At 59.5% G+C, this 57671-nt stretch carries 46 protein-coding genes, 1 tRNA gene and 1 riboswitch (1 of these 48 running past the window's edge); of the genes, 17 read left to right on the top strand and 30 right to left on the bottom strand.

The features are described from left to right. From J4E00_RS14310 to J4E00_RS14295, 4 genes are all read right to left on the bottom strand, one after another. On the bottom strand, positions 1 to 273 hold the 5' portion of the coding sequence (locus tag J4E00_RS14310) for a hypothetical protein (protein WP_208175862.1). The gene continues 201 nt to the left of window position 1, outside the view; the window shows 273 of its 474 coding nt (coding positions 1-273); its start codon is at positions 271 to 273; the stop codon falls past the left edge of the window. Between the two features lie 460 nt (positions 274 to 733). Next, positions 734 to 1264, bottom strand: coding sequence for an REP-associated tyrosine transposase (locus J4E00_RS14305; RefSeq protein WP_208175861.1), 531 nt, complete (start codon positions 1262 to 1264; stop codon positions 734 to 736). Positions 1265 to 1457: 193 nt separating this feature from the next. Next, the gene (locus tag J4E00_RS14300; protein WP_208175860.1) at positions 1458 to 2165 is read right to left on the bottom strand and encodes a hypothetical protein; all 708 of its coding nucleotides are present in this window, start codon (positions 2163 to 2165) and stop codon (positions 1458 to 1460) included. Between the two features lie 470 nt (positions 2166 to 2635). Continuing rightward, positions 2636 to 3004 carry a winged helix-turn-helix transcriptional regulator gene (locus J4E00_RS14295; RefSeq protein ID WP_208175859.1) on the bottom strand — a complete coding sequence of 123 codons (369 nt, stop codon included), beginning with the start codon at positions 3002 to 3004 and terminating at the stop codon, positions 2636 to 2638. 211 nt (positions 3005 to 3215) lie between these two features. On the opposite strand from J4E00_RS14295, the gene J4E00_RS14290 reads away from it, so the two are divergent. Continuing rightward, positions 3216 to 3812 (top strand): FMN-dependent NADH-azoreductase, encoded by a 597-nt coding sequence (locus J4E00_RS14290; RefSeq protein ID WP_208175858.1) that lies wholly within the window; start codon positions 3216 to 3218, stop codon positions 3810 to 3812. Between the two features lie 169 nt (positions 3813 to 3981). Beyond that, a complete protein-coding gene (gene ygiD, locus J4E00_RS14285; protein WP_208175857.1) occupies positions 3982 to 4803 on the top strand; it encodes a 4,5-DOPA dioxygenase extradiol in 822 nt (273 codons plus the stop codon). 43 nt (positions 4804 to 4846) lie between these two features. Here the strand turns inward: ygiD and J4E00_RS14280 are convergent, their stop codons facing one another. The 3 genes from J4E00_RS14280 to J4E00_RS14270 form a co-directional block, all read right to left on the bottom strand. Then, positions 4847 to 5287: an SUKH-3 domain-containing protein gene (locus J4E00_RS14280; RefSeq protein WP_208175856.1), complete on the bottom strand. Its 441-nt coding sequence runs from the start codon at positions 5285 to 5287 to the stop codon at positions 4847 to 4849. A 329-nt stretch (positions 5288 to 5616) separates the two neighbouring features. Next, the gene (locus J4E00_RS14275) at positions 5617 to 6330 is read right to left on the bottom strand and encodes a DUF3800 domain-containing protein (RefSeq protein WP_208175855.1); all 714 of its coding nucleotides are present in this window, start codon (positions 6328 to 6330) and stop codon (positions 5617 to 5619) included. Positions 6331 to 6421: 91 nt separating this feature from the next. Further along, a complete protein-coding gene (locus tag J4E00_RS14270; protein ID WP_208175854.1) occupies positions 6422 to 6628 on the bottom strand; it encodes a DUF433 domain-containing protein in 207 nt (68 codons plus the stop codon). A 161-nt stretch (positions 6629 to 6789) separates the two neighbouring features. Here J4E00_RS14270 and J4E00_RS14265 point away from each other — a divergent pair, with 161 nt between their 5' ends. The 4 genes from J4E00_RS14265 (at position 6790) to J4E00_RS14250 (ending at position 9379) form a co-directional block, all read left to right on the top strand. Then, a complete protein-coding gene (locus J4E00_RS14265; RefSeq protein ID WP_208175853.1) occupies positions 6790 to 7014 on the top strand; it encodes a DUF433 domain-containing protein in 225 nt (74 codons plus the stop codon). Then, entirely contained in the window at positions 7011 to 7355 is a 345-nt protein-coding gene (locus tag J4E00_RS14260; protein ID WP_208175852.1) for a DUF5615 family PIN-like protein, read from the top strand. The genes J4E00_RS14265 and J4E00_RS14260 overlap by 4 nt, the downstream gene beginning before the upstream one ends. A 298-nt stretch (positions 7356 to 7653) precedes the next feature. Further along, positions 7654 to 8112, top strand: coding sequence for a hypothetical protein (locus J4E00_RS14255; protein WP_208175851.1), 459 nt, complete (start codon positions 7654 to 7656; stop codon positions 8110 to 8112). Continuing rightward, the gene (locus tag J4E00_RS14250) at positions 8102 to 9379 is read left to right on the top strand and encodes a hypothetical protein (RefSeq protein WP_208175850.1); all 1278 of its coding nucleotides are present in this window, start codon (positions 8102 to 8104) and stop codon (positions 9377 to 9379) included. The genes J4E00_RS14255 and J4E00_RS14250 overlap by 11 nt, the downstream gene beginning before the upstream one ends. A gap of 67 nt (positions 9380 to 9446) precedes the next feature. On the opposite strand, the gene J4E00_RS14245 is transcribed toward J4E00_RS14250, so the two are convergent. Next, positions 9447 to 9605, bottom strand: coding sequence for a hypothetical protein (locus J4E00_RS14245; protein WP_208175849.1), 159 nt, complete (start codon positions 9603 to 9605; stop codon positions 9447 to 9449). Positions 9606 to 9717: 112 nt separating this feature from the next. Here J4E00_RS14245 and J4E00_RS14240 point away from each other — a divergent pair, with 112 nt between their 5' ends. Then, positions 9718 to 10071, top strand: a complete 354-nt coding sequence (locus J4E00_RS14240; RefSeq protein ID WP_208175848.1) for a type II toxin-antitoxin system HicB family antitoxin — start codon at positions 9718 to 9720, stop codon at positions 10069 to 10071. A gap of 62 nt (positions 10072 to 10133) precedes the next feature. Here J4E00_RS14240 and J4E00_RS14235 read toward each other — a convergent pair whose 3' ends face one another. The 11 genes from J4E00_RS14235 to J4E00_RS14185 all read right to left on the bottom strand — a co-directional run bounded on the left by J4E00_RS14235 (position 10134) and on the right by J4E00_RS14185 (position 29416). Further along, positions 10134 to 10436 (bottom strand): hypothetical protein, encoded by a 303-nt coding sequence (locus J4E00_RS14235; protein ID WP_208175847.1) that lies wholly within the window; start codon positions 10434 to 10436, stop codon positions 10134 to 10136. A 104-nt stretch (positions 10437 to 10540) separates the two neighbouring features. Continuing rightward, on the bottom strand, positions 10541 to 12922 hold the full coding sequence (locus J4E00_RS14230; RefSeq protein WP_208175846.1) for a ribonucleoside-diphosphate reductase subunit alpha: 2382 nt from the start codon (positions 12920 to 12922) through the stop codon (positions 10541 to 10543). Positions 12923 to 13385: 463 nt separating this feature from the next. Beyond that, positions 13386 to 14219, bottom strand: coding sequence for a hypothetical protein (locus J4E00_RS14225; protein WP_208175845.1), 834 nt, complete (start codon positions 14217 to 14219; stop codon positions 13386 to 13388). 101 nt (positions 14220 to 14320) lie between these two features. Next, on the bottom strand, positions 14321 to 14947 hold the full coding sequence (locus J4E00_RS14220; protein WP_208175844.1) for a YceI family protein: 627 nt from the start codon (positions 14945 to 14947) through the stop codon (positions 14321 to 14323). Positions 14948 to 15249: 302 nt separating this feature from the next. Further along, entirely contained in the window at positions 15250 to 16662 is a 1413-nt protein-coding gene (locus J4E00_RS14215; RefSeq protein WP_208175843.1) for an alpha-amylase family glycosyl hydrolase, read from the bottom strand. Positions 16663 to 16820: 158 nt separating this feature from the next. Beyond that, positions 16821 to 18932 carry a glycoside hydrolase family 97 protein gene (locus tag J4E00_RS14210; protein WP_208175842.1) on the bottom strand — a complete coding sequence of 704 codons (2112 nt, stop codon included), beginning with the start codon at positions 18930 to 18932 and terminating at the stop codon, positions 16821 to 16823. Positions 18933 to 19118: 186 nt separating this feature from the next. After that, on the bottom strand, positions 19119 to 20492 hold the full coding sequence (locus tag J4E00_RS14205) for an alpha-amylase family glycosyl hydrolase (RefSeq protein WP_208175841.1): 1374 nt from the start codon (positions 20490 to 20492) through the stop codon (positions 19119 to 19121). Positions 20493 to 20552: 60 nt separating this feature from the next. Continuing rightward, the gene (locus J4E00_RS14200) at positions 20553 to 21722 is read right to left on the bottom strand and encodes a T9SS type A sorting domain-containing protein (protein WP_208175840.1); all 1170 of its coding nucleotides are present in this window, start codon (positions 21720 to 21722) and stop codon (positions 20553 to 20555) included. A 303-nt stretch (positions 21723 to 22025) separates the two neighbouring features. Next, entirely contained in the window at positions 22026 to 23669 is a 1644-nt protein-coding gene (locus J4E00_RS14195; RefSeq protein ID WP_208175839.1) for a RagB/SusD family nutrient uptake outer membrane protein, read from the bottom strand. 143 nt (positions 23670 to 23812) lie between these two features. Further along, the gene (locus J4E00_RS14190; RefSeq protein ID WP_208175838.1) at positions 23813 to 26893 is read right to left on the bottom strand and encodes a SusC/RagA family TonB-linked outer membrane protein; all 3081 of its coding nucleotides are present in this window, start codon (positions 26891 to 26893) and stop codon (positions 23813 to 23815) included. A 702-nt stretch (positions 26894 to 27595) separates the two neighbouring features. Next, complete coding sequence (locus tag J4E00_RS14185; protein WP_208175837.1) at positions 27596 to 29416, bottom strand: DUF6377 domain-containing protein; 1821 nt, start codon at positions 29414 to 29416, stop codon at positions 27596 to 27598. A 210-nt stretch (positions 29417 to 29626) separates the two neighbouring features. Here J4E00_RS14185 and J4E00_RS14180 point away from each other — a divergent pair, with 210 nt between their 5' ends. The 3 genes from J4E00_RS14180 to J4E00_RS14170 all read left to right on the top strand — a co-directional run bounded on the left by J4E00_RS14180 (position 29627) and on the right by J4E00_RS14170 (position 33552). Further along, a complete protein-coding gene (locus J4E00_RS14180) occupies positions 29627 to 30253 on the top strand; it encodes a (2Fe-2S)-binding protein (protein ID WP_208175836.1) in 627 nt (208 codons plus the stop codon). Beyond that, positions 30250 to 31230: an FAD binding domain-containing protein gene (locus J4E00_RS14175; protein WP_208175835.1), complete on the top strand. Its 981-nt coding sequence runs from the start codon at positions 30250 to 30252 to the stop codon at positions 31228 to 31230. The genes J4E00_RS14180 and J4E00_RS14175 overlap by 4 nt, the downstream gene beginning before the upstream one ends. Positions 31231 to 31317: 87 nt before the next feature. After that, entirely contained in the window at positions 31318 to 33552 is a 2235-nt protein-coding gene (locus J4E00_RS14170) for a xanthine dehydrogenase family protein molybdopterin-binding subunit (protein ID WP_208175834.1), read from the top strand. 236 nt (positions 33553 to 33788) lie between these two features. On the opposite strand, the gene J4E00_RS14165 is transcribed toward J4E00_RS14170, so the two are convergent. After that, positions 33789 to 33861: transfer RNA gene (locus tag J4E00_RS14165), tRNA-Gly, on the bottom strand. A 99-nt stretch (positions 33862 to 33960) separates the two neighbouring features. On the opposite strand from J4E00_RS14165, the gene J4E00_RS14160 reads away from it, so the two are divergent. Genes J4E00_RS14160 through J4E00_RS14150 form a run of 3 tightly spaced genes read left to right on the top strand, consistent with a single transcriptional unit; the run spans position 33961 to position 35881 of the window. Beyond that, entirely contained in the window at positions 33961 to 34230 is a 270-nt protein-coding gene (locus J4E00_RS14160) for a hypothetical protein (RefSeq protein ID WP_208175833.1), read from the top strand. 25 nt (positions 34231 to 34255) lie between these two features. Next, positions 34256 to 34801, top strand: a complete 546-nt coding sequence (locus J4E00_RS14155) for a GNAT family N-acetyltransferase (RefSeq protein ID WP_208175832.1) — start codon at positions 34256 to 34258, stop codon at positions 34799 to 34801. A 15-nt stretch (positions 34802 to 34816) separates the two neighbouring features. Next, a complete protein-coding gene (locus J4E00_RS14150) occupies positions 34817 to 35881 on the top strand; it encodes a hypothetical protein (protein WP_208175831.1) in 1065 nt (354 codons plus the stop codon). 69 nt (positions 35882 to 35950) lie between these two features. Here the strand turns inward: J4E00_RS14150 and J4E00_RS29520 are convergent, their stop codons facing one another. Then, entirely contained in the window at positions 35951 to 38359 is a 2409-nt protein-coding gene (locus tag J4E00_RS29520; protein ID WP_317196629.1) for a B12-binding domain-containing radical SAM protein, read from the bottom strand. 190 nt (positions 38360 to 38549) lie between these two features. On the opposite strand from J4E00_RS29520, the gene J4E00_RS14135 reads away from it, so the two are divergent. Further along, complete coding sequence (locus J4E00_RS14135; protein ID WP_208175830.1) at positions 38550 to 38900, top strand: four-helix bundle copper-binding protein; 351 nt, start codon at positions 38550 to 38552, stop codon at positions 38898 to 38900. Positions 38901 to 39134: 234 nt separating this feature from the next. Here J4E00_RS14135 and J4E00_RS14130 read toward each other — a convergent pair whose 3' ends face one another. From J4E00_RS14130 to J4E00_RS14120, 3 genes are read right to left on the bottom strand one after another with little or no spacing between them, the layout of a single operon-like run. Next, positions 39135 to 39707 (bottom strand): helix-turn-helix domain-containing protein, encoded by a 573-nt coding sequence (locus J4E00_RS14130; protein ID WP_208175829.1) that lies wholly within the window; start codon positions 39705 to 39707, stop codon positions 39135 to 39137. Between the two features lie 5 nt (positions 39708 to 39712). Beyond that, a complete protein-coding gene (locus tag J4E00_RS14125) occupies positions 39713 to 40072 on the bottom strand; it encodes a hypothetical protein (RefSeq protein ID WP_208175828.1) in 360 nt (119 codons plus the stop codon). A 55-nt stretch (positions 40073 to 40127) separates the two neighbouring features. Continuing rightward, a complete protein-coding gene (locus tag J4E00_RS14120) occupies positions 40128 to 40724 on the bottom strand; it encodes a thioredoxin family protein (protein WP_208175827.1) in 597 nt (198 codons plus the stop codon). 158 nt (positions 40725 to 40882) lie between these two features. Between J4E00_RS14120 and J4E00_RS14115 the strand changes: the two genes are divergently transcribed. Further along, positions 40883 to 41155: a hypothetical protein gene (locus J4E00_RS14115; RefSeq protein ID WP_208175826.1), complete on the top strand. Its 273-nt coding sequence runs from the start codon at positions 40883 to 40885 to the stop codon at positions 41153 to 41155. Between the two features lie 98 nt (positions 41156 to 41253). On the opposite strand, the gene J4E00_RS14110 is transcribed toward J4E00_RS14115, so the two are convergent. From J4E00_RS14110 to J4E00_RS14090, 5 genes are all read right to left on the bottom strand, one after another. Next, complete coding sequence (locus J4E00_RS14110) at positions 41254 to 42291, bottom strand: DUF5074 domain-containing protein (protein WP_208175825.1); 1038 nt, start codon at positions 42289 to 42291, stop codon at positions 41254 to 41256. 62 nt (positions 42292 to 42353) lie between these two features. Beyond that, positions 42354 to 44300: a TonB-dependent receptor plug domain-containing protein gene (locus tag J4E00_RS14105; RefSeq protein WP_208175824.1), complete on the bottom strand. Its 1947-nt coding sequence runs from the start codon at positions 44298 to 44300 to the stop codon at positions 42354 to 42356. Positions 44301 to 44480: 180 nt separating this feature from the next. Next, a riboswitch (cobalamin riboswitch) is annotated at positions 44481 to 44695 on the bottom strand. Between the two features lie 99 nt (positions 44696 to 44794). After that, positions 44795 to 45649 carry a transporter gene (locus J4E00_RS14100; RefSeq protein ID WP_208175823.1) on the bottom strand — a complete coding sequence of 285 codons (855 nt, stop codon included), beginning with the start codon at positions 45647 to 45649 and terminating at the stop codon, positions 44795 to 44797. Positions 45650 to 45734: 85 nt separating this feature from the next. After that, positions 45735 to 48191: a TonB-dependent receptor gene (locus J4E00_RS14095; protein ID WP_208175822.1), complete on the bottom strand. Its 2457-nt coding sequence runs from the start codon at positions 48189 to 48191 to the stop codon at positions 45735 to 45737. Between the two features lie 85 nt (positions 48192 to 48276). Continuing rightward, positions 48277 to 49608, bottom strand: a complete 1332-nt coding sequence (locus J4E00_RS14090; RefSeq protein ID WP_208176046.1) for an Nramp family divalent metal transporter — start codon at positions 49606 to 49608, stop codon at positions 48277 to 48279. A 218-nt stretch (positions 49609 to 49826) separates the two neighbouring features. On the opposite strand from J4E00_RS14090, the gene J4E00_RS14085 reads away from it, so the two are divergent. Continuing rightward, positions 49827 to 50813, top strand: a complete 987-nt coding sequence (locus J4E00_RS14085; RefSeq protein WP_208175821.1) for a cation diffusion facilitator family transporter — start codon at positions 49827 to 49829, stop codon at positions 50811 to 50813. Positions 50814 to 51050: 237 nt separating this feature from the next. Here J4E00_RS14085 and J4E00_RS14080 read toward each other — a convergent pair whose 3' ends face one another. After that, complete coding sequence (locus J4E00_RS14080; RefSeq protein WP_208175820.1) at positions 51051 to 53768, bottom strand: gliding motility-associated C-terminal domain-containing protein; 2718 nt, start codon at positions 53766 to 53768, stop codon at positions 51051 to 51053. 349 nt (positions 53769 to 54117) lie between these two features. Between J4E00_RS14080 and J4E00_RS14075 the strand changes: the two genes are divergently transcribed. Next, the coding region (locus J4E00_RS14075) for a GEVED domain-containing protein (protein WP_208175819.1) at positions 54118 to 57671 on the top strand (3554 nt) is incomplete at its 3' end.

Here is a 57671-nt window from a genome sequence, read left to right as displayed (position 1 = left end):
TGCCACGAATACGGCAGCAGTGTCCTTGCCTTTTTTCAAATCGTGCTGCAGAAAGGCGAAGTGGCTGTCATTGATGATTTTGATAAAGGATTCGTCTTTGCTGCTAGCGGTTGTCACGGTGTCGCCTTTCTCAATAACGGTTCTGCTGACAAGCTGCCAGGTGCCGGTTATCGGCACTTTACCGGCTTTCAGTGGTTGCTCCGTTTTTGATGCACACGATAGGAAGCTGCCCAGAACAGCGGTGAGGGCGGCGACGGTTACTATTCTTCTCATTTTTTCTTTTTTACAGCCCCGGAGGTACCGCTGTTGAATCAGAGATGGACAACGGGCTTTTGTATGACCAGCGCAATTAGCAGCAGCTAAGGTAGCAGTGGCTGATATATAGCACTGCTATGAGCGCCTACTGCCCGCTAAACACGGCCTCGTTTCCCGGCATTATTGGCCGTACGTGTGGCGGCCGGGTGATAATGCTTGCATAAAGGACTTTCCAAGTCGTTGTAATTGTCGGCGCTTCCAGCCGCTCCAATACCGGGAGCAGCTGACAACGGGTGCTAGTCCATCTCCTGAAGCAGTCCTAAAGATGGCGCGGGCCTGCGGCCCGTGCCGACTATTGGCATGCTTCAGGCCTGCAATCGTTGAACGATGGAGCATAGATTGTGCACGGCGCGGACGTCTGCGGGCCTGGAGGCCCGCGCATAGTTGGCACGGGCCACAGGCCCGCGCCATCAGTGGGCTAGAGGAATTCGCTTAAGGGCACGCCGCAGCCGGGGAAGGCGCTGCTGAATGGGTAGTGCTGGGCCTCATCTACTAGCCGGCTTTGCACCGGGTTCTGGTGGATGTAGTCCTGTTTCTCCCGCATCCAAGCTGTTGATTTTAAATCAATCGGGTGGTTGCCTTCCTGCCAGAGTTTGAACACCTGGCCGTGGGGCCGGCCGTAGAATTGCAACAGGCGCAACAGCCAGTCGCGGCGGCTTTCCTGCGGGTGGGTTTCGATGAGCTCGTAAATCCGCTTGGCGGTGAAGCTTTTTAAGTCGCGCAGCACGTGGGCCAGCAGCAGGCCGTCGTCCACATCGGCAATGAGGTGGATGTGGCTGGGCATGATGCAGAAGGCATACACCCGCAGCCCCTTGCGCCGGATGCAGTACCGCAGGTTTTCCAGAAATACCTCCGCATAATCGGGCCGGGTAAACACGTCAATCCAGCCCACCACGGTCAGCGTCACAAAAAATAGCCCGCCCTCATACGTCTTATACTTCTCTGACATGGCAGCCTGTGTAATGTGTAAGGTGCTAGAAAGCCGATGGCGCGGGCCTACGGCCCGTGCCCACTACACGCAGGCCTCCAGGCCTGCAATAGTTGAACGATACCCGAACAGCGCGCCCCCTGCGGGCCCGGAGCCCCGCGAATAGACGGCACGGGCCCGCAGGCCCGCGCCATCGTTCGCTTACGCTTAGCTCCTAGTATACCTCCTTCTGGAAACCGAAGGCCCGCAGCACGCCGCGCTGAGCATCCTCATCGGGGTAGTTGGCCTTGATGCTGAGCACCAACGAGCTCAGCCCCTCGCGTAGGGGCGCTTCGAGGGCATTCTTCTGGCCCACGGCGTCGGAGGCGGCGCCGCGCAGTTCTCCGCTGTCCTTGGCTAGCTGCGCGTACTCGGTGGCGATGGGCTGCCAGAAGGCGGTGCCGAATTTCTTCTTGTCGTACTTGTGGGCCGTGAGGGCGGCCACCAGCTTGCCCAGGGCCAGGGCGCGGGCCGTGCGGGCGGTGGGCAGACGGAAGTTCTTGCCCTCGCGCACAATGCCGAACTCGGCGTAGTAGGCTTCGCCACCGTCCTCGTCGTGGTCTTCGGCCAGGTAGCCTTTCACGAAGTTCAGGTTTTTGGCGATGAGCTTGTCGAGCGCTTTCAGACGGCTGGACTTGGGGCTGGCGCCGTCGCCCACGGCATCGGCCGTGCCCAGGCTGGCGGCGTAGGCAGTCGCCTGGTCGCTGAACGCGGCTTTGCTCACGAAGAGCAGCGCGGGCAGCTCCGACGCCTGCCAGGCTTTGGCAGCGGCCACGCCCAGGGTGGCGAGGGCGAGCTGAGACTTGGGCAATCCGTCTTTTTTGCGGGGCTTGGTAGCGGAGGCGGCGGTAGCAGCCGAAGCACCGGGAATGGTAGGCGACATGGAAATGAAGTAAAAAGGTTGAGAATGAAACGGATTCAACCGTTAATGTATTGCTATTCTCACGTTTTTCCTATTTCAGCTCGCCCCGTAGCCCAGCGCAGCGCGGCCGGGCGCCTGGGGGCCGCCCCGTAAGGCGCCGCAGCGCTACGCGGGGTTACGGGGCCGCCCCACAAGACCGCGCAGCCCCTCCCCGGCCTGCGGGGCCGCCCCCATGCCTCCGGCCGCGCCGCCGCGCCCGTTGGGGCGCCCCCGCCCCGGGCCGCTGCGGCTCAAGAAGCTCAGGTGCCAAAACCAACCCAGCCGCTCCCGGCGCGAAGCGGCTTCGTGACAGGGAGCCGCACCAGCGCGGAACAGCCCCACCCTGCCGGGGAATTTTGGCTGGCTCTACTCCCAAAAATGGCTGGGCTACCTAGCAGGCCCTCTGTGCTGATAGGCGGTTGAGGACAGCAAGCTTACTCGTTTTTGCGGCTTTACTGCTTCTCTACCAGAGAGGCGGAGAGGGCATCTAAACGCTGCTGATGCTGGATGCCCCACGCCTTCAACACCTCAATTACGGGGTCGAGCGATTGCGCATACGGCAGGACGTGGTAGTCCACCACCACGGGCGGGCCGGGATGCACGGTGCGGGCAATGAACTGATGGGCTTCCAGCTCCTTGAGCTCTTTGGCCAGCACTTTGGTCGAGATGCCGGGCACGCTCCGCTCCAGGCCGCGAAAATGCCGGGTGCCCTTGTTCATGGCCACAATGATGGGCAGCTTCCACTTGCTGTTGACGACCAGAAAAGAATTGCGCAAGGCCTGCATCGTCACGGCGCAGGCAGGAGTATCGGGGTTAATCATAGGAGAAGAAAGGGCTGGGTGAAATGGTGCAACCACGTGATTACCGGGAGGTAACCAGGCTACCAATCAGTAATCTGCAAGTGGTAAAACGGGCGAACAACTCGCCAGCTGATTGCTTGGAGTAATCAGAATACCTAACCGCCTACCCCGCCGCTTAGTTGGCGGGCCGGCGCCGGGCGTTCGCCTTTTATCATCCCATTTCCCTTTAATCATGCAGATTCTGCAAATCATTTCCAGCGCCCGGGGTGCTGAGTCGTTCAGCACCCAGCTTAGCCAGGGCATCATCGACAAGCTGTTGGCCGCGCATCCGGGCAGCACCGTGGTCGTGCGCGACCTGGCGAAACATCCGTTTCCCCACCTGGAGGAAGCGCACCTACAAGCCTACTTCACGCCGGCCGAAGGCCGCTCGCCGGAGCAGCAAGCCGCCGTGCGCCACTCCGATGAGGCCATTGCCGAAGTCATGGCTTCGGACGTGCTCGTGATTGGGTCGCCGTTCTACAACTTCACCATTCCGTCCTCGCTCAAGGCCTGGCTCGACCACCTCACGCGGGCCAACATCACGTTTCGCTACACCCCGACCGGTCCCGAAGGGCTCATCACCGGCAAAAAGGTGTACGTTGCCCTAGCGAGTGGGGGCATCTACTCCGAGGGCCCGATGCAGCCCTATGACTTCGCGGCGCCCTACCTGCGCTGGATGCTCGGCTTTCTGGGCATGCGCGATGTTACGGTGGCGCGGGCCGAGGGCGTGAAGCTGCCGGAGTTTCAGGCCACCGCGGTGCAGAAGGGCCTCGCGGGCATCACCGCGTAGGGGCGGCGAGCCGCGCCCGCACCCATGCCCGGCGGGCGGTTCCCAGCAGGTGCTCCTTTTCGCGGGGGCACCTGCCAGGCGGCTCTTCTCCCCTCCGCTATTCCCTGTCCTGATGCAACGCCGCGTGTTTTTGCAAGCGTGCGCACGCACGCCTTTTTTTCCTTTGGTTATGAATCTGAAATCCTTGGTGGCCGCTGCGGCCAGCTACCCGGCCACCCCGGCCATGCCCGTGCTGTTCGTGGGCCACGGCTCGCCCATGAACGCGCTCTACGATAACGCCTTCACGCGCAGCCTGCGCCAGCTGGGGGAGCGCCTCACACCGCCCAAAGCCATCGTGGTCATTTCGGCGCACTGGCTCACCCCGGGCACTTACGTCACCACCAATCAGCGCCCCACCACTGTCCACGACTTCGGGGGCTTCCCGCCCGCGCTGCACGCCATGGAGTACCCCGCGCCTGGGGCGCCCGAGCTGGCCCAAGCCATTATTGACCACGTGCACGAGGTGCACGGCGCCGCCAATTGGGGCCTGGACCACGGCACTTGGACCGTGCTGCATCACCTCTACCCCAAAGCGGATATCCCGGTGTTGCAACTCAGCCTCGACTACACCAAGCCCTTGGCCTGGCACTTTGCTTTTGCCCGCCAGCTGCGCTTTCTGCGCGAGCGGGGTGTGCTGCTCATCGGCAGCGGCAACATCGTGCACAACACGCGCCTGAGCGTACCCAAGCTGCGGGCCGGCGACACCAGCCCCTTCGCGTGGGCCACCGAATTTGACGAGTGGGTGAAGCAGCAGCTCGACCAGCGCGACTTCCAGCGCCTGGTGGCGTATCAGCAGGCAGGCCCCAGCGGGGCGCTGGCCGTGCCCACACCCGACCACTACCTGCCGCTGCTCTACAGCGCCGGCCTGGCCCAGCCTGACGAGGCGGTGAGCTACGCCCATGAGGAAGTGTCCTTTGGCGGGCTCAGCATGCGGACGTTCCAGCTAGGATAGTCCAACCGCCCGCCGCCCCCGGCGCGAAGGCGGCTGAGAGAAGCTAAGGAATCTCTCTTACAGGGAGGTTGGAGCACAAAGCTTCAAAGGCCTCGGCTCCGCTTCCAAAAGAAACCAAGATGTCGTCGTATCCTCCATACACTTGTCCAGTGTCATCCATGAACAATAGCATGTGGCCGGAAAGCTCGCCAATAGCGCATAGCTGAGAGCGGCCTATACGCGACGCATATTCTCCCGTCACCCACCGAGTATCATACCTTCCCGTGGCGTAGCAGGCATCAAATGTCAGCTTGCTCGCTCCTCCCCTCCCTTCGTAGGTTATCCATAAGTCGCCGAACTCCTCTAGGAACTCGGCTACGGCAGGAAACCACGGGTAGCCCTCAACTCTGAGACACACCCGATACTTTGCCAGCCACACCTTGCGCCCAGGCTGCCAACCGGCTTTCGTCAGGTATTCGAGTATGGCGGGGGCAAATCTGTCCATGAGCCCAAAGCTACTGCCCCCCCCCGAGGCCGCCGCGCCTCAAGAAACCCAGGTTGCAGGACCCCACCCGCCGCCCCCGGCACCGCCGCGGCTGCACGATGCTTCGTGTTTCTACCTAACGGCGCGAGCGACCCCAACACCATCCCAGCCGCTCCCAGGGCGGCAGCAGCTGAAGAAGCTTGGGTGTGCCAGTTCGACTCCGGCTAGGGGCCGAACCTAATGAGGGGAGTATTCGTTATATTTGCACTGTGACTCGCCTAAGCCCTGTAGCTTAGAACGGGCCACGACAAAGTCCTCGGTTGTTTTAACCGGGGCATTTTTTTACCCCATTAGGCTCGGATGATGCCTTGTGGGTCAGCCGGCGCGGCGGTTTTGAGTAACATCGTATCGAGGGTTTTGAATAGCTGATGCAAGTTGAACTTGCGGGTGCTGCCTTTGGGGTACTCCTGCTGGTAGAGGCAGAAGGCAATTGCATCGACGGCTTGGACGTAGTAAGAGTGGATGGATTGTCGGCATACCACGTCTTCCAGAATGGCGATGATGGGCCGGGACTCCTTGCGCATCGAGCGGAACAGCAGCCGAAGCGCCGTTTCATTCGTGTCGTCAGACACCACAAGTCCCAGTTGATTTTGCGACTTCAAAAACGCATCAAACCCGCGTAGCAGTAGCCGCCAAGCTATTTCCTGATAATTGGTTTCGGCAGTCAACTGCTGTTTGTCGAGGCATACGCTTAGAATGCGTGCCTTAGGGAAAAAGGTGGGCATCAGCCCCACGAAGTCCCTCAGCAACCGCACGCGCACCGACTTATGAATTTGCTTGTACGCATCCAGCTTGTGGGGACGAATTAGCTCGCTGCTGTGAAACTCCACCTTTTTGGGTAAGCCGGTTGCCTGCTTCACGCCTTCACGGAACGCCAGCATCCGTGCCAACCCTGCCGCCCACTCCTCTTCGGGGATGACCAAGCCGTTCAGAATAAAGTGCGGCGTGTTGCTGCCATTGTAACGGCCGGGGTCGCCGCTTTCGTCCACGTACAAGAAATGCATTTAGTTTACCGGTTAGCAAAAAGCCACCCCATGTTGGGGTGGCTTCTCAGTGATGCTAAGGTAAGGTTTGAGGGCTCTATTTGTTACACGACTATGCTGCGTAGGCCTGACAGGCGCGCAGGTCCTCGGCCTCCAAATCAGGATAATCGGCCAGGATTTCGGCTTCCGTCATGCCGGAGGCGAGGTATTCGAGCACGTTTTGCACCGGGTAGCGCAGGCCGCGCACGGTAGGTTGCCCGTGGCAGATGTTCGGGTCGAGGGTGATGCGCGGGTGCGCCGCTGAAGCTGCCGTTTCCATGTGGCTAAGATACGAAGGTGCAAACCCGCTCCCCCACCGCCCCTGGCACCGCCGCGGCTGCACGATGCTTCGTGTTTCTACCTAACGGCGCGAGCTCCCCCAAACCCACCCCATCCGCCCCCGGGGCGAAGCGGCAACAGAAACGCTAGTATCTTCACCACATGGAATCCTTGCAGCATCGCATTACTACCAACCCGCGCCAGTGCGGCGGCCGGCCCTGCATTCGCGGCATGCGCATCCGCGTGGCCGACGTGCTCCAGCTCTTCGCCGCCGGCCTCAGCGCCGAGCAGATTTTGGCTGAGATGCCCGACCTCGAAGCCGCCGACCTGCAAGCGGCCTTACAATACGCCGCCCGTCAGATTGACTACCCGCGCCTGGCCGCATGACCATCTGGATTGACGCGCACCTCTCGCCCCTCATCGCGGCTTGGATAAAATGGAAATTCCCCGTTGACGCCGTGCCCCTGCGCACGCTGGGCCTGCGCGACGCGGAAGACGAAGAAATATTCCGGGCCGCCAAAGCTGCCGGAGCCGTGGTGCTCACCAAAGACGCCGACTTCCGCCACCTGCTCGACCGCTTCGGCCCGCCGCCCCGGGTTATCTGGCTCACCTGCGGCAACACCTCCAACGAGCGGCTGCAAGAAGTGCTGCTCACCACCCTGCCCGCCGCGATAGAACTACTGGAAGCCGGGGAGCCGTTCGTGGAGATTGGCAACGCTCTGCCTTAACGCCCCCCCGCCGCCCCAGGCACCGCCGCAGCTGAACGATGCTTCGTGTTCCTACCTAACGGCGCGCGCTACCCCAACACCACCCCAGCCGCCCCCGGCGCGCAGCGGCTGAGAGAAGCTAAGGTTACAAAAAAATGTCGCCGTGTAAAAGTGCGTTTTCGGCATATCCAACCGCATTTATTATCCAGATTTGGTGTGCATTATCAGCATTGGGGCAAGTCCAATGGCTCTAAACAGAACTCCTAACACCTAGGCATATACATTTGCCACCCCTTCAAACTCTACCCCTGCCAGTTTTATGACCTTCGAATTACTCAAAGAGGATGGCATTGAATGCGAGTGCATTTCTAATGCTGGTCTAGATGAAACATCTACATTCATCTGCTCAGTCGGAAGCAATAATCCGAAGGGTCGCGACTTCCTATCTAAATGGGAGCGTTATAAAAATGCTGGAAAAGAATTGCCCTTCGATGGATGCGGCGACCTTTGCGCATTGAAAGGCTTTTCGATGAATAAGCTCGATGGCTACGATGAAAATGAGATAATAGAAGTCTATAAGCAAAGGCTTGTTTTCAGTGCTAAAAGCAAAACGTTTCTTTTCAAGTTTAATATCAGTGAAGAAGTTGGAGTTGTCGAGCACACTCCAAACGATGACCATCATAGTCATCACGACTTGTTCAAATGTGATGGGTTCGATGTCAGTGGCTTCAAAAATCCATCTGTAACCAAACTAGAAGTGGAAGACGATGCTGATTAACGAAATCAAACACGACCCTCTAGATTCTGGCCTTGAGTTCGCTGAAATCGTTTCTGATTTCGATATGCTTTTGCACGTCGAATATCCAGTGCTTTATGTAGGAAAGAATATCTATGGTTCCCGCATCATCGGCTCATTTATTGAGGAAGATGAGGACGACCTGACTGTTCTACATTATGTGCATTTCATAATAAAGAACATAGACTATTTGGACTTTGTGGCAGGAAGGATTAGCTATCGAGACATTTTCGAAGTAGCTAAAACCGCCTTTCTTATCAAGAAGGATTTAGCTAGCGCTGCAACGCAAAGCGTTTCCTTGATTAATGCAGACAACATTCCAAAGGACTATTTCCCCCATAGGAAGAGTTTTTATCCTAAAAAGAAAAAGACGTCTTCTTTATCATACAAAATCAGCTTAGAGGGAGGAATAGCAGATTCATACCATGCATTATCAAAAGACCTTCTAGAGATTCAAGCAGCATGTTCTGATATGCTATTTGAAACGATAAATAAGCTGCCTGAATTAGACTTAGAAGTCAGCATTTTCCAATCTGCTCTTACAGAAGGAAGTGTCCAAATGAATTTTGAAGTCAGTATTGTGCCGAATAAGTCCGATTTATTTTTTCATGAATCGCCTTTCGCCGCATATCAGAACTACATCATAGAATACATTATCAAGACTCTCCATATTGAAGCAGTTGAGCTGTATTCTGCTGAAACAATCCCTCCTCTTTTCCAAAGCCTTGTTGACAAGGCCAAGCAAGTGTATACAGATTTAGGAATTGCTGTAGACAATGAAAACCTACAACAAACTATCAAAGACTGTGTACATAACACCGCTTCTAATATTGTCAGAGCATCTAGCTCGATAGGCATAAGCTATGATTCTCTAAGCTTCACTAGCATCACGAGCCAGAACAGCACAGAACTCATTGCGGAGGTAACGGACTCGTCTAAGGCTGAGTTAGCACAAACGGTTAGCATCATTGATGACATGCTTACTGAGGATGATGACAGCATTACTGATGATGAGCCGAAAGACTACAAAGTATATATCTATAACCTAAATACCAAGACTAGGAATGGCACTGGAATAATTGTAGCAGAGAACGGAGACGTTTCTGAACCAAGAATTTCAATTACTGGCTCCGAAGCTTTAGAAGAAACAAAATTCACTGAAAGTCTTTATACGCATCGAATCATTGATGTAAAAGCTATTGGCACGACGAAGAATGGACGCATCAAACGTTTAGTCATAGAATTTTAAAATTAAAAAGAAAGGGCTGGCTATAAATAGCCAGCCCTTTCTTTTGGGAACATATCTTAAATATTCCTTACGACCCGCAGGCCTCGCAGGCGTCCGGGTTATCCAGGGAGCAGGCCATGTCGGACTGGTTTTGCTCCACCAGGGCCAGGGGCTCCAGGGTTTCGGCGGCTTGCTTTTCCACCGTGAACTTGATAGCGGAGGCTGAGCAAATATACATGGCTTTCATGCCCTTGCAAGTTGTCGCGAACAGAACCGCCCCCCTTCGTTGTTCACGGTAGCGTACTTTGCACTAGCTTTACTTAAACCGGCCCCGGCCCGGTTCCTATTCCTATTTCTCTATGGCTACTCTCACCACCGACCCGCACGGCCGCCTCGCCAAAGCCCAGATTGAGGTCCTACTCGTCCTCGACGACGACAGCGGCCAGTACGTGGCCTATTGCCCCGCGCTGGAAGTCTCGTCCTATGGCGACACCGAAGAGGAAGCCCGCGCTGCTTTCGAAGATGCCCTGGCCATTTTCATCAAAGACACTGCTGAGCGCGGCACCCTCGACCAATTCCTGCTGGCGCTGGGGTGGCGCTTACTCAAGCAGCCCGAGCCCGTGTATGAGCCCCCGCGCTTGCCCATTGAGCTGCTCAACCGCACCTCCCGTAGCCGTCGCATCCTCACCGAAGAAGTATTGCTGCCTGTTTAATAGGGGACCAGCATCCCAATAAAAAAGCCCTGACCAGTACGGTCAGGGCTTTTTTATTGGTGTTACTCCTTGTCTTTGCGTTTGCGGGCCGCCGCTTTGGCCGCTTTCGGATTCGCTTGTTCCGCCAGCATCCGGTTGAATTCCTCCCGCGTCACCACGCCTGAGAGTTCGAGCGTCATCAGGTTGGTGTGCATGTGCAAAACCGGAATATCCTTGTCCTTATCGCGGATAATCAGGTGCCGAAGCAGCTTCTTGCCTGCGTCAGGCGGAAAGTCCCAATGCTGGTGGCTGGCCTCGGTGCGCACATGCACCAAGCCAAGCAACTTCAGCAAAGCGACGAATTGTTGATAGGGAATACTTTTCATTTATAGGCCGGTTAGCAAAAAGCCGCCTCACTAGGAGGCGGCTTTTTGAGGTGATGAGTAGATTAGGAATGCTAACCTGATTTGTTACTCAACAACCCTAAACTCTACGACCCGCAGGCCTCGCAGGCGTCCGGGTTATCCAGGGAGCAGGCCATGTCGGACTGGTTTTGCTCCACCAGGGCCAGGGGCTCCAGGGTTTCGGCGGCTTGCTTTTCCACCGTGAACTTGATGGCGTCGGCGGCGGCTTTGGTGCGCAGGTAGTACATGCCGGTTTTCAGGCCGCGCTTCCAGGCGTGGAAGTGCATGCTGGTGAGCTTGCCGAAGTTCACGTTTTGCACGTGCAGGTTCAGGCTCTGGCTCTGGCAGATGTAGGCCCCGCGGTCGGCGGCCTGGTCGATGATGCGGCGCTGCGAAATCTCCCACACCGTCTTGTACAGGTCCTTGATGTGCTGCGGAATGCGCTGGATGTTCTGCACCGAGCCGTTGGCCGCGATGATTTCCTGCTTCATCGCGTCGTTCCACAGGCCCAGGGCCACCAGGTCCTTCAGCAGGTGCTTGTTCACCACCATGAACTCGCCGCTGAGCACGCGCCGCACGTAAATGTTGCTCGTGTAGGGCTCAAACGACTCGTTGTTGCCCAGAATCTGGGCGGTGCTGGCCGTGGGCATGGGTGCCACCAGCAGCGAGTTGCGGGCGCCGTGCTTCACCACCTCGGCGCGCAGGCTTTCCCAGTCCCAGCGGCCCGAGTCGGGCGTCACGCCCCACAGGTCGAACTGGAACTTGCCCTGGCTCAGGGGCGAGCCGGGGAAGGTCTCGTAGTGCCCGTCCTTGATGGCGAGGTCCTTCGAGGCCGTCATGGCCGCGAAGTAGATGGTTTCGAAGATGTCCTTGTTCAGGCCCGAGGCTTCGTCACTCTCGAAGGGCATGCGCAGGGCAATGAACGTGTCGGCCAGGCCCTGCACGCCCAGCCCGATGGGGCGGTGGCGGAAGTTCGACTTCTGCGTTTCGGGCACCGGGTAGTAGTTCACGTCAATCACCTTGTTCAGGTTCACCGTGGCCTGGTAGGTCACCTCGTACAGCTTCTGGTGGTCGAAGGTGGTGTTGCCCTGGGCGTCGGTCACCAGGTAGCGGGGCAGCGCCAGCGAAGCCAGGTTGCACACCGCAATTTCGTCGGCGTCGGTGTACTCAATAATCTCGGTGCACAGGTTCGAGCTCTTAATCGTGCCCAGGTTTTGCTGGTTGCTCTTGCCGTTGGCCGCGTCCTTGAACAGCATGTAGGGCGTGCCCGTCTCCGTCTGGCTTTCCAGGATGGCAAACCACAGCTCCTGCGCCTTGATGGTGCGGCGGCCGCGGCCCTCCTTCTCGTACTTCATGTAGAGCTTCTCGAACTCCGGGCCCCAGGAGTTTTCCAGACCGGGGCACTCGTGGGGGCACATCAGCGTCCAGTCGCCGTTTTCCTCCACGCGCTTCATGAACAAGTCGGGCGTCCACAGCGCATAAAACAAGTCGCGGGCGCGCATTTCCTCCTTGCCGTGGTTCTTCTTCAGGTCGAGGAACTCGAACACGTCGGCGTGCCAGGGCTCCAGGTAAATGGCGAACGCGCCCTTGCGCTTGCCACCGCCCTGGTCCACGTAGCGGGCCGTGTCGTTGAACACCTTCAGCATGGGCACCAGCCCGTTCGAGTTGCCATTCGTGCCCTTGATGTAGGAGCCCGTGGCCCGCACGTTGCTCACCGACAGCCCGATGCCGCCGGCAGATTGCGAAATCAACGCGCAGTTCTTCAGCGTGTCATAAATGCCGTCGATGGAGTCGTCCTTCATCGTGAGCAGGAAGCAGCTCGACATCTGCGGCTTCGGCGTGCCCGCGTTGAACAGCGTGGGCGTGGCGTGCGTAAACCACCGCTCGCTCAGCAAGTTGTAGGTCTTAATAACCGACTCAATGTCATCCTTGTGGATGCCCACCGACACGCGCATCAGCATGTGCTGGGGCCGCTCCACCACCTTGCCCTCCAGGCGCAGCAGGTACGAGCGTTCCAGCGTCTTGAAGCCGAAGAAGTCGTAGTTGTAGTCCCGGTCATAAATAATGGCCGAGTCCAGCGTAGCGGCATTCTTATGAATCACCTCCCACACGTCGGTGGCCAGCAGCGAAGCGTTGTCGCCGTTCTTGGGGTCCTCGTAAGTATACAGCCGCTTCATCGTGCTCGAGAAGGACTTAGAAGTCACCTTGTGCAGGTTGCTCACCGCAATGCGGGCCGCCAGAATGGCGTAGTCCGGGTGCTTGGTGGTGAGCGAAGCGGCGGTTTCGGCGGCGAGGTTGTCAAGCTCCACGGTGGTCACGCCGTCGTAGATGCCGTCAATCACCTTCTTGGCCACCTCAATCGGCGACACGTAGTCCATGTGCAAGCCATAGCACAGCTTCTCAATGCGGGCAGTTACCTTGTCGAACTTGACGGATTCGCGGCGTCCGTCGCGTTTAATTACGAGCATACCAGTAGTGTTTTGGTGTGGATTTTTTTGTATACAAAAACCCGCGGCAGGGGCAGCCCCCGCCGCAAGTCGTTCAGTCAGTTGTGAAAGGGTAGATTGGAGGGTGGCGGAGTGTGGACCTCCGGGGTTATTCAATCCTTGAAATTACCCGTTGTGTTTGGGGAGGACAAGGAAAAACCTCAGAAGTTTTCCACAACGCCCCAGGTTGGGTCCTACAGCCGTTTTTTATTGTGCCGCTATTTATCCCGACCAAACTCACGATGCTGCCGTTCGGGTTACACATTTCCGCAGCTGGCTTTGCCTTGAATGAATGGCCACTCTTCTCTAGCCGGGCAGTGCTGTCTACCTCAGGAAAGTGCGTTCTAAATGCTCCCTTCGACTTTCTCATTATCTCCTGTTTTGCCAGTTCCTCCTGTACGCGGCGGCTTGCTACTGGACTGTTCCACTGCGGCTCCCAGAAGAATTACCCCTCTCCGTCATAGGTCTGGTTGCAGATACAGTCGGCCTTGACAGGGCGGTTTGGGAACAGCAGGTGGTAGAACAGGGCCTGCGTTTTCAGGGAGCCGTGCGGAGCGTCAGTAGCAGCATCCCAGTAAATCACTTTCAGCGGGTTTGGGCCATATGCTGATGCCTCACGCGCCCAAAGGCTTACGTTTATCAGCGGGTCGTGTAGAGGCGGGCGCCAGCCATCGAGAATGAATTCGGGGTAGTTGTGATACTTAAAGTAAGCGCCGGCTAATCGTTCCGCCGCGTAGCTGCGCGGCACCACTCGGGCCAGGGCCGAAGGTTTGTGCCGTTCAGCAGCGGGTAGGCTGGCCACCGCCGCTTCTACCTCCCGGAACTGTTTCTCCACCCACAGTTGGGGCAATATCAACAGCATCGCCCCGGCGCCAAAAATCCAGCGCGCTCCAGGAAGCGCACTGACCATTGTCCGGTTCAGCGCCTGCACTGCAAACACCACCGGCACCCAAAGCAGCAATGGAAACACCAGAAAGAAGAACAGCAGCATGCTTAACAGCTGCATGGGATTAATGAACAGCGCGCAATACACGCACACCGTAAAATGCATACCCATTAGAAAGAGCATCAGGTAATTCAGCACCGGAATGCGCTTCGCAAATGGCCACAGCAGAAAAGCCGCCGTACTCACGGCCAGCACCCATGCCGCCCATTCCACCGGCTGGCAGAATCCCTGAAACCAATACTCATTGGCCCAATAGGCCGTGCCGGCTAAGGCAATGTTGATATAAGGCATGTGCGGCCGCAGCCACTGCAAGAAGCATCGAAGTTTGGTCATAGCTTCTGCAACGGCGGGCGGCGCTGGTTTCGTGTTTGGCGCACAAGAAAGCCCGCCGCTGCAAGCGCAGGGCGGGCCTTCATTTTTGGAATAACGCTGCGTTACTTAGCGATGCTTGCCGTGCCGGCGGGGCCAGGCTGGCAGCTTAGAATCACGCTCACATCGATGCTTTTGGCGATGTTGTTGCGCACCAGGGCGGGGATTTTGATTTTGTAGTCGGCCGGCGCTACAGCGAACTTGGAGGTTACCACCAGGTCATTGCCGCGTAGCTGCAGGGTGCCGGGCACGCGCACTTTGCGCTTCACATTGTGGATGGTGAGCAAACCCTGCACATACACCGGCTGGGGGCCGCTGCGCAGCTGTGCCTCGGTGGGCATGGTCACGAGCGTGCCGGTAAAGCGGGCGCGGGGGTACTTGTCGCTCTCGGCGTAGTTCTCGTTGAAATGCTCCTGCATCAGCGAGTTTTTGAACTGGAAGTCCTTCATCAGCATGGAAAACGCCAGCTGGCCGTTGCTCAAATCGAAAATGGCGGCCACGCGGGAGTTCAGGGCCTCAATGTCTTCGAGCGGCGCGGTGGAGAAGAAGGTGGTTTGCCCGCCGGCGGTAGTGTAGCGCTGGAGCATGGCCGCTGTCGGCTCGGAAGCGGCGGTGGCAGCAGGCGCGGGCGCTTGCGCATGGGCGGCCCCGGCAGCACCCAGGCCCAGAAGGAACAGTAACGCGTATTTCATGCGAACGAGGTATAGAAGAAGTGGGTGGGAATGCCGCAGCCGCTGCAAAGCGCTTGCTTTGCTCAACTCGGTGATAGTGGAGAAAAAGTTGCCTGAAAAGCGCCTTTCCTGCGGCCGCACCTCACGAAGCGCTATAGCCGCGGCAATGCGGATAAGCAGGCATAATTTGAGGCGTAATGATTAAGCATTGACGACAAGAGGCCAGCTGCCTAAAAGCCGGACACAAAAAAGCTGGCCTTATCCCGCCTTAGCAAAATGCTTCGGGGGATAAGGCCAGCTAGGGCGTGTGCACCGGCGCCGGGCTATTTTTTTAGCACCAGGTAGCCGTAGGCGGGCAGCGCAACCGAAGCGCCAACGGTGACTGAACTGCCGGTCAGGGCATTGGTCCAGGCACCCTGCAGGGCGGCGGGCACGGCGAAGGGTTGGACCGAGTTGCGCACGTTCGCCAGCACGAAGGCCCGGTCGGAGCCGGCCGCCTTGGTGAAGGCGCACACGTTGGCGGTGCTGTAGGCAGTGGGCGTGCCGTGCTGTAGGGCTGGGCTGGCGGCGCGGGCGGCCATCAGCTGCTTGTAGGCACGGGTCACGGCAGGTTTCGTGCCCCACTGCACCTTTACGGTGGTGAAGGGGAAGGTAATAGCCGTGCTCATGCCAGCCTCCTGCCCGTTGTAAATGAAGGGAATGCCCTTGTAGAGGGCGGCAACCACAAACGCTGACATGGCCCCGGCATCGCCGCCAAACAGTGCGACAGGGGTGCCGTCGGAACCGTTCACGTCGTGGTTGGTGATGTAGCGCACGACGCTTTGCGTGCCGGTAGCGCTGGCGAACTCACTGGTATTGAGGGCGTCGAAAGTGGTCGCCGACTGGCCGTTCTTATACACCTGGTAGATGCTGCCGTAGAAGTTGAAGCCGAAGTTGTAGTCGAAGCCCGAGGCGAAATTGCTGGCGCGGGTGCCTTCTGCCAGCAGCAGCAGCTTGTGGGTGCGCACGCTGCGCAGGGTGTCCACGGCTTGCTTCCAGAAATCGGTAGCGGCGATATCAGGGGCATCGGCGTAGTCACAGCGAAACCCGTCGACGTTGGCGGTAAACACCCACGACTTCATGGCCGAAATCATTTCCAGGCGCATGGCCGCGTTAGTGAAATTGAGCTGCGCCACATCGGTAAACGTAGTGTTGGGCGGGCTCTGGATGCCCCCGGCCCCGTCTTTCTGGTACCAGTCGGGGTGGGCCGTTATCCAGGCGTTGTCCCAGCTGGTATGGTTGGCCACCCAGTCCAACATCACGGCCATATTTCGGGCGTGGGCGGCGTCTACCAGCGTGCGCAGGTCGGCGAGGCTGCCAAACTCGGGGTTTACGGCGCGGTAGTCCTTCACTGCGTAGGGCGAGTTCGACGACCGACTATTGGTCCCAATCGGGTAAATCGGCATCAGGTACAGCACGTTCGCGCCAACGGCCTTGATGGAATCGAGCCGGGCCGTGACGCCCGCCAGGTTGCCCGCCTGGCTAAAGGCCCGGATGTTCACTTGATACACCACGGCATCCTCCCGGTTGGGCACCCCGGCGAAGGGCGTGCCGTACTGCGGCGGCGTGGTTGTGGTGACCACCGGCGGGATGATAGGGTCGGGCGCGGCTGGCGAGTCTTTCTTGCAAGCAGCCAGCAGGCTTAGGGACACTGCCAAAGCCAAGCCTTTTTTGAAGGCGTTATTGTAAAAGAGCATGTTTTTAGTGGTTAATGTTTTTAAATTCAGACTGTTACATCCTTGCTTTGCATTACACTTTACCACGCAGCAATCCCTCCCCGCAGCGGGGGCATCAAGCAATTTCCCATCTTGTCACAGCTGCCCCTCTCCCAGAAAGGCGGGAGTGAATGTCCTTCCTACTTCACGGGCTTGAAGCTGACCGCCGCGCCACCCCCGGCTGCCAGCTGCAGCGTGAGCGCCGACTTGCTGGTCACCACTTGCCTGGTGATGCGGTAAGCGGTGGGGTTTTTATCCCAGCTGGCCCCTTTGCCGTCGGCGTAGATGGTGGCCTCGTAGCGCTGGCCGGGCGTCAGAAAGTCCAGCTTGAGGGGCTGCTGCCGGGCGTTTTCGTCAGTAATGCTGCCGAGGTACCACTCGTCGCGGCCCTTGGCTTTGCGCACGGTGGTGAGGTAGTCGCCGGGCTCGGCGGCCAGGATGCGGGTGTCGTCCCAGTCCACGGGCACGTCTTCGATGAATTTGAAGGCATCGAGGTGCGGCTGGTAGTTTTCGGGCAGGTCGGCGGCCATTTGCAGGGGCGAGTACATCGTCACGTAAAGGGCCAGCTGCTTGGCCAGGGTGGTGTGCACCTGACGCTTGAGCTTGGCATCGGCGAAGCCCTGGATTTTGAAGATGCCCGGCGTGTAATCCATCGGGCCGCCCATCATGCGGGTGAAGGGCAGAATGGTTTCGTGCTCGGGCATATTGCCCTCACTGAAGGCGTTAAACTCGTTGCCGCGGGCCGACTCGCAGGCTAGCCAGTTGGGGTAGGTGCGGTGCAGGCCGGTGGGACGCACGGCCTCGTGCATGTCCACCATTATCTGGTTGTCGGCCGTTTTTTGAGCGGTGCGCACGTAGTGGTTGGCCATCCACTGGCCGTCGTGGTGCTCGCCGCGCGGGATAATGCGGCCCACGTAGCCGGTCTTGACGGAGGTATAGCCGTGCTGTTTCATGAAGCGGTAGGCAGCATCCTGGCGGCGCTCGTAGTTGGTGACGGAGCTGCTGGTTTCGTGGTGCATGATGATGTTGACGCCCTTGCTGGCGGCGTAGCGCTGCAGCTCGTCCACGTCAAAATCGGGATAGGGCGTCACGAAGTCGAACACTTCTTCCTTCCAGTTATTGGCCCAGTCTTCCCAGCCCACGTTCCAGCCCTCCACCAGTACGCCGGTGATGTGGTGCGCAGCCGCAAAGTCGATGTATTCCTTCACGTGGGCGGTGTTGGCCATGTGGCGGCCGTTGGGCTTGAGCTTGCTCCAGTCGGTGCCGGCCAGCTTGATGTTGAAGGTATCGGCGTAGTTCCAGGAGCCGCGGCTCACCTGCATTTCCCACCACACGCCCACAAATTTCTGGGGCTTAATCCAGCTCGGGTCAGCAATTTTGCTGGGTTCGTTCAGGTTTAGAATGAGCTTGCTGGCCAGCACCTCGGGCGCCTTGTCGCTCACCACGATGGTGCGCCAGGGCGTGTGCTCAGGGGCCTGCAAGTAGGCTTTGGCGCCGGTGCCGGTGGCATCGGGCACCAGCTGGCTGCTCAGGCCGAAGGTTTTGGTGTCCACGTTCAGGAACATGGCCGGGTAGTTCACCAGCGCCGCCTCGTGGATGTTGACGTACAGGCCGTCGTCCGATTTCAGCATCAGCGGCGTCTGGATGCGGTTGGCCGGTGCCTTCAGCTGAATAGCCTTGATGGGTGTGGTGTTTACCTCGCTCACGCGGCTGGTGGTGTAGGCGTACTCGTTCGAGTCGTAGTCGCCCGGAATCCAGAAGGCCTTGTGGTTGGCCGGCAGGTTGAACTCCGTGAACTCGTCCTGCACCGTGAAATACTGCAGCCCGGACTGGCGCGGAAACTCGTAACGAAAGCCCACTCCATCGGCAAATACCCGGAACACCACGTCCAGCTTGCGGCCGTCGGCGGCGGGTTGGCGCAGGTGCACCGTGAGCTGCTGGTAATGGTTGCGAATGTCCTTTACTTCGCCCCACACTGGCTGCCAGGTTTCGTCCACGTCCTTGGTTTCGCTGCCGGCGAGTACCAGCGGACCATCGAAGCCCTTGCCATCGGCAAAAGACATACCCAGGCGAGAGGGCTTGAGGACGGTTTTCGGACCATAAGAAACGGCGTAGGCGGGGCGGCCATCCGGCCCCAGCGTCACCGTCAGGCTGACTTTGTCGAGATGAGCGGTCAGGGGTGCGGCGGCTTGCGCCTGGGCACGGTAGGTGGCCGGGAGCACCAGCAAGGCTAATAATATGTTTCGCTTCATTCGTAGGTATCGGCCCTGTTCTTATAGTTGTTTAGGAATTCGCATTGCTCATTCCGCCCTCACCCCCGGTCCATCTCCCGCGGAGAGGGAAGCCTAACGATTTTCGACAGGTGCATTTCCATTGCCCTCTCTCCGAGGGAGAGGGGGTCAGGGGGTGAGGCGACCCGCGTCAGGCAAAACAGGCGGCTATTTCTTCAAAATTAGATACTGATAGGGCTGTAGCGTCAGGTTGGTCAGCGCGGCGGGTTTGCCGTCGTAGGCATTGCGCCAGCCCGCACTGCCTACGCTGGCAGGCACGGGGTAGTTCACGGCGGCGTTGCGCAGGTTGGCCAGCACCAGCACTTGCTCTTTGCCATCGGTTTTGGTGAAGGCGCACACGTCGTCGGTGCTGTAGGAAGCCAGCGTGCCGTTGCGCACGGCGTTGCTGCCGTTGCGGAAGCGGATAAGCTGCTTGTATTCGCGGGTCAGGGCTGGGTTGGGCGTCCAGGCGATGGGCTTGCGGGCGCCCATGAAGGGTACCCGCTCGGCATACCCTACCTCCTGTCCGTTGTAAATCATGGGCACGGCCTTCATGTAGGCCGCCACCACGAAGGCCGCCATCATGCCCCGCTCGCCGCCGAACAGCTGCTGCGGCGTGCCGTCCCAAGCGTTGATGTCGTGGTTGGAGGTGTAGCGCACCATGCTGGCGTTGGCCGGGGCGTTGCGGTAGTTGGCGGTGTTCACCGAGTCGATGAGCTTGACGCTTTTGCCTTTGGCGAAAATGTCGCCCTTCATGGTGTTCATGAAACCGAAGTCGTAGCACAAGTCGAAGCCGGCCTGCAGGTAGTATTTCTTTTTGTCGCCCTCGGCCAGCATCAGCAGCTTGTGGCCGGGAATGGCGCGCAGGTTGGCCAGGGCTTCGGTAAAGAACTCCTGGCTTGGGCCGTCGGCGTAGTCGAAGCGGTAGCCGTCGATGTTGGCCGCGAACACCCAGTAGCGCAGGGCCTGAATCATAGCCGTGTGTACCTCGGGCTTGGCCCAATTGAGCTGGGCAATATCTTTCCAATCGGGGATGGGGTTCACGATATTGCCGGCTGCGTCGTGCACATACCAGTCAGGATGCTGCGTTACCCAGGCGTGGTCGAAGCTGGTGTGGTTGCCCACCCAGTCGAGTATTACGGCCAAGCCACGGGCGTGGGCGGCGTCAATTAGCGTGCGCAGGTCGCTGAGGCTACCAAATTCCGGATTGACAGCCGTGTAATTCTGCACGGCAAAGGGCGAATCGACGGCCCGCAGCTTGCCGATGGGGAAGATGGGCATCAGATACACCACATTCGCCCCCAGGGCCTTAACCGAATCGAGCCGGGCCGTGACGGCCTTGAAAGTGCCTTCCTTGCTAAAGCCCCGCATGTTGACCTGGTAGATGGTTGCGTTCCGGCCATCGGGCACGCCGGCAAAGGGCTTACCATACGGCGCGGGGTCTTTGTAGGCAGCCTTCGGGGCGGTTTGGGCCAGGGCAGAGCCCGTACAAGCCAACCCGGCCAGCAGCGTTAGGAAGGAAGATAAAGCGTTTTTTTTCATAGAGAAATGACCAGCGGGCCGGGCCTCGTTGGCCCAACCCGATAATCAGAAAGTGAAGAACTAGCGAGTTACTTCCAGGCGGCGGGTCGCAACTTTGTCGCCTACCTGCACCTTCGCCAGGTACAGGCCGGGCGTCAGAGCGTCGCCGGAAACCCGCAGTTCGTGAAAGCCGGCGCTCTGCTTGGCGTTCAGCAAGGTGCTTACCTCACGGCCCAGCAAATCGGTGATGCGCACGGCCACGTTCTGGCTGCCCAGCACTTGGTAGGAAATCGTCGATTCGCCCTGCACGGGGTTCGGAAACACGCTCATGGCCACCACGGCGGCGTCGGCTTGGCGGGCGCTGGTCACTACCACGTTTAAGGGAGCGGCCTGGTTGCCGGCGAGGGTTGTGAAATCAGGGTTGAACCCCAGGTTGTTGTTGCCGTTGCCGGGAATTTCGGGAATCACGTCCGACGACCAAAATCCGTCGCCGCTCACGTAGGCGGCCATCACCCGCACGATGGACGCGCCCGAGGGCAGGCCCAGCGAAGTGCGATTGAACTCGTATTCGAGGGCGTAGGAGCCGGCCCCGCCGCCGTTGGCATTGCCCGGGTTGCCGGTGATGTCGGTGGGCGACGCCAGGTAGGCCACGCGAGTGCCCGCAAACAGGCTATACACGCCGGTGGTGGATGCCGGCGGGATGGTGCTGGGCTGGCCGTTGTTGGTGGCCGTGGCGCTCAGGCCGTCGCCCAGCGACTTGGCCACGCCCGCGGTCGAGGTATAAATGGCTGCCTGCACGTCCAGATTGCCGGTGGTGGCAATGGCCGCGTCGGCTTCCAGTTCCAGCTTGGTGCCACCAATGCTGTGGGGGTTGCCGTTATTATCGACAAAAGAGCCGAACACCGTCGCATTGGTCGCAATGCTGGGCAAAGCAGTACCCACAGGCACCCCAGTACGGTTCGGCAAGTCCATATACAGCTGGAAGTTGTTGCCACTGGCTTCGATGGTGCCCGCCAATGCGATGTAGAGTTTGGTGGGGCTGTTGGCCCCGTACATGCGCAGCAGACCGGCATTGCCAAAGCCCGCCGAACCAACATGCGCCGTGGTGAAAGCCCCCAGCGAGGCATACTGCCCGCTCGTCGTACCGATTTCATTGGCATTGACAACGCCATCGAGCGTAATCTGCGCCTGGGCGTTGAGCGCGCCGCCGGTTAGAGCGGTTACCAGAGCCAGAGTAAACGTTTTGTTCATGAGTGAAAGGATGAAGGAGTGAGTGGGAATTGAAACTCTTATGAGAAGCGAATGGCCGCATAGAGGCAGGGCTTGCCCCTGTCCACACGTTTGGACCATCTCACTAACTGTTTGGCAACGACGGGCGAGCACAAGCCCCGCCTCTGCCACCGTTTGGTGCGTTGCCGAATGGGTAGTTTCGGACTTAGTACCTGGCCCACTCAAAACCCGGCATTACCAGTGCCGGACCGGGCTTGCACCCGATTTCCCACCTTGAGCGCCAGGCACTAAGTCCCAAACCGTATGTAATTCGTGAGCAGATGCTTAGTAGCCGGGGTTCTGCTTCAGCGTGGGGTTGGCCACGAGGTCGGTGGAAGGCAGCGGGTACAGGTTGCGGGTGGTTTGGATGTCGTGGCCCGCTTTGGTGTCGCCGGCGCCGGTGTAGCCTTTGAAGGGCCAGTTGTAGCCCGTGGTGAACTTGCCGAAGCGCACCAGGTCGGTGCGGCGGGTGCCTTCCCAATACATCTCGCGGGCGCGCTCGTCCAGAATGAAACTGGTGGTGAGGTCACTGGCGCTGATGCGGCCGTCGGTGGCACCGCCAGTGTTGCCGTAGGCGCGGTCGCGCAGGTGGTTCACATAGGTCAGGGCCTGGGCCTGGCTGCCGCCGGTGCCGCCGCGCAGCACGGCTTCGGCATACATCAGGTATACATCGCCGAGGCGGAGGAGCGGAAAGTCGGTGTCGGCAAAAATCAGCTGCGGGTCGTTGCCATTGGCACCGGTAGAGGTTTTATTGCGCCACTTGGTCACGCCATAGCCTTCAGTGAAGATAGTCAGGTCGTTGATTTCCAAGCTTTGGCCGTTCGTAAAAAACATGGCCCGGGTATCGAATCCGCTGGCCGGCGTGGGGAACAGCAGCGGCAGGTTGCGGCGGGTACGGTTGCCGGCCCAGCCACTGTTCACGCCGAAGCCGCTGGCCAGCATGTTGCCGCCCACGGCGGCGTGTATCAGGTAGGTAGTGCCGCCATACACCTGCGAAACCACGCCGTCGCTGGTGATGGGGAAGATGATTTCCGAAGCCGCCGTCCGGTTGTTGTCGGCCAGAAACAGGAAGCGGTATTCCGGGGCCAGCGTGTAGCTGGACGTGCCCAGAATCTTGTTGCAGTAGGTGAGGCAGTCGGTGTAGTGGTCGGTGCCAGTGTACACTTCGGCATTCAGGTAGAGCTTGGCCAGCAGCGTCCAGGCGGCGCCCTGGTCGGCGCGGCCGTAGGGGGCAGTGTGGGCAGCCAGCAATACGGGCTCGATGGCCTTCAGCTCCGACTCGATGTAGGCAAACAGCGCGGCACGGGTGGTTTGCGCGGGCAGGTCCTTGCTGGGCGCGTTGGCTTCGGTCACGAAGGGCACGTTGCCATACAAATCGATGGCGTGGTAATAAGCCAGCGCACGCAGGAAGCGGGCTTCGGCGCGGTAGAGGCGGGCCTTATCGGCATCGGTGCCCAAGATGCCGCGGGTGCTGAGCTTGTCGTCGCTGGTTTCGCGGATGAACTCATTGCACAGCGCCACCTCGTAGAAAATCCGGGTGTAGCTATTATTTATCAGGTCGTTGCTCGACGTCCAGGTGCCGGTGTTCAGCTCCTGCAGCGGGCCGCTGTTCCAGGCCACCACGGCTTCGTCGGTCACCAGTTCCTGCAGGTACCAGTAGGCGCGCATGTAGGAAGTTTCGCCCTCGTCCTTGCCCTGCCCGGCAAATACGTCGGGGGCGCCGGAGTTACCGGAGAGGTTGAAGCCGGCATAGCACTTAGCCAGCACCTGGATGTAGTTGGCCGGGTCGCGGTACACCGACTCGGTGTTCAAATCGTAAAACGGCGAGCGGTCGAGGTCTTTGTTGCAAGCCGTGAGGCCGCCGGTAAGCAGGGCTGCAGCGAGGGCCAGGGTCAGGCCGCCACGGCGCAGGGTAAGGTGGGAATTCATATCGGGAAGTGGTGGAATGGTGGGGATGTTGGGCTGGTGGCAGCACGTTATGCCAAGCGCAGCCGGGGCAGTTCGTGCGCGCCGTTATCACGACTGAATTGGTGGCATATGAGACGCATCAACCCCGCTCAGCATGACATTGCCTAGAAGCCGATGTTGACGCCGGCCGTGATGGTGCGGGGCAGCGGATAGAAATTGTTGTCGATGCCCGTGGCGCGCTCCGGGTCAAGGCCGGTGTACTTGGTGAGCAGCAGCAGGTTCTGGCCGGCCAGGGTGAAGCGTAGCGTGGTGCCGGCTTTCAGCAGTTCGCCGAAATCGTAGCCCAGCGTCACGTTCTGGAGGCGTACAAACGTGCCGTCTTCCAAGTTAATGTCGCTCAGCGGCTGGCCATTTCGGAAACCAGTTTCGTAGATGGCGGGCACCACGTTGTTCGAGAAATTCAGACCGGTGTTCAGGCCGGCGTAGTTGCTTTGGCCGCTGGCCACGTTGTTATACACATAGCCGCCGATGTTGGAGCGCACCGTGAAGGCCAGGCTGGCTTTGCCGTAGCTCAGGTTCGAGCTAAAGCCCAAAATGGCTTTCGGGGCGGGGTTCTTGCCATACACTTTGTCGCGCTCGTTGATGAGGCCGTCGCCGTTCTGGTCCACGTACTGCACCGGGCTGAGGGCGGCCGTCGGGCCCTGCAAGGGCTTGCCATTCTCGTACTTCTGCTGGTACAGGAAGAAGGTGTTGGGCGCGTAGCCTACGGCGTTCACCTGCACAAACTGGAAGTTGCTGATGTCGCCGGTGGGCGTGCCCTGGTAGGCCGGGTCTTCCACCTGCGAGAGCTTGGTAATCTTGCCCCGGTTGAAGGTCGCGTTGGCGTTCACCGACCAATTCAGCTTGTCGCCCTGCAACACGTTGTAGTTCAAGGACAACTCCAAGCCCCGGTTTTCGAGGTTGCCGATGTTGGTGAGCAGCGTGTTGGAAAGGTTGCTGCCCGCCGGAATTGGAATTACGGCCAGCAAGTCCTTGGTTTTGCGCAGGTACACGTCCACGGTACCCGTCAGGCGGTTGTTGAAGAAGCCGAAATCCAGGCCCACATCATACGTGGCGGTTTGCTCCCATTTCAGGTTGCGGTCGTAGGCCGCCGGCCGCAAGGTGCGGATGGTATCGGTGCCGATAATCTGGCTCACCGTCGGCGAGCCGATGCTGTACTTGGCCAGGTAAGGGTAGTCGCCGGCCACACCGTACACGTCCTGCTGGCCGGTGCTGCCGTAGCTCAGGCGCAGCTTCAGGTCCGACAGGGTTTTGGCTTCGGCCAGGAAGTTTTCCTTGTTGATGCGCCAGGCCACCGAAGCGGCCGGGAAGTAGCCCCAGCGCTGCTCGGGGCTGAAGCGCGACGAGGCATCGGCCCGCAGCGTGCCCGTGAACAGGTACCGGTCCTTGAAGTTGTAGTTGACCCGGCCGTAGTACGACAGCAGCGTGTACTGCGTCTTGAATGGGTTTTCGGCCGGCGTGAGCGGGTTCACCCGCGAGCCATCGGCCTTGTAGGCAAAGCGGAAGGGCGAGTAGGTGTAAAAGTCCTGGTACGAGTAGCCGGCCAGCGCCTCAACGCGGTGGTCGCCAATCTGTTTGCTGTAGTTCAGGTACGCTTCCAGCAGCTTGTTGTCCTTCTCCTGACGGTAAGAAGTATTCTGCCCCTGATTAGCGAAAGCCAGGGCCGAGGCCGCCGGAATGAACACGGTGCCAGCGCTGCGCGAGATGTCGTAGCCCAGGTTCAGGTTGGCGTGCAGGTCGGGCAGGAAATGCAGCGAATAGTCAAACTGCACGTTGCCGATGCTGCGCAGCACCGTGCTGCGGTCGCGCTTGTCGTTGAGCCGGGCTACCGGGTTGCGACCACTCAGCGTGTTCGGAATGGCCCCGTCGCGCCACTCGAAGTAGCCGTTGAACCCGTTCGGGCCGTTGTCGTAAATAGGCTGCGTAGGATTGAAGCGCGCCGCCTCTCCAATAGCCCCCTGGTCGGCAAAGCGGTAGTCGGCCCAGGTGCCCTTGGCGTTAATATCGATGCGCAAGTGGTTATCCAACAGCTTTGGTGTGAGGCCAATGGAAGCTGAGTTACGCTTCAGGTTGCCGGTGCGCAGGGTGCCGTCCTGGTTGAGGTAGCCCACCGACACGCGGTAGGGCATGTTCTTGACGCTGCCAGTCAGGCTCACGCTGTTGTCGGTGGTCCAGGCCGTTTTGTAGATGGCGTCCTGCCAGTCGGTATTGGCCGTGCCCAGGTAGGCCGTGTTGGTGGCCGGAATGGTGCCCTGGGCCACGGCATTGTTCAGCAGCACGCGGTAGGCGTCGGCGCTCAGCACGTCCACCTTGCCATAGTTCGTGGCCCGCGACACCTGCGAGCTGATGTTAACGTGCATCTTCTCCCCGACCACCCCTTTTTTGGTGGTGATGAGGATGACGCCGTTAGCTGCCCGCGAGCCGTAGATAGCGGTGGCCGAAGCATCTTTCAGCACCGTAAAGCTCTCAATGTCTTGTGGGTTCACCAGTGCCAGTGCGTTGCCCGCACCGTTAATAGCCTGGTTGTCTACCGGTACTCCATCGATGACGATGAGCGGGTCGTTGCTGGCATTCAGCGACGAGCCGCCGCGCACCCGGATGGTGCTCACCTCGCCGGGAGCCCCGCCGCTGGTCGTGATTTGCACACCGGCCACCTTGCCCTGCACCAGCTGCTCGGGCGAGGTCACCTGGCCTTTCACAAAGTCCTTGGTGGTCACCGTAGTTACGGAGCCGGTCAGGTCCTGACGGCGGGTGGTGCCGTAGCCCACAATCACTGCCTCGTTCAGGGCAGTAGCGTTTTCAGTCAGCGTGGTGGCGGCCACAGTAGCCGTTTGCCCGTCGCCCACGGTCACTGCCACTCGACTGGAATTCAGTCCAATAGAGGAAAAAACCAGCGTACGCGCCCCAGCCGGCACATTAGTAATAGAATACGCCCCGGAGGCATCGGTGGAAGCTCCCAGCGTGGTGCCCTCCACAATAACCGTGACGCCGGGGATGCCTTCGCCCTTGGCGTCCACTACGCGGCCCGTCACGGTGCCGCCGGCCACTGCGCGGGTGGCAAGTCGTGTGGCTGGGCCGGCCGGGTGCGCCACGGCGGTGCTTATAACAAGGCCTCCCAGCACCGAAGTGAGCAAGGATTTCCGAAGAAAATGGGGAGGTAATAGCGGCGGTAACAAGTGCAGCATGGGTGGGATTTTTGGTGAGTTGCAAAAATTTTGGAGCCCGAACGGTACCATCTGGCTTCCATTCGGGCTTCCTCCCCTCCGCTGTTCTGCCGCTACGCCGAATGTACATTTTCAGCGGCGGCAGCAATCGTTTGGGGTGGGAACAGTGGCAAAACTATACCTCCCCCCCACCGACTGGAATTTGTCAAACAGGAGTATCAAAAATATTAATCTGCTACATCCTCATAGCATTGAATAACAATTCAATATACCATAAAAATGACACCAAAATATTGAGGTTGTATAGCCAGTTTAGCTATGTTTTCCCTTGAAAAAAGAGGCCGAAACCTCCTGAATTCGCTGATAAAGCGGGCAGTTTTATGCATTTAAGAACTCCAGCTCCAAAGCCCTGAATCAGCGAATGAGTGCTCACTCACCGAACGTCAATTGGAGCGGATACAGGACGGCACCGACCACATGCCAGCACGATGGAAAAGGCCCAGAAGACACAAACCCCAAAACCGCAAGCAGCATAGCAGCAACGTGGCGACAGGTTGGTAGCCAACCCCGGGTATGAACTAGAAAAGCCGCGTAGCGGTGACAGATTTCCAATTGGTTCTGTCGTCGCTACGCGGCTTCTTCTCGCCTCTATTATTCGGGGGCCACCAACTTGTAGCGGTGTTGCGGCTATGCTGCAAACTCAGGTTTTACACAGCTGTATTACTAAACAGCTTGGATGGCCTGGATGCGCGCCTCAAACTCCTCATTGGGGAGCAGCGACCGATTTTTTACCCGGGTTTTGTAGGTATAAATCGTGTTGATGGAGTAGCCCAGCATGCGGCTGATTTGCTCGCTGTCGACAATACCTAGGCGAATGAGGGCGAAGATGCGCAGCTCCGTGGTCAGCAGCTGGTCTTCGGGCAGCTGAATGCGGTCTTCCTCCCGAAACAGGGCGTTGAACTGCGCGATAAAGTTCGGAAACAGGCGCAGAAATACAGTATCGAAGCCCTTTAGCAGCTCGTTGCGCTCGGTTTTGATGTTCACACTGTCCACCAGTTTTTGCACGCCGGCGTATTGCTTGCTGGCCAGCAGGGCATCGACGCGCTTCTTTAGCGTTTCCAGCTTGTCAATGTACTGGGAGTTGTTGTGGAAGTAGAAGCCAATGTATTCTTCCTTAATCTTGTTGGCTTCGTTGAGGTCGCTGTTCAGCTCATGCAGGGCCTCGTTGCGCTCGCGCAGCTCCTGGTTGGCGGCAAAAATCAACTGGTCGGCCTTGCGCACTTTTTGCAGCTGCCGAAAGCTGATGACCGCAAAGCCGATGACCACGCCCGCCAACAGCGTCATGATAATAGCGTAGGTTTTCAGCGACTTGCGCTGGTTCTCGATGATGTTGATTTTCTGCCCCTCGATGATAGACGAGACATGGCTGATTTCAATCTGCCGCTGTCGGGCCTTGTAAAACGTGGCATCCTCGCGGGCTTCCTTGATAAAGGTGTAGGCGTTTTTCAGGTCGCCCTGCCGATAGCAGTAGTCTGAGAGCTTGAAGATGGCCGTGGTTTCCTTAGTAGCCGTTTTCACGTCGGCAATGGCGGCCACCAACAGCAGCTCAAACGCCTTATCGGGCTGGCCGGCCAGCTCGTACACGTAGGCGGTGGTGCTGGCGCTCACGGCCAGCTGGTGCAGCGACAGGTGCGGCAGCCGACGAATCTGCTCGTACACGGCGGTGCCAGTGGCCAGGTTGTTGTTTTTCTGGGCCCGAAATTCCTGCACCGAAAGCGACTCGTAGGAACCCGGCCGGCTGAAAAGCAGCGCCGTGTCGGCGTAGGCCAGGGCTTTTTGGTAGTAGATAGGCCGGTAGGTCTGGTCCTGGTTGAAATCGCCCAGGTCGCTGTAGGCCCGCGCAATCAGGAAGTAAAAGCTCTGCTTATCGGCCGCGTTCAGGTAGGCCGGCCGGATGCTTTCCAGCGTTTCGAAGGTTTCCTTGAACAGGCCCGACGACAGCAGCACGAAAGCCAGCTTGAGCTTGGCTACTTCTATCTTCTCCGGCTTCTTCAGCCGCTCCGCCAGCCGCGTAATCTTCTGGCAGTATACAAAGGCCGAATCATACTTAAACGCCTTGTACTCATCATAAATACGCAAGCCCAGGTCGAACCGGGTATCGTCGCCGACTTCGGCCGAAGCAAAATCGGCCGTGAGCACAGCAATGCGGTTCAGGCGCTGCCCGTCGTATTGCTTTTTATGGGCCAGCGCTTGGTTTAGCTCCGTTAGCAGGCTATCGGCAGTAGCTGCTCCGGCGAATGCGCGGGCCGGCAACAGACTGAGCAATAAGCCGCAAAGAACGAGTAAAAGCTTCACCAGGTGGGATGGGGTAATCGTTGGGGCGGGGCAAGCCCCAAAAGTAGCAAATTGATTGGGGACCGCATTACCCACCTTGTGGGCCAGCGCTGCCCAAAGAACCAGCCAGCGCCAAACCAGGGGCGCAGTACCGAAAACAGTTTGAAGCAAGCACAGCTTGTAGGTGATAACATCAAAGCTGAAGCGCATCAGAAAGGCGCCCGGCACCGTACTAGCAGGCACTAGCCCATGGCGTGCTGCCTGAGCTTTTGAAAAGGGTAATCGTGCCCTTGAATTCAGGAGCGCCGCCGGGCCGGACATCAAGTAGCTTTGAGATGCCTGCCCCGGCTTCACACGCTGCGGAGGCTCCCGCTGGCTACGGATATTTTCACCCTTCTGCTTACTTCTTCCTTCATTATCATGGCCTCTGAACCCGAAGTACCAGCCAACCACGACGAAAACCGGCGCACCTTTCTCAAACAGTCGTCGCTGCTCACGGCGCTGGCCTTCGTGCCGGGCACCGTGGTAGAAGCCGCCGCGGGCAAGTTGGATGAGCGGGTAGCGGAGGCCTTCGAGCAAGTGCCGCTGAGCCTGAAAGTCAACGGCGTCCGGCACAAGCTCAAAGTTGAGCCGCGCACTACGCTGCTCGACCTGCTGCGCGAAAACCTGAACCTCACCGGCACTAAGAAAGGCTGCGACTATGGCCAGTGCGGCGCCTGCACGGTGCACGTAGATGGCCAGCGCGTGAACAGCTGCCTGAGCTTTGCCGTGATGCACGATGGCAAGGAAATAACCACCATTGAGGGCCTGGCCGATGGCGACAAGCTGCATCCCATGCAGGAGGCATTTGTGAAACACGACGGCTTCCAGTGCGGCTACTGCACGCCGGGCCAGATTATGAGTGCCGTGGCCTGCGTGCGGGAAGGCCACGCCGGCTCAGAGGGTGAAATCCGGGAGTACATGAGCGGCAACATTTGTCGCTGCGGGGCTTATACCAACATTGTGGCAGCCATTCAGGAAGTAAAAGACGGAGGAAAAAAGGTATGAACCAGTTCCAATACGTACGGCCTACCAAGCAGCAGGCCGCCATTGAAGCCGTGGCCAAAGATGCTAATGCCACCTTCATTGCCGGCGGCACCAACCTCGTGGACCTGATGAAGCGCGGCGTGATGACGCCGCAAAAGCTGGTCGACATCAACCGCCTGCCTCTCGCCAAAATTGAGCGGGAGAATAACGGCCTGCGCATCGGCGCCCTGGCCCTGAACTCGGCCGTAGCCGACGACAAGCTGGTGCGCGAAAAGCAGCCGCTACTGGCACTGGCCCTCAACGCCGGGGCCTCGGCCCAGCTGCGCAACATGGCTACGGTGGGCGGCAACATGCTGCAACGCACCCGGTGCCCCTATTTCTACGACACCACCATGCCCTGCAACAAACGCGAGCCTGGCACCGGCTGTGGCGCCCTGGAAGGCATAAACCGCATGCACGCCATCTTCGGCTTCTCGGACAAGTGTATTGCCGTGCACCCCTCCGACATGAGCGTGGCCCTGGTGGCCCTCGATGCCACCGTGCTGGTGAGTGGCCCCAAGGGCGACCGCCGTATTTCCTTTGCCGACTTCCACCGCCTACCCGGCGATACGCCCCATCGCGACACCAACCTGGAACCGGGCGAGCTGATTACCGCCGTAGACGTGCCTGATGCCCCCTTTACCAAGCACGTGAGCTACTATAAGGTGCGCGAGCGCGCCAGCTACGCTTTTGCCTTGGTGAGTGCTGCCGCCGCACTGGAGCTGGACGGCAACACCATCAAAGCCGCGCGGCTGGCTATGGGCGGAGTGGCCCACAAGCCCTGGCGCCTCACGGCGGCCGAGCAGGCGTTGGTTGGCAAACCCGCCACGGAAGCCACGTTCCGGCAGGCCGCAGAGGTGGCTATGCAAGGCGCAAAAGCCTTCAAGCACAATGCCTATAAGCTGAAACTGGCCCCGAATACGCTCATTCAAGCCCTGAAAACTGCCACAACCGCTTAGCTGTAGCGTGGGCTCCGGAAGCCTGCGCGTTGTCAGGATGTTCGCTCCAGCGCGGAATCGCAGAGTCCACGCTACACCCCCTTACCTATGAAACCACTAAGCAAGCAAATTGGGACCGGTATGAACCGGGTGGACGGTCGGCTGAAAGTGACCGGCGCGGCCACTTACTCAGCCGAGTACGAGCTGCCGGGCATTACCTATGCCGTACTCGTGGGCAGCACCATTGCCAAGGGCCGCCTCGCCAGCATCGATACAAAAGATGCCGAGCGCGCGCCCGGTGTGCTGGCCGTTATTACCCACCTCAACGCCCCCAAGGCCCCGGGCACCAAGCCGGAAGGCAAAGACCCCTCGCAGCCCCAAACCGTCGGCAGTGCCCTGCAGGTGCTGGTCGATGATAAAATTCGCTTCAACGACCAGCCCATTGCCGTAGTGGTGGCTGACACCCTGGAGCGGGCCCGCTTCGCCGCCGGCCTGGTCAAGGCTCAATATGCCAAGGAAGCCCACCAAACCAACCTGGAAGCCAATCGGCCCAATGCCTTCCTGCCAACGCAGGCGAAGAAAAACCCTAAGTCGCCGGTGGCCGACTACCAGCGCGGCCAGGCCGACGCCTACAAAACCGGTGCGCTGAAACTGGAAGCCGAGTACGTGATTCCGACCGAAGTGCACCATCCCATGGAGCTCCAGGCCATTACGGCTCACTGGGAAGCTCCCGACCGGCTTACGCTCTACGACAAAACCCAGGGCACCATGGCCACCCGCCGCGACTTTGCCAAGCAGTGGGGCCTGCCCGAGGAGAACGTGAAGGTGATTGCCACCTTCGTGGGCGGGGCCTTCGGCAATGCCCTGCACAGCTGGCCCCACGAGTCGGCAGCCATCATTGCCGCCAAAGTGGTGAACCGGCCGGTGAAGCTCATGCTCACCCGCGAGCAGATGTTCACGATGGTGGGCTACCGGCCCCACACCTGGCAGAAAATCGGGATGAGTGCCACGCCGGATGGTAAAATCACGGCCATTACGCACGAGGCCGTGGGGCAGACTTCCACCTACGAGGAGTTTACCGAGTCCACACTGGGCCAGACACGCATGATGTACGAGGCTCCCAACCTCACCACACGCTACCGGTTGGTGGCCCTCGATATTGGCTCGCCCATTTGGATGCGCGGTCCCGGCGAAGCAACCGGCGCTTTTGCCCTGGAATCGGCCATGGACGAAATGGCCCACCTGCTGAACCTCGACCCGTTGGAGTTTCGCCTGCGCAACTACACCGAGCAGGACCCCGAGCGGAACCGCCCCTGGAGCACGAAATTTCTCAAGGAATGCTACAAGGCCGGCGCCGACCGCATTGGCTGGAGCAAGCGCCAGCTCAAGCCTGGCGCATTGCGCGAGGGCGACTGGCTTATCGGCTATGGCATGGGCGTGGGCACGTTTGGGGCGCACCGCGGCTCGTCCAAAGCCAACGCCCAGCTGCTGCCCAATGGCACGGTGCTGCTGCAAAGCGCCGTCACGGACATTGGCCCCGGCACCGGTACAGCCATGACCCAGATTGCTGCCGACACCCTGGGCCTGGAACCTGGGAAAATCCGGTTTGAATGGGGCAACTCCACTTTTGCGCAGGCCCCTACGCAGGGTGGCTCGGCCATCGTGAACAGCGTAGGCCCGGCCGTGCAAGAAGCCTGCCTAGCCCTCAAAGACAAGCTGCGCGAACTGGCAGCCACCGGCAACAGCGCCTTTGCCGCAGCCCGCAAAGAAGACGTGGCGTTTGCCGACGGCTACCTCACCCTGAATGGCAACCCCACCGCCCGCGCCAACTACGTCGACCTGGTGCGGCAGGCCGGCGGCACCGCCGTAGCCGTGGATTCCAAACCCGGCCCCGATGGCCAGAAGTACTCGATGTACTCGTTCTCGGTACATTTTGCCGAAGTGCGGGTGCACCAACTCACGGGCGAAGTGCGGGTAAGCAAGCTGGTGAGCTGCGCCGATGCGGGCACCATCATTAACGAAAAAACTGCTGGCAACCAGATGAAAGGCGGCGCCGTGGGCGGCATTGGCATGGCCCTGATGGAACACGCCCTCATCGATGACCGTTTCGGCCGCTACGTGACCAAGGACCTGGCCGACTACCACGTACCAGTGCACGCCGACGCCCCTGCTGTGGAGGTCTTTTTTGTCAACCAGCCCGACCCGCACGTCAATGCCCTGGGCACGAAAGGCATCGGCGAAATTGCCACCATCGGCGTGGCGCCGGCCATTGCCAACGCCGTGTTCAACGCCACCGGTAAGCGGGTGCGCGAGCTTCCCATCACGCCCGACAAGCTGATATAAGGCGGTGTAAGTCGGAGCGGGTAGTGGGCCCTGCTGCCTACCGCTCCGGCTAGAGGTGTTTTACTACCCACGCTAGCACCTCAGCTACGATGCTATAGCAGACGCATTTTGCCACACGATAGCATTCCCTCTAATAGTGATGCCTGGCATTACAAGCACATCGGCCCCAATCCTACCTTATGCGCCAAACTAGAAACAGCCACCTAGCAATGAAGCTAAATGGCTGTTTTTAAATGAGCGAGAAACGAGGTTCGAACTCGCGACCCTCAGCTTGGGAAGCTGATGCTCTACCAACTGAGCTACTCTCGCAGGATACTTTGGTGCAACGAAATTACGCCAAAGAACCGGATTCGCAATCCGGCGGGGTGCCCTAACCCTGGATTTGCCCAGTGCGTATCAACTAACATTATGGCTACCCCTCCCCTTGCCCCTGCCACCAGCCGCTTGGTGGGCCTTTTGTTGATATGCAGCGGCTTCCTTTTGGGGCTGGGCCTGCTGCTGAAGGTGGGCGTAAGCGTGTACGGCTGGTACGTAGGCGGGGTCGACACGGCGTCGGTTGCCCTGCTGTCGGTCAACTTATTAGGCTTGCTTGCCAGTGGGCTGCTGATGCGTTGGGGGCTGCAAATGCGGCGTGGCGACCGCGCGACTCGCAACCCGGACCGTAACGAAATGCTGTAGAAACGGCGGGCCTTACCTTTGCGCGATGTCATCTCCCCTGCGTATTTCACTGGCGAAAGCCAACATTGCCACCGCCACCCAATTGGCTGAGGTAGGTCGCCAAACATTTATGGAGACCTATCAGGCCCAAAACACGCCAGAAAACATGGCGGCGTTTGTCGCCCAGACCTTCGGCCCGGAAATCCAGCTTGCTGAGCTGCAAGACCCGGAAATCACCTTTCTCATCGCGCATATGCAGGGCGAAGCCGTTGGCTACGCCAAGCTGCAGGACAATTCTGACCTAGGCGTGCCCGAATCCCAGGACACAGCTGGCCGCTTGGAAATTAAGCAGCTCTATGTGCGGGAAGACTGGCAGGGCACCGGCCTGGGAGCCGCGCTGATGCGCAGCATCCTAGCGCTGGCCGAGCAACTACACTGCACCGCTGTGGTGCTGGGAGTGTGGGAGAAGAATGAGCGGGCACGGGCCTTCTACCAACGGTTTGGCTTCCGCGAAATTGGGCAGCATGCGTTTCAATTGGGCCAGGACACCCAGACCGATTTGATTTTGCGCAAAGGCCTGGCTGGCCGCTAACGCCTACTTTCACGCATGCCCATCCTCCCGCTTATCCATTCGCATGATACTCGTCGCCGTTTCAATAGCGGGATTTTAGGGATGGTGTGGACGGGGATGTTGCTGGCGGGCTGCCAGTCCCACCACGAGCAGACCACGGAAGCGGCCACCCCGCCTGTGGGGCACTACGAGGGCAGCCTGGGGGCGGACGGGCAGGCCGAAACCCGGGCGGCGCTGGATATTCGCCACCCCAGCCCCGGCCACTACGAGGCCGAGCTGACGGTGGCCGGAGCCGGCACCCTGAGTTTCGTGTCCGACACCATCATTTTCAGCAACAACCAGCTGCGCCTCACCCGGCCCGCCCGGCCCGGCCAGGTGCTGACCCTAACGCTAGATGGCGACTTCTGGCGCGGTACCCTGGCCCTGGACTCAGTACAGGTCAAAACTATTCTGGTTAAGCGCGGGGTACCCACCCCCAGTACCTACCGCGTGGAAGAAGTGCCGCAGGCCAACGGTTCAGCCTGGCTCTTTGCGCCGGCCGACACCACCACGCCCGGCGCGGCCCTCGCCCTGCTGCCCGACGCCAGCACCGCCCCTACAGCAGCTATCTGGGCCGATGCGTTGGCCCGCGAAGGCCTGATTGTGCTGCTGCTACCGTCCGTCGACTCGACCTCTACAGCGGCCGAGACCCCACGTTTGGAAGCAGCATTGCGCTTTTTGCGTGGCACTTCCGGTGCCGATACAACCAATATTGGGGCCTGGGCCGTGGGCAACCGCGCCACGGTTCTAGCTACTGTATTGGCGGGGGCTAATGCACCTCGCACCGCCTTTTTCATCACCCAGAATACGATGGTGACGCCCGATGCGCGGGCAGCATTCCGGGAGCTGCGCGGCCGAAAGTTGCCTACACTGGCCTTGTACGGCGGGCCGGGGGCAAACGCGCAGGCTGCCGCCATGCGCACGGCTCTGGGCAGCCGGCGCGGGTCCACGGTGCGCCCTTACCGCGCCACCGGGCCCGACTTACTGGTTTCGGACGGGTTGAACCCGCGCTTCGGGCCAGGGCTGCCATCTGACGTGGTGCACTGGCTGCAAGGCGAATAGCACGGCGCTGCTTATTCGACCAGAATTTGGCGATTTATTACTTAGACATATTCCTGCCCTGGAGCTCAGCTAAATAATCAGCAGCCCCTTTTCGCGCAGCAGCTGCCAGGCCGGACTTTGTAGGAATGCCTCGAATGGCCCTTCCGACTTCGGAAAGGAAGCCGCCGCGTCCTTCAGCAGCATTTTAGTATCGTAATCAGCGGTGAGTTGGGTGAGGAGCTGGTGTAACCAACGGCCCGCGGCCTCGGTGGTTTTCACTTCAAAATCCTCGGCCTGCTCATAGCAGGTGAGGATGGCGCGAGGGGCTTTTTTGCCGGGCTCAATGCGGATTTCGGGCGCGTTGCCGAGCCAGAACAAGCGCTGATTCTGTCGGGCAAAATCCGGTTTTTCGGGGGCTTGCAGGGCCTGCTGCACAAGGTGGCGCGGGGTGCTGGGGCGCGGGGTTTTGAAGTCGAACCAGCGGGCCAACGGCTCATCCAGGGCTACGCCGTGCAGGTAGTTGTAGAGGCTTTGGGCCAGGCCGGGGCCGAAGGCTTCGTGGTCGGTGCCGAGGGGGTCGTCGTGCCAGAGGTCGTTCCACGCGAAGCCAGCGGGCTCAGGGCCAATGGCGGCCACCTGGTACTTCGCCGGATTTTTGCCCACGGGCGAGTGCGCCGTCATCGAGAAGCGGTGCCAGTAGCCGCTTTGCAGCACGCCGGCCGCGAACAGTTGGCGCACCACTTCGAGGCTGTCGATGGTTTCCTGGGCGGTTTGAGTGGGGAAACCATACATCAGGTAGGCGTGCACCATGATGCCGGCCTGGGTGAAACCGTCGGCCACACGGGCCACCTGCGCAATGGTCACGCCCTTCTCCATGAGGGCCAGCAGGCGGTCCGATGCCACTTCGAGCCCGCCCGAAATGGCGATGCAGCCCGAGGCGGCCAGCAGCCGGCAGAGGTCGGCGGAGAAGGTTTTTTCGAAGCGAATGTTGCCCCACCAGGTGATGGGCACGCGGCGCTTGAGCAGCTCCACGGCGAGGTCGCGCAGGGCCAGGGGCGGCGCGGCCTCGTCCACGAAGTGAAAGCCGGTCTGGCCGGTTTGCTGGATAATTTGTTCGATGCGGTCGACCAGCAGCGTGCTGGGGGCGGTTTCGTAGCGCGAGATGTAGTCCAACGTCACATCGCAAAAGGAGCAGCGCTTCCAATAGCAGCCGTGGGCCACGGTGAGCTTGTTCCAGCGGCCGTCGCTCCAGAGGCGGTGCATGGGGTTCAGCACTTCTAGCACCGAGAGGTACTCCGTCAGGGGTAAATCGGAATAGTCGGGCGTGCCTACTTCGTGGTGAGGCACATCGGGATACGGGTGGTTGCGGTACTCAATTTCACCCTGCGCGTTACGAAGGAAGGTGCGCTGCAACGGCAAATCCGCCGCAATGGGTGCCCGGTAAGGCCGCAATAGCTCCGAGTAAGGCGCCAACTCGGTAAACGAAGGCGCCGATTGCCCAAGAGCAAACGCTGAGACAGCCGATACAGGTGTCAATTGGCCAAAAGCAAACTCGGACGCTACAGCAGGGGGCGCCGATTGCCCAGAAGCAAACTCCGATTGACCAGTATAAGGCGCCGATTGGCCAACCGACGGCCGCAATTGCGCCGCTAGTCCCTCCAGTAGGCGCAGCCACGGTCCCTCGCCGTCGTCGAGGGTCAGGAAGTCGATGTAGTCGAAGAAGCGCGGCTCTTTGATGGTGCGCAGCTCGGTATTGGGGTAGCCGCCGCCCATAATGGTTACAATTGCGGGACAGGTTTGCTTGATGTGCTTGGCCAGCCGCAGGGCGCCGTAGAGGTTGCCGGGAAAGGGCACGGTGAAGCCCACAACATCGGGCTGCACCCGCGCCAGCAGGGGCGCAAGCTCCTCCAGCAGCATGCGGTCCAGCAAGTTGGGGGCCGCTTCCAGTTCGCGGTGCAGGGGCTCGAAGCTGGTGGCGGAGAGGGCCAGCTTCTCGGCGTATCGGGAGAAGCCGAAGTGCGGCCCCACGGTTTCCTTAATGAGGTCGGCGAGGTCTTCGAGGTAGAGCGTGGCCAGGTGGCGGGCCTGGTCGGTCAGGCCCATGGTGCCGAAGGCGGTTTCGAGGTCGGCCACGTTATCGAACCGGCTGGCTTCGGGCAGGAAGCGGCCGTGGCAGATGCGCGGGGCCAGCGTGAGGTCCTTGTTTTGCAGGAAGCGGATGACCGGAGCAATAGTGGCCAGGTAGCGGTTTTGCAGGCGCAGCATCCGCTTCGCGTTATCGCTTAGGTCGAAATCACCGGCTTCGATTGCGCTAAATACGCGCTTCAACCCTGCTTCCGAAAACAGCCGCAACACCAGCTGCAAGCCCATGTCGGCCTGCGTCACGGTGTAGCCGCGCCCGCCCAGAAAGCCCTTGATGTAGGCCGTGGCCGGGTAGGGCGTGTTGAGCTGCGTGAGCGGTGGCGTGAGCAGCAGAATGCGGGGCGAGGCAGTAGGCACAGTGGAGACTAACCCGGTAGCGGGCGCCAGGGTTCATTTTCGGGCAAAGGTCGGGCCTGGCGAGCCGAGCCCGGCTGCCTCTACCCCCGAATTATATTGCCCGACGCATGAATCTTGAAAGACCACCACCTACGCCTTGCTCGTAAGAAGCCTTATCAATCAATTTCTTCCACCGCTAAGAAAGGTCTCGATGAATACGCCCGTCCCCCGCACCCGCCCAAATAACCAAGCTGTTCTCGATGCTCTCAGCCGCTGCATTGCCGCCTGCGAGCTCTGTGCCGACGCCTGCCTCGACGAAGAGAATGTGGCCATGATGGTGCCCTGCATCCGTCTCGACCGCGACTGCGCCGACATCTGCCGCCTTACCGCCGCCTTCATTGCCCGCGGCTCCGACCACGCCCAGCACGTGCTCAAGGAGTGCATCGAAATTTGCCGGAAGTGCCACACCGAATGTGCCCAGCACCAGCACGAGCACTGCCAGGCTTGCGCCGCTGCCTGCCAGGCCTGCGTGGAGGCGTGCCAGGCGTACCAGGCTGCGTAACAGGATTGGATTGCGCGTTTGGCCTTGCAAGGCCACAGGCCGTGGCAACCAAGGGTCAGCGCAACTAATCCGTCCTACGAAGTGACAAGCTCTTGATTATGATAGAGCCATTTACAAAAAAGCCCCGATACAGTGTCGTATCAGGGCTTTTCACATTATCGGGTTGGTTGCAGAGAACAGGTTGATTACGCTGAATCTTGGTTGCTACGGCCTGCGGCTTTGCAAGGCCAAGCGTTACGCCAGGGCATCCAGCGACATGCGCTCAGGGGTCATCAGGCGGCGGAATTCGCTCACGGAATAGCCTGTCACCTGGCGAAATTGATTGCTCAGGTGCTGGCCGGAACTGTAGCGCATCTGGTCGGCTATTTGGTTCAGGGTCAGCTCGCCGTAGCTGAGCAGCTCTTTCACACGCTCAATCTTGAGACGGATAAGGTATTTCTCGATGGTGAGGTGCGCAGTGCGCGAAAACACCTTGCTCAGGTGCGAGTAGGTAGCCGCAAAACGGTCCGTCAGAAAGGCCGATGTGGTGAGGGGCGAACGGGCCGTACGCAGGTGCTCCAGGTACTCGGCCAGGGTGCCTTTGATTTGTTCGGTCAGCTGCTCGGCCCGGCCGCGCAGCAGCTCGAAGCCAGCGGCGTGCAGCAGTGGCGCCAAAGCTTCGGGGTCAGCGGGGGTGGCTTCGTCCAGTTCGGCTACGCCCAGGGAAACCGCCTTGGGCCGGTAGCCCGCACGCTCCAATAGACTATGCACGGCCTCCACGCAACGGGGGCACACCATATTTTTGATATGCAGCAGATTAGTTTTCAAGGGCTTTACGATTTTTCGGGCCGCCGTGAGGCAGCCGGTGAAGAATGAGAACGCGCTGCGGCAACACCCGCCGACGCCCGGCGCGGACGCGGTGCCGGGGTAGAGACTTCGGCCCAGCCCCGCCCAAACCAATGGGCGGTGGCCCAGGTCACGAACGGTACCACGGCCAGGAAGGTAACCGCCAACAGCCAGCACAATACGAAAAAGGCAGAAAAAAGTCGACCAAAAAAATGGTCGCTCACCCCAAACAGGTAAATCACCAGCATTAGTGCCAGCAGCAGGCTGATACCGGCCAGGATGCCCACCCGCCGCCAAGGCCAGGCGGCAACGTATTTTTGAAGGCGAGCACGCAGAGGCAAAGGCATAGATTTACGAATTCGGGACGGTGAAAATACGTGAATTCTGTTGAACAATGCACACCTAGCCCAGCAGCGCCAGCAGTTCGCGCTGTACCGACTCGCCATTGTCAGCCGCGTACCACTCGTTCATCCCTTTCACAACCTGGTTAGTATGCAGCGTTTTATCACTGTGCAGCTGGTGCGCCAGCTCGTGGGCCGCGGCTGGACGCGGGCCCCAGTCGCCGAGGTCGGCGCCGGTAGCCGCATCGCGTCGGATGAGCTTGGGAATGCTGTTTTTGCCATCGGTTTGGTGGGCGGCCATGAGCTCCGGATGTTCAGAGCGGAGCACAACGTGAAGCGTCACGCGCCCACCGCTCTCATCAGCCAGGTGCGCCAGGATGGGCAGGATGTGGGCCGTGTCGCCGCACCAGGCTTCGCCCAGCACCAGCCACTGTTCGGGCCGGGGCAGCGTGCGCAGCTTTTCTACCAGCTCGGGCAGCAGCGGCAGCACATAGGCACGGTCGAGGTGGCCCTGGTTCTGGTCGGTGTAGCGAATCAGGCCGGGCGACTGCTCGGGACCGGTGGTGCGGCGCCCGTCGGCCAGGTCACTGACCAGCTGCCGGAATTCGGTATAAGTGTAAGCCGGGGCCGGCACAGCGGCGGAATTGAGAGAGAACATGGGCGAAAAAATACGAGTGAAGCCACATGTACGTAACCTATCAGGCACGCACACCGCTACAACCGTACCCGGGCCCGCAGGTTCGGGTTGCGCCACGGGAGGTTATTTCTTTACCTTGCGGCGTCGCTCATCTTTCACATCCCCTACTCCTTGCGTTCATGCTTCTGAAATCCCTCCTCCGTCCCGTTGCCGTTGCCCTCGCTCTCACCGCTTCACTAAGCGCCTGTAGCTCTGGCACCAAAGAAGGCGACACCAACGTCGAGCGCGGCTATACCAAAAAAGGCCCCGCCGCCGGCCAGGACGGCGTAGCGGGCGGCGACTCGGCCACGGCCGGCCTCTCCCGCGACACGACCCACCGCCCTACCGGCAAGGAGCTCTACAAAGCCGCCGGCGAAGCCACCGACCGCAACCACGACGGCATCGCAGACTAGCCGATGGTGTTTACCCCATCAAAAAAGCCCCTCGCCTTGCGGTGAGGGGCTTTTTCCCTTTTTACAGAAAAAAGGTATGTGGAAAAGGAAGGAAAGTATTAGTTGAACACGAAACCATTGGGGTATTTTCCCACTTGGAAGGAATCGATTTTGGTACCTGTGGTGGTGTAGCGGGCCACGTAGCCATTGGCCGTGCCGCGGGGTGTAGCACCGTAAATGACTCCGTCTTTATCAATACCCAATCCATAAAAATTACGGCGAATAACCGGGGTAGCGGGCAAGGCCGTAGCCGTAAGCGGCAACTGATAGGTGCCCGTGCCCAACGACACGAATACCTGGTCGCCAGCCGGGGTGATGCGCAGGTTGCCGTTTCTGTAATCGTTGGGAAAGGAAATATTGGTTTGCGTAGCTGGCGTAGCCGGATTAAAGCGAATGAGGTGGTCAGTAGTGCCAGCGTATGAGCTGCAAAGCACCCAGATATTGCCAGCATTATCCTGCACAATGTTTTTGGGGCCGTCCGGCGTTGCAATGGGCGTTTGCACCGCATCAGTGGCCGGATTGATGACGGTGAGAAAGTTGCTGCTGGTGTTAGTTACGTACACCAAGCCGTTTTTGCCCAGCAGAATCTCCTCGGGCTGCACGCCCAGGCCCGTGCTGATAGTACCCGTCAGACGGTTGGTAGCCAAGTCGATAATACCCACAGTGCCCGGCAAAGTATAGCCGTTCCATTGCGTCACGTAGGCTTTGGTGGCCGATACTGCCACTAGGTAGCGCGGCTGCTTTAAGTGCAGGCCGGCCGAGTGCCGGAAATCAGCGAGGGTCACTACGTTCAGCGAGTCGCTGGCCGTCACGGCCAAGTAGGCCTTCGTGCCAATGATTGTCATTGACTGGGGGTTAACACCTAAATCCGTGCGGTTTACGCTGTTATATAGATTGGCACTAGCCACCGTTTTGGTAGTGGTATTGAACAAGCTGATGTCGCCATCTGGGTTGGGGAAATAGCCTTCGTTCACCACATACACCCGCTCGCTAGGGTTGGGCAATTCAACTTTGGGGTCTTCCTTGTCAGGGTCGCAAGCGGTGAGGAAAAGACTACCGGCCAACGCCAGCAAGGACAATCTTTTGAGAGAAAACATGAAATTTGTAAAAGGTAAAATGATTAATTAATAAGCAATTGTGGTTCGATTTAACCGACCACCTACCGCCAAGCCACACGCAAGCTGAACTGCCCTGCCCGCGGAGGCATCACGCGGTAGGCATAGCTTTGGTAAGCCTGGTTGGCGAGGTTAGTGCCTTGCAGCAATAAAGTGCAGGCCCATACCAAGCCAGGCCGAAACGTGTAACCCAGGTTGGCATTGAGCAGCAGGTAGGACGGCAGAAACTCCTCGGCGGCAGCGTTGGTGTAACGGTAGCCGGTGAGCTGCAACGCGGCGCCGGCCTGCCAGCCCCGCCACGTATGGTCGGTGCTGAGAGTGGCGGCGTGCAGGGGCACGTAAGCTAGCTGCATGCCCACGGGGTCGGTATCCTGGGCGTATCCCTCAAGCTTGCGGGCCTGCGTAAAGGCATAGGCCGCCCGCACCCGCATGCCGTGCACCGGCCGCCGCCACCCGAGCTCGGCGTTGGCTTCGAGGCCCTGAGTGCGTACCAAGCGCAGGTTTTGGGGCGAGTAGCTGCCGGCGTACTCAGCGGCGGGCAACCACTGCACCCAGTTGTCGACGGTTTGGCGGTAAGCAGTGATTTCGGCTTCCCAGCGCAGGGTCGAGGGCTGAGCGGGCTGCCCCTTGTAGGCCAGGCCGGCCTCGTAGCCCATGCCGGTTTCGGGCAGCAGGTTGGGGTTGCCGCCGGGGCTCCAGTACCGCTCGTTGAGGGTAGGGGCGCGGTAGCTACGGGCTGCGCTGGCCTTAGCGGCGAGGTGTTGGGTGGCGCGGTCGAGCAACGCCCACTCGCCTCCTACTGTTGGCAGCAGTGGCGGGCGCTGCCCCGGCAGCACAGCCTGCCGCAATTGGGCGCTCAGATGCAGGCGCGGCAAGGGGTCGTAGCGGGCCAGTAGAAATCCAGCGCTGCGGTACTCGTTCAGGTTGCGACCATAGTCAGAAATTCGGGCATCAAAGCGTTGAACCTCCATACCCGCGTGCACGCCCAGTCGAGTAGTTAATTGGGCTGTGTATTCGGCTTGGGCCTGCGTGGTGAAAACGCGAGACGGGCTGTCAAGGTCGTCGTCCCAATAGTCGAGGCCGTCATCAAACCAGGCGCCACGCACGGCCCAGCTTTGCCGGTCCGAGATGGTGTGACGGTAGCCCAGCAGCACGCGCCGGTTACGGTCGCGCTGCATCGCGTGCCGGTTAGCTGCGCCCAGGCTGGGCTGTATTTCCCGCTCGGTATCCGTCAGCCACACCGAAGCCAGGACTTCGCCGCCGGAGCCTACGCGCCAGGCTAGGTCTTCGGCCACACTCCGCTGGTGCCGCAGCGCGGCATTCACCAACCGGCGGTTGCGGCCCGTGCCGGGCTCAGCGTAAGTAAAATCGTTCTGTGCGGTGCGGGCTGAAGCAGCCACCTGTGCGGCCACCCGCTCGTTGCTGAAGCCGCCTTCTACGCTGCCGCCCCACAAGCCAAAGCTGCCTGCATCGGCCTGCACGCTGGCCCAGCCCTGGCGGCCCCAGCGCAACGGCGACGACAGTAGCACTGCCCCGCCCACAGCTCCGCTGCCAAAAGCGGCCCCAGCCGGCCCCAACTGCACCTCGACCCGACTGTTGGCGCTGGCGGGCAAGGTAGCAAAATCGGACTCGCCCAACGAAGGCAGACTGATGTTGAAGCCGTTCCACAGCACGGCGGTGTGCCGTGCGGCCGTGCCTCGCACCGTGATGCTGCTGAGTTGGCCCGGCCCGTAGGTTTTGAAATAGATGGGGTTGCGAGCGGACAGCACATCGGCCAGTGTGCCGCCACGTTGTTGGCTGAGGGCAGTCGAATCAATTAGCAGCCGGCGGCTACCCACAGCAAAGCGGGCCGTTCGACTAGCTCGCACCTGCACATCGGGCAGGGCATGCACGCTATCGGTCAGGCTGGTGCGGGCCGGGCGCGGGTAGCTCTGTGCCATAGCCGGGCCAGCGCTACACACCAGCAGCACCCCGCCCCAAAAGGCAGTCATTTTAAAGGAAAAAAAACGAAACGGAATCAAATTTTCGGCAAAGAAAATTCGATTCAAAATCCGCCGTCAGCCTGCTTCTTTCGAAGCCAGCTACCGTCAGACCGAGGCCGAAAAACAGGGGTACTCTGGCCGTCCAAGGGCGGCCGCTGCTCTCTTTCTCCATTCGTCCTCCGCGAATGCTGAACCTGTGAATGCCCTGGCAGGTCTCCTGGCTTACTCCGCCGAGCGGGCCGCCTTCCCATTTAGCTGATTGATACTCAACCAGCCAACAGTGGCATCGTGGCCCGCCCCGATGTGGAGCGTACAGTTGCGGGGACAGCTCCGGCATCGAACCGAATTCCCTTTTCAGCCGCGCCCCGTGACCGGGGTCTGGCACCATTGCAGGCGCAAAGGTAAGGCGTAGCGTGGACTCTGCGAGTCCGCTTATAGAAGGGCCCAAACGAATTCAGCATGCCTTCGCGTCACGCGCGGACTCGCAGAGTCCAGGCTACAGGCTAGCGACGGAACGTGAAGCCCACGAAATACTCGTGGTCGCTGAGGCGGTTCAGGGCCAAGTGGGTACCGAGGTCGAGTTGTAGGTTGTCGGTGAGTTTGAAGATGGGCGCAATGTTGGTGGACGCCTGCCAACGGCGCTGCTCGGTGTTCCACTGCGTCACGCCTTCGAGGACAATGCCTACCTTTTTGGCAAAGTCCCACTCGAGCGCGGCCGAAGGCATCAGGCGTACAAAGCGCTGGGCCTGTTCCCGGTCGTAGTTGAGGTCGGTTTCGAGCTGGGCTTCCAGGTTTATTTGCTCGCTCAATTCAATATCGATGGGCAGCACCACGCCGTATTCCATGCCACCATCGCCCACTTGCCCGCCGGTGGGCAGCCGCACGTAGCCGATAACGGAGGCCGCCAGCGAGCCGTCCTGGTCGTCGCCCACGAAGTTGTGCTTCACCCGCAGGGTCACGTCGCCGAAGCCGGAATTGCGCTCCTGCCACTCACTCACGTCGGTGTGCCGCTGCTTGGCAATGCTGTAGAGCGGCACCTCAATCTGCACATCGGTGCGGCGGCTCAGGCCCAGCTTGAGCATGGTGTAAGCCAGGTGCATCTCGCGGTCCTGGTCGTCGTTGCCCGAGCCGCTATTGCTTAGGCGAAAAGCATCCATCTCCACCTGCGCATGGCCGGCATCTACGGTAAATGGGCTTTCGGTGATGCCGGGCCGGTCGGGCTGCAGCTCGCGCAGACGGTTGCGCGGCACCGGCTTGCGCCAGCTGAAATGAGCCGAATCGTAGGGCGAGGTTTTCTGTGGCCCCTGCGCATAACTCGCCACTGGCAACAGGAAAATGAGTAAAAAAAGGAGTTTCATGGGCCCTCTACGAGAGCAAGGGCATTATTGATGACTTATGTTTTCCAGACTCAGGGCCAACGGTAGCCTAACCGGAACAAAGCTTCTAAAACGGCACGACCACTTTCACGCCCACGTTGCGCCCAGGGTTGTAGATGCCACTCCGTCCGTTGGACGAAGCTGTGTAGTACTCGAAATACTTCAGGCGGTTGAGGTGGGCCTGGTAGCTAGTGTTCAACACATTGTCGGCCTGCAGGAATACCTGCACCGCGTCACGACCAGCGCGGGTGCGGAAGGTAGTACCCGCGCCCAGGCTCAGCAGTACGTAGCCAGCGGTGGCGGTTTCAGCTCCGTCCACAGCGTAAAACTGGTTTTGGCGAGCCACGCCATCAAGACCGATGCGGAAGTAGGTATCGGCGAGGCGGCTGGCGTGAACAGGGGCAGTCAGGCGCAGTTCGGTGCGGGCCTGCGGCGGCGGAATGAGCGGCAGGTAGCGCGCCGCGGCGCCGAGGCGTTCCAGCAGCTGCGCGTTTTCGTTGAGGCCGCGCACCAGGGCCGCACCGCTGCGCCAGCTCAACCAGGGCAAGGCGGCAGGGTGGATATTCACGCTGATTTCCAACCCATAGAGCCGGGCTGCCGCTTGCTGGTATTGGTAGGTGGCATTGCCGGGCACAAGCTCCACTGGCTGGCCGACGGCATCGAATAGGCGGGCCTGATAGATGAAGTTCTGGACGTAGTTATGGAAGATTTCGGCGCTAGCCTCCCAGTTGGGCGACTGCCACAGCACGCCTACATCTTCCTGCAGGCTGAATTCGGGCTGGAAGTCCCGGTTGCCCAGGTACACAATGTGGGCGCCGGGGTCGAGGCCATTGGAGCCGATTTCCGGAATATTAGGGGCGCGGTAGCCCCGCGCCACGTTGGCCCGCAACGTGAGGCGCGGCCCCAGCGCATAGCTCCCGCCCAGGCTGGCCGATACACCCTGGTATGTGTTGCGGAAAGAAGGGAACGGCAGCTCACTTCCCACTGTGCCTGCCCCGGCAGCTCCAGAAAAACCGGTGGCCGGATTCGGAGCCACGTAGAAATCAGCCCAGCGCACCACTCGCGTATCGTAGCGCAGGCCGCCAGTTATTTCCAGCGCACCAAAGGCTTTCTTCACCACCCCAAATCCGCCCAAATCCGCCAGCGTGTAGGCCGGAATGGGGAAGTCGGTGGCATCTTGGTGGCGGTTAACTTGCGTCATGCCGTTGCCGCCCACCGTGATTTCCAGGCCGTGCCAGGCCGGCAGCAGGTAGCGGGCATCGTAGCTGTAAGTGGTCAGGCGCAGGTCGAGCCCCGGCTGACTTGGCGCGGTGGGGTGGTTGAACTCCTGGCGGTGGTTTTGCTGCACACCCAGCAGCAGGCGAAGCTCGCCCTCGCCCAAATGGAAGGTACTGCGGTTGAATAACCGGTAGTGCTGAATGTGTTGGCGCAGGCTGCTGATTTGATAGGACTGCAGCTCCCTATCCGTTACCAGCGGCCGGTTTTTAATGTCGTCGGCCGGCCCCTCTCCTACCTGTCGGGTGAAGCGGCGGCTGAGCGAGTCGCGGCTGCCGTCGGGAATTCCCTGGTGGTCGTCGTAGGCTGTGAGGTAGAAGTGCGCACTGCCCCAGTTTTTCTGCACGCCCACCATGCCCGTCACGGTCAGCTCCCGAAAACCGGTGTTGTATACGAGGCCATCCACGGCGTTCCGGTAGTCATGGGCCAAGCGGTAGCTGGCCCGCAAGCTGGTCTGAAAGCCATTTTTCTGGTAGTTCAGGCCCAGTGAATTGCCAAATAAGCCGTTCACGCTCTGATATTCAGCCAGCGCTTCGCCGCGCAGCTGGCCGTCCGGGCCGCTGGGCAGGGCGGGCAGCAGGTTTACCACTCCAGCCACAGCATCAGAGCCGTAGAGCAGGCTGGCAGGACCTTTTACTACTTCCACTCTATCAATATCATAGTTATCTACTTCGAGGCCGTGCTCGTCGCCCCACTGCTGGCCTTCCTGCCGCAGGCCGTTGTACATGGTCAGCACCCGGTTGTAGCCCAGTCCGCGGATGAATGGCTTGCTGATATTGGGGCCAGTGGTGACGGCACTCAGGCCCGGCACGCCGCGCACGGCCGCATCAATGGCGTTGGTGTTGGCGTTGAGCTGCATCTCGCGCTTGCTCAGGGCCGCAATGGGTACGGGGCTGCGCCGGATTTCGGTGGCCCGGCCCACGCCCGTCACTACTACTTCGGTGAGGGCCGCAGTGGCAGCCATCAGGGTGAAATCAACCCTTAGACCAGCTACGGGCTCCACATTTTTCACAACCGGCGCAAAACCCACAGCGCTGGCTTGCAGGCGCAAAACGGCATTGGCCGGAACTCCGGGCAGGCTGAAATGACCGTCAGCATCAGCCGTGACGCCAAGGGCCGTACCCGGCACAGCCACGCTGGCGAAAGGCACGGCTTGTTGCCGGGTATCGCGCACCGACCCGCTAATGGTTACTACCTGTGCAATAAGCAGCTGTGGCAGCAACAAAAAGAGTAACGCTATTATTTTCATAGTTATCTTATTCGATGTAAAAGGGCATAAGAAGGCCTCACCACGCAATAAATGGCTTTAGGTACCCCCTGATTTTAGGACTTCGCTATCCCGCGAAGGTTTGCCAAAGCAAAAACACGTTCAGCACGATGATAATGCCGGACACCGCCCAGGCCACCACCTGCACCCAGGGTCGATTCACAAATACGCCCATCTTGGCCTTACTGCCCGTGAACAGCACCAAGGGCACCACCGCAAAGCTGAGCTGCAACGACAAGATTACCTGACTGAGCACCAGCAGCTGCCCGGTACCTTTCTCGCCGTAGAGCACCGCCACAATCAGGGCCGGGACTACGGCAATAAGCCGCGTGATAAGCCGGCGCACCCAGGGCTTCATCTTCAAATCGAGGAAGCCCTCCATCACAATCTGGCCGGCCAGCGTGCCGGTCAAGGTCGAATTCTGGCCCGACGCCAGCAGCGCCACGGCAAATAGTACACTGGCCGCGCCCGCCCCCAACACCGGTGTCAGCAACTTATAGGCATCGGCAATGTCGGCCACGTTCTCATGGCCTTTGCCATGGAACGCTGCGGCCGCTGTTACCAGGATGGCCGCATTCACGAAAAACGCCAGAAACAGCGCCAAGGTGGAATCAATAGTTGCGAACTTGATGGCCGAGCGTTTGCCGGGCTCATCCTTCGGAAAGTCACGGGTCTGCACGATGCTGGAGTGCAGGTACAGGTTATGCGGCATCACGGTAGCGCCCAGAATGCCGATGGCCACATACAGCATCTGCGGATTCGTCACGATTTCGGGCTGCGGCACCAAGCCTTTGCTGAGCAATAGCCAGTTGGGGTGTGACACCAGAATTTCGTAGAGAAAGCAGCCGAAAATCAGGATAATCAGCCCCGCCACCAAGCTTTCGATAACCCGAAAGCCCTTGCTTTGGAAGAACAGCACCACTAGCACATCCAGTGTGGTCAGCACCACACCCCAGGCTAGCGGTAGCCCGAAAAGTAAGTTTAGCGCAATGGCAGAGCCAATGACCTCGGCCAAATCGCAGGCGGCAATCGCTATTTCGCACAAGCCCCACAGTACTAGGCTCACCGGTCGCGAATAATGGTCGCGGCAGGCCTGCGCCAGGTCACGGCCGGTCACGATGCCCAGCTTAGCGGCCAAGTGCTGTAGCAGCATGGCAAACAAGTTGGAAATCAGCACCACCGACAGCAGCGTGTAGCCGTAGCGGGCGCCACCGGCCAGGTCGGTAGCCCAGTTGCCCGGGTCCATGTAGCCCACCGCTACCAACAGGCCGGGCCCCCAAAACGCCATCAGTTTGCGCCAAAAGGACGCATCAGCTGCCGGCACCTTGATGCTGGCGTACACCTCGCTTAGCGAATTACCGCGCCGGGCGTGGCGCCAGCCGGTTTCGGGAACAGGTATTTTCGACTCGGTAGCAGTACTGGGAGGCACGATAAGCAGATGATTTTAACAAATATACTTAATTTTTAGGCTAACCTAAAAATTATTTTTGACTGGTTTAAATACTTGATATTCCTGAAAAGGTTGCGCCCTGCTACTTAAAAACTGATACCCCACATCCAGCATATTTCCAGCCGCTCGCCCCAAAAGCCCGACCTTTGAGCCGAAAATTCCCTTGCATGACGTCGTCTCAAACCAAATACCGGCTCGGCTTGCTTTCCCTTGTGGTTAGTATCGCGCTGGTAGCCATTAAGTTTTACGCTTACCGCCTCACCCGCTCGCAAGCTGTACTCACCGATGCCCTGGAAAGCATTATCAACGTGGCAACCAGTGGCTTTGCGCTCTATAGCCTCTACCTGGCCGGCCTGCCGAAAGACGAAAACCACCCCTACGGCCACGGCAAGGTGGAGAACCTGTCGCTGGGCTTCGAAGGCGGGCTGATTTTCATGGCCGGGGCCTTCATTCTGTACAGCGCAACCAAAAGCTTCATTCACCCGCATCCGGTGGGCCGGCCCGATTGGGGAGTGCTCCTCTTGGCCAGCACTGCTGTGGTCAACCTGGGTGTGGGCCTGCTGCTGGTACGCACTGGCAAGCGCCTGAACTCAGTGGCCCTGGTAGGCGATGGCCAGCACCTATACATCGATGCGCTTACCTCAATTGTGTCGTCAGCAGCACTGGTGCTGGTAGCGGCTACGGGCGTGGTGCGCTTCGACAGTGGCGCAGCCCTGCTGCTGGGCGGCTTTATTCTGGTGAATGGCTGGCGCATGGTGCGCCGCTCGGTGTCGGGCCTGATGGACGAAACGGACACAGCTGTGGTGACCGAAGTAATTGCCGAACTCCAGGCTCAGCGCCGGGCCCCTTGGATTGACGTCCATAACCTACGCGTGCAGCGCTACGGTGCCAATCTGCACATCGACTGCCATATGCAGATGCCCTACTACTTCACCCTGGAGGAGGTTCATTCCCAATTGTTTGACATAGAAGAGCTCATTCGTGCACGCTTTGCCGTCGAAGTCGAGATGTTCGTACACGCCGACCCCTGCACCTTTGCCGCGTGCTCGCTATGTCTGATGGCCGAGTGCCCGGTGCGCCTGCACGCTTTCCAGCACGAGGTAGAATGGAACCTGCAAAACGCGGTTAAAAACGAGCGTCATCGGTTGCCGTAAGTAGTTGGCCTTGGCAGCCGGTGAAGCAGGGGCTACGCCTAGCATGGCTACTTTATGCTCTGTATGCTCTCTATGCTTTTACAACGCTGCTTCGCAACCTAAGTCAAATAGGCATGTACAAGTGTCCTATTGGTTTTAATCACTGCCTGAGAAGCTTTGGCAACTACCTGTAAAAACCCACAAAAAAAGAGCCCCGCAAAATTCGCGGAGCTCCTTTTTTACTGAATGCAGCGAAGATTACTTCACTACTTCAATCCAGCCTTTGGTTTTGGCACCACCCTTATCGGTGATGTAGTAGTAATATACGCCAGGACCTTGACCATCAGCTTTCCAAGTGTTCTGGTAATTGCTGAACTCTTCAACCTTGGTACCCCAACGGTTGTAAATTTCCAGTTTGCCACCACGTTGCGTCGAGTTTACAACGAAGAAATCGTTGTAGTTGTCGCCGTTTGGCGTGATAATGTTCGGAGTGACTACGTCTGGAACGAAAACCTCTTGTAATAATACGCCTTCGGGGCAGTTAGTGCCAGCCGCACGTGTGCTTACGAACAGGCGAATAGCATAGAAACCAGGCTGCAACGGAGGAGTGGTAGCCGTGGTGCGGCTATTTGAGAAACGTACTTGAGGAGCCGTAACAGCAGCACCGCTCACGTTGCGAACGAGTTGATAAGTCCAACGGACCGTGTCAACCTGGAAACCAGGAGTTACTGGGTTCAATGAACCGTTGTACTGAAACGAGAAGGTTACCGGAGGAATCAGGCTGAGGCTGCCGGGACGCGACGAAATTTCGGCAGTCTTAGTGAAGTTAGCGACAGCAGCTGGAGCTACAGCTATTGCAGAAGTAGCTGTGGCAGAGCAACCATAAGCCGGAGCACCAGTGGCAACTACCGTATAGGTAGTAGCAGCAGTCGGGTTTACGGTGATGCTTGCACCGGTAGCAGTGAAGCCACCCGGAGCCGTCCAACGGTAGGTGTACACGTCGGTCAGAGCGTCGGTAGCGCGACGAGCAGTAGCCGTCAGCGTGACAGGCGAGCCCGAGCATACCGTGGTATTGCTGGCTACGATGCTCACTGTGGGCGGGGGCACTACGCGTACCAGCACCGAAGTGGTGTCGCCGCACAAGCCAATGCCGAAGCCTTGGATAGGCGAAATGAACAGGCGATAGCGCGTCGTGACGGTGGGACGAACCGTGATATTCTGTGTATTGGTTACAGTAGGCAGGCCAGCGTCAGCTAGTGTGCGGCCAGGTACGTTCGTGTTCAGGGGTACCCACTGGTAAGAATAGGTTTGTAGAATTACGGCGCCAGTGGTAGCGACCCGAACCGAATCAGGACGGTCGACCGCACCGTTGATTTGCAGCGAGCCACCAGCACAGATTGCAGGGTTGGGCGCACTGTTGCCCAAGCCAGGAGCACTGATGTTGGCTACAGCAGTAGCACCTTTATAGTTTACTATCCGAACGCGGATAGTCCGATACTGAATGCCTTTTGCAGGACAACCGTCGTCTTCAATACGCAACGGAATCAGGATAGTTGTACCGGCCAGCGACGAAATGGGCTGGAAGTAGAAGGTAGCCGAAGGGTTAGGAGTGCCGTTGTTTGAGAGAACAAATGACCCGATGTCACCACCCTGTAGCAGGTCAGTGCTGATATTGCTAGGATAGAACACCGTCAGGTTCTGACGAGGCGTGGGCGGGTTCGGCCCAGTATTATCGGGGTCGGTGAAGTTGAAACGAACGCGCGAGTAATTGCAGGTTTTAATTTCCAGGTCGGTGGTGTCGCGGGTGATGTTCAACACTACGCCGCTACGGGGCGGACCAGCCGTACCGGTGGGGTTAGAAGGCACTGTGTTGCCAGCACCGTTAATGACGATAACCAGGAAATCGCGACGCGACGTACCAACGAGGTATTCCTGACCATTGATGGTACGGTATTCGTCTACTTTGCCTACTACTACGTATTTGTTGTCACCACTGCTGGAAGGCGTGTTCAGGTAGCGGTTGGGTGTGAAGGTGAAGCTGGCCTGCGACGCGTTGAATCTGAAGCGAGGTTGAATAGTACCCGTAGTCAGACCGGAGCCGCATACCCCGTTGCGGATAGTGTCACTAGCTACTGCGATGGGCAGGTTTTGCGAGTAATTAGCGCCAGCGGCATTGCCGCAGGACAATAAACGGGTAGAACACTTGGGGTCAATAGTAGGAGTACAGCCAGAAGTAGGATAAGTAGCATACGTCTCGTACGTATTGCAACCGTTCAGCGGGCGGTCCAGAGTGTATACCAGTCTGTCAGCCAAGTTGTTTGGACCGTTCAAACGGTCAGGGTCAGCAGCAGCAAACGAGATGGTAGATTCCTGGTTCAGGTACACAAACGGTACGGGCAGGTTGGTAAGGGAGAAAATGGGCGAGTCGTTGTGAATAACGATGGGCGTGCCACCACCCACGGGGGTGAGAAGCGAGTGGAGCCGTGCCTCCAGGCGCAGGTTGCCCCCCGTCGAAAGGTTGGTTACCGAAGGACGGGCACTTTCCTCTACGCTCAGAATCCATTCGGCTGCTGGTGGCAGCACAATGGTATTCTGATAGGTATAAACTACAAAGTTGGCTAGTGCGGTGCTCGGGGAGGAACCCGTGAGAGAACAGGCAGCCTGGGCTTGAAAGCTGGCGCAGTAGGGAGAGCCGATGATGGGCTGGCCAACCTGGTTCAGCGTTGCAGTACGAGCGGTGGAGCCGCAGGACATAGTAGCGGTAAGCGGAAACGAGGTAGGTGCCGCGATACCCGAGCAGTCCCGATAGAATTCAACCTTCACCAGATAGGTCTGGTCACCATTGGCAGCAGTGCTCACATAGCTGTAGCTCAGCTGCCCGGCCTGGGCGTGCGAGGCCCACGCTTGCTGCATACCGGCCAGCGACAGGCACCAACTTAACAGCAAGAGGGTGGAAAGATGTAGTATTTTCTTCATGAGAGGTGAAAAGGGGTAATAAAAGGGTGAAAAATCACTAACCGGGTGGTCACCGACTAATCGGCGAACCAAGATACTGGTAGAAATTTAGAGCGTAAAAATTGTAAGCATGTTAACGATTAATTCAGAGCAAATTCAGGGCCAAAAATGGTGATTTTTGGATGAAATGGAACTAATTTATAACAAAACTCACAGCATTGATTTTCTTTGTATGTTACAGGCGAAATCAACATAAAAGGCCTAGTCAGCACATTTTTTCACGCAAAGCAACAAAAGTTCAAGGACAAAATATTGCTACGGCACTCTCTAATTTTCATATTCCCACTTTTCTCATCCATTTTTTCATCACATGAAGCACTCCTACTTTTTTACCTCTGCGCGCTTTGGAAGGCGCAGCAGCTGGCTGGCGCTGCTATGGCTGCTGTGTTGCGGCACAGCGGCTGTGGCCCAGCCCACCACCTATTGCACCAGCAACCTAGGGGCCTATTGCGGCACTGGTAATGCCAACATTAATGGCGTAGCTATATCGAGCACGACGCTAAATAACCCAAATACTATTTGTAATACAGTGAATGGGAGCGGCTATACACTGTTTCCGACGGCGGGTAGTACGACCGGGACCCTGCTACGTGGCCTCACCTATCAGGTGAGCGTGACGACGCCAGAAGCTGGCATCATCTCCGTGTGGTTCGACTGGAACCAGGACGGCCTCTTCGACGCCAGTGAGTGGACTCAGGTAGCCACGGCTTCAACCGCCGGTACACCGGCGACGATAGGAGTAACGGTACCCGTGACGGCTACGCTGGGCCTGACCGGCATGCGGGTGCGCTCGCGCCTGAGCGGGAATACTAACGGAGCAGCCGATGCCTGCGCCAGCTTTGGCTCGGGCGAAACGGAAGACTACACCGTGACCATTGGCGCGGCCCCGGCTTGCGCGCCGCCGGCTGGCCTCACGGCCACCAATATCACGACCAATGGAGCCACGCTTGGCTTTGCTACTACTACCAACGGCACGGCAACCAACTACATCGTGCAGTACGGCCCGAACAACTTCACGCCGGGCGGCACGGGCAGCACCACGGTTAACACCACGACGACCAGCACGAACATTAGTGGCCTGACCGCTAATACGACGTACCAGTTTTATGTAACCAAGGACTGCGGCGGCGGCCAGACCAGCCAAGTAGCTGGCCCTTTCACGTTCCGCACGGCCTGCGTGGCCCCTACCTACGCGTCCCTGCCAGTTTCGGAGAGCTTTGAAAGCACCTGGGTGGGCATCTGTGATACGCAGGACTCGCCTTCGGCTTTCTGGCGCAACACGCCCGTGACGGGCAATAACTCGTGGCGTCGTGAAGATGACGGTGCCAGCGCCGCCTGGACCTCGCCTACCGTAGGGGCTTACACCCCAGCGGGCAGCCAAGGCACGCACTCGGCCCGCTTCCACTCCTACTACGCCCCGGCCGGCGCACTGGGCACGCTGGACCTGTATGTGAACCTGAGCGCCAGCGGCAACAAAGTGCTGCAATTTGACTACCTGAACACAGCCGGCAACGACTCGCTGCAGGTGCAGGTATCGACGGATGGTGGCAATACGTTTAGCGCGCCCCTCATTCGCCTCGGCGTGAGCGGCACCGTGGCCCAGGGCTGGCAGCCCCAGAGCGTGAGCCTGACGGCGACTGCAGCGACGACGGCAGTTCGCTTCCGCACAAAAGTGACGGGCACTTTCACCAGTGACATCGGCCTCGACAACGTGCGCATCAACCTCTTGAGCGGCGTGCCTAGCTGCGCCACCAACATTACACCCGCTGCCGGCGCTGTGAACCAGGCTCGCAATACCAGCCTGACCTGGCAAGCTGGCACCGGCGTAGTGACCGGCTACGACGTGTACTTCGGCACGACGACCACACCGCCGCTGGTGAGCACCAACCAGCCCGGCACTACCTACACGGCCCCAGCACTGCTGGCTGCCGGCACCACTTACTACTACCAGATAGTACCGCGCAACGCCAACGGCCCGGCCGTGGGCTGCGGCGTGCAAAGCTTCAGCACCAACAGCGTGCCAGTGTACTGCAACCCCAGCAATACGGCACTGGGTGGCTTCTGCGGCGGCAACGATATTACACAGGTTACTTTGGGCGGCTCGGGCCTGAATGCCACCGGCCTCACCTGCAATACGGTGACCACCAGCGCAGGCACCAGCTACTACACCAGCTACCCAGTGGCCGGCACCACCACGGGCACCGTGCTTCAGGGCCTAAACTACTCGCTGGGCGTGACGGTGAGCGGCAGCAGCATTATCTCGGTATGGGCCGACTGGAACCAGAACGGCACGTTTGAGGCCAGCGAGTGGACCCAAGTGGCCACGACGTCGCCCAGTGGCACGCCGGCTACGGTGACCATTACGGTGCCGGCCACTGCTGTACAGGGCCTGACTGGCCTGCGCATCCGGAGCCGCGGCACGGGCAACACCAACGGCGCCGGCGATGCCTGCTCAAACTTCGGCAGCGGCGAAACCAAGGACTTTGTGCTGACGGTGGGTCCCGCGCCATCCTGCGCACCGCCAACTGCCCTGCTTGCTACCAACGTAACCACGACGACGGCCACACTTACCTTCAGCGGTGCTACCAATGGCACGGCCACGGGCTACATCGTGCAATACGGCCTGAACAACTTCACGCCGGGCGGCACGGGCAGCACCACGGTTAACACCACGACGACCAGCACGAACATTAGTGGCCTGACCGCTAATACGACGTATCAGTTCTATGTAACGAAGAACTGCGGCGGTGGCCAGACCAGCCAGACGGCTGGGCCGTTCACGTTCACCACACTGTGCCTGGCACCCGTGTATGCCACGCTGCCAGTTACCCAGAGTTTTGAGAATGCTTGGGTAGATGGCTGCGGCACCCACGATATACCGACGACCAGCTGGCGCAACACACCCGTAACGGGCGACAACTCCTGGCGCCGCGACGACGACGGCACCACGGCCGCCTGGACTTCGCCCACCTTCGGGCTTTACACGCCGGTGGCCAGCCAGGGCACGCACTCGGCTCGCTTCCACACATACTATGCGCCCAGCGGCAGCATTGGTTCGCTCGATTTGTTTGTGAACCTGAGCCTGGCTGGTGCCAAGCGACTGAGCTTCGACTACGTGAATACCTCGGGTACCGACTCGCTGGTGGTTCTGCTCTCGACCGACGGCGGCACAACCTTCAGCCGCTTGGCTGGCTACGGCATCAGCGGTACCATCGCGGCCGGCTTTATAACGCAGGTGCTGCCCATCAGTGCTACCTCGGCTACGGCGGTTATCCGCTTCCGGGCCAAGGGTGACTTTGGCGTAACCGATATCGGCCTGGATAACGTCATTCTGGAATCGGCGACGGGCTGCCTGACGCCGGCCTCGCTCACGGCTACGACCACTACTACCACTGCTTCGCTTTCGTGGCTGGCAGGTGGCACGGGCACCTACACCGTGCTCTACGGTCCAACGGGCTTCAACCCCGCCCAGACTTCGTCGCCCACCAACGTCTACACCACGGTGACCGGCCTGACGGGCCCGCCCTACGCCGTTTCGGGCCTGACGCCTGGCACCACCTACCAGTTCTACGTGACGTCGAACTGCGGCGCGGGCACCAACTCCGGCACGGCCGGCCCGCAGTCCTTCACCACGCTCATCGTGAACGACAACCCCTGCGGCGCCACGGTGCTGACCATCAACAACACGTGCACGCCGCTGTCGACTACCACTTTTGGGGCCACCACCACGGCGACCAGCGTGTACGCCACCGGTGGCCAGGGCGCAGGTTGCGGTTCGATTACCGCGCCGCGTGACGTGTGGTTTACCTTCACCACGGCCGCGACCGGCCCCACCAGCACGGCCGTCCGCATTTCGGTAACGGG

The sequence above is a fragment of the Hymenobacter negativus genome (assembly GCF_017571495.1).
Lineage (GTDB): Bacteria > Bacteroidota > Bacteroidia > Cytophagales > Hymenobacteraceae > Hymenobacter > Hymenobacter negativus.
Note: the sequence above shows the minus strand (reverse complement) of the source record. Positions and strands in the feature narration are given on the sequence as shown.

Bases quoted from the DNA above. Each gene is read 5' to 3' on its own strand.
- J4E00_RS14305 (WP_208175861.1), bottom strand. From the start codon at position 1,264: ATGTCAGAGAAGTATAAGACGTATGAGGGCGGGCTATTTTTTGTGACG.
- J4E00_RS14300 (WP_208175860.1), bottom strand. From the start codon at position 2,165: ATGTCGCCTACCATTCCCGGTGCTTCGGCTGCTACCGCCGCCTCCGCT.
- J4E00_RS14295 (WP_208175859.1), bottom strand. From the start codon at position 3,004: ATGATTAACCCCGATACTCCTGCCTGCGCCGTGACGATGCAGGCCTTG.
- J4E00_RS14290 (WP_208175858.1), top strand. From the start codon at position 3,216: ATGCAGATTCTGCAAATCATTTCCAGCGCCCGGGGTGCTGAGTCGTTC.
- ygiD (WP_208175857.1), top strand. From the start codon at position 3,982: ATGAATCTGAAATCCTTGGTGGCCGCTGCGGCCAGCTACCCGGCCACC.
- J4E00_RS14280 (WP_208175856.1), bottom strand. From the start codon at position 5,287: ATGGACAGATTTGCCCCCGCCATACTCGAATACCTGACGAAAGCCGGT.
- J4E00_RS14275 (WP_208175855.1), bottom strand. From the start codon at position 6,330: ATGCATTTCTTGTACGTGGACGAAAGCGGCGACCCCGGCCGTTACAAT.
- J4E00_RS14270 (WP_208175854.1), bottom strand. From the start codon at position 6,628: ATGGAAACGGCAGCTTCAGCGGCGCACCCGCGCATCACCCTCGACCCG.
- J4E00_RS14265 (WP_208175853.1), top strand. From the start codon at position 6,790: ATGGAATCCTTGCAGCATCGCATTACTACCAACCCGCGCCAGTGCGGC.
- J4E00_RS14260 (WP_208175852.1), top strand. From the start codon at position 7,011: ATGACCATCTGGATTGACGCGCACCTCTCGCCCCTCATCGCGGCTTGG.
- J4E00_RS14255 (WP_208175851.1), top strand. From the start codon at position 7,654: ATGACCTTCGAATTACTCAAAGAGGATGGCATTGAATGCGAGTGCATT.
- J4E00_RS14250 (WP_208175850.1), top strand. From the start codon at position 8,102: ATGCTGATTAACGAAATCAAACACGACCCTCTAGATTCTGGCCTTGAG.
- J4E00_RS14245 (WP_208175849.1), bottom strand. From the start codon at position 9,605: ATGAAAGCCATGTATATTTGCTCAGCCTCCGCTATCAAGTTCACGGTG.
- J4E00_RS14240 (WP_208175848.1), top strand. From the start codon at position 9,718: ATGGCTACTCTCACCACCGACCCGCACGGCCGCCTCGCCAAAGCCCAG.
- J4E00_RS14235 (WP_208175847.1), bottom strand. From the start codon at position 10,436: ATGAAAAGTATTCCCTATCAACAATTCGTCGCTTTGCTGAAGTTGCTT.
- J4E00_RS14230 (WP_208175846.1), bottom strand. From the start codon at position 12,922: ATGCTCGTAATTAAACGCGACGGACGCCGCGAATCCGTCAAGTTCGAC.
- J4E00_RS14225 (WP_208175845.1), bottom strand. From the start codon at position 14,219: ATGACCAAACTTCGATGCTTCTTGCAGTGGCTGCGGCCGCACATGCCT.
- J4E00_RS14220 (WP_208175844.1), bottom strand. From the start codon at position 14,947: ATGAAATACGCGTTACTGTTCCTTCTGGGCCTGGGTGCTGCCGGGGCC.
- J4E00_RS14215 (WP_208175843.1), bottom strand. From the start codon at position 16,662: ATGCTCTTTTACAATAACGCCTTCAAAAAAGGCTTGGCTTTGGCAGTG.
- J4E00_RS14210 (WP_208175842.1), bottom strand. From the start codon at position 18,932: ATGAAGCGAAACATATTATTAGCCTTGCTGGTGCTCCCGGCCACCTAC.
- J4E00_RS14205 (WP_208175841.1), bottom strand. From the start codon at position 20,492: ATGAAAAAAAACGCTTTATCTTCCTTCCTAACGCTGCTGGCCGGGTTG.
- J4E00_RS14200 (WP_208175840.1), bottom strand. From the start codon at position 21,722: ATGAACAAAACGTTTACTCTGGCTCTGGTAACCGCTCTAACCGGCGGC.
- J4E00_RS14195 (WP_208175839.1), bottom strand. From the start codon at position 23,669: ATGAATTCCCACCTTACCCTGCGCCGTGGCGGCCTGACCCTGGCCCTC.
- J4E00_RS14190 (WP_208175838.1), bottom strand. From the start codon at position 26,893: ATGCTGCACTTGTTACCGCCGCTATTACCTCCCCATTTTCTTCGGAAA.
- J4E00_RS14185 (WP_208175837.1), bottom strand. From the start codon at position 29,416: ATGCGCTTCAGCTTTGATGTTATCACCTACAAGCTGTGCTTGCTTCAA.
- J4E00_RS14180 (WP_208175836.1), top strand. From the start codon at position 29,627: ATGGCCTCTGAACCCGAAGTACCAGCCAACCACGACGAAAACCGGCGC.
- J4E00_RS14175 (WP_208175835.1), top strand. From the start codon at position 30,250: ATGAACCAGTTCCAATACGTACGGCCTACCAAGCAGCAGGCCGCCATT.
- J4E00_RS14170 (WP_208175834.1), top strand. From the start codon at position 31,318: ATGAAACCACTAAGCAAGCAAATTGGGACCGGTATGAACCGGGTGGAC.
- J4E00_RS14160 (WP_208175833.1), top strand. From the start codon at position 33,961: ATGGCTACCCCTCCCCTTGCCCCTGCCACCAGCCGCTTGGTGGGCCTT.
- J4E00_RS14155 (WP_208175832.1), top strand. From the start codon at position 34,256: ATGTCATCTCCCCTGCGTATTTCACTGGCGAAAGCCAACATTGCCACC.
- J4E00_RS14150 (WP_208175831.1), top strand. From the start codon at position 34,817: ATGCCCATCCTCCCGCTTATCCATTCGCATGATACTCGTCGCCGTTTC.
- J4E00_RS14135 (WP_208175830.1), top strand. From the start codon at position 38,550: ATGAATACGCCCGTCCCCCGCACCCGCCCAAATAACCAAGCTGTTCTC.
- J4E00_RS14125 (WP_208175828.1), bottom strand. From the start codon at position 40,072: ATGCCTTTGCCTCTGCGTGCTCGCCTTCAAAAATACGTTGCCGCCTGG.
- J4E00_RS14120 (WP_208175827.1), bottom strand. From the start codon at position 40,724: ATGTTCTCTCTCAATTCCGCCGCTGTGCCGGCCCCGGCTTACACTTAT.
- J4E00_RS14115 (WP_208175826.1), top strand. From the start codon at position 40,883: ATGCTTCTGAAATCCCTCCTCCGTCCCGTTGCCGTTGCCCTCGCTCTC.
- J4E00_RS14110 (WP_208175825.1), bottom strand. From the start codon at position 42,291: ATGTTTTCTCTCAAAAGATTGTCCTTGCTGGCGTTGGCCGGTAGTCTT.
- J4E00_RS14105 (WP_208175824.1), bottom strand. From the start codon at position 44,300: ATGACTGCCTTTTGGGGCGGGGTGCTGCTGGTGTGTAGCGCTGGCCCG.
- J4E00_RS14100 (WP_208175823.1), bottom strand. From the start codon at position 45,649: ATGAAACTCCTTTTTTTACTCATTTTCCTGTTGCCAGTGGCGAGTTAT.
- J4E00_RS14095 (WP_208175822.1), bottom strand. From the start codon at position 48,191: ATGAAAATAATAGCGTTACTCTTTTTGTTGCTGCCACAGCTGCTTATT.
- J4E00_RS14085 (WP_208175821.1), top strand. From the start codon at position 49,827: ATGACGTCGTCTCAAACCAAATACCGGCTCGGCTTGCTTTCCCTTGTG.
- J4E00_RS14080 (WP_208175820.1), bottom strand. From the start codon at position 53,768: ATGAAGAAAATACTACATCTTTCCACCCTCTTGCTGTTAAGTTGGTGC.